Below are 57,421 nucleotides of genomic sequence, written 5' to 3' on the forward strand. Positions count from 1 at the left end.
GGCAGAGTTTCCTTATTTTTTAAAAGTTGAAATGAACAACACAACAATTAAATGCGTCAAGACAGACGGCACCTTTTATTACTGCATCAGACATTTAGAAAAAGCTTTCCCAGGTTGCATAAAGACTGATGAAATAAAAGAGGTTAAACATGTAACTTACATTAATGACATGGGCATACAGACTTTTTATTACATGATAACAATTAACAAGCTGTACTCCATGCTTCCACTAAAAGAATGGACAGCCCTTTTTTATAAAAGTGTGCTTGTTTATTTAAAAGAAAAGAATTAATAGGAGATTGCTCATATTAATCAGGAAGAAGCAAAAGAAATGCTTGAGTTTTAAACATTAAGATTTTTGAAAAATATAAATCAAAAGCTAAGCTCGCAAAAATTTTAGATATGAATTATTCATATTTTATAAGTTGCACCACTGGCTCACGTTGCTTTCCACAGGATAAGAGAAAGCTGCTTTGCAGACTATTAGAGTTAAATGCAGATGAGAAAGCACAATTAAATAAATTTTTTAAAGAATATGAAAAGCAGAAGAGCCTGCCAGGTCAAAAGTCAGAAGCGCAGAAATATGAAAACACATATCCATTTGGCGTAGATGATTTATGGTTTTTAGTAAAGATTGCTCCTGATTATATTAGGTTTTTATATAAGGTACGCAAATGGGTCAAATTGGAGTATGGTTGTGCTTTTAATCTTAGTAAAAAGACAAAAACTAAAACATCTGTAATAAATAAATTAATTAATGGTTTAGTTTTAAAAAAAAGTCATGTTCAAATATTTAAAGACTTATGCAATCCAACTGATGAAGAAATTCACGCCATTGAAAACTTTTACTATAAGCAAAAGTATTATATGGAAGTTGTTTTAGAGTGCAGAAAAATCAGAAAAGAGCACGACCAAAGCAGTCAGAATTTTATAGACAGACAGATTAATGAGTATTTACATAGCGTAGGATTTTAAACGATGAAACTTAAGCAATACATGAAATTTCTAAGTCAGTACGATCCAAATCTGACTGTTGGCATTAACGTGATTACTCCGCAGAACACAGAGCTGTGGGTTTTGGATAAAAGCTCAATGCGTGTGATGGATAAGGGCACCTCTTTGACCCTATTCACTGCCAGGCTTAACAGAACAACTAACTCACGCCTGATGAAGAATGTAAAAATCCCTACTGTGGCATCACTCAAATGTACCCCCGATGAGATATGGGAGCGCATCAAGGAGCGTTACGATCTTGAAGAGCTTGAGAAGACGCTAAAAGATCCAAACGATTTATATGAAGGCATGATGGCCATAAGGACAGTAATTCAGCTTGATACAGAGAAGCTGCTGCAGCTGCTAGAAGATGTGAACTGTGTCCTTTGGATGTATGGAATTATGAAAGAGAAAGAAGCAAGAGAGGCAAAATAAAATGGCAATAAGACCTAACTTTAATTTTTTTAAACCACTTTATTCAATTAACAAAAACGGCGTGCCTTTTATAACCCTTGTGTTAGAGATAGAACGCGAATTGATCAATAAAGATGTTGTAATTGATATAAACATAGCCAAGGGCACAGTAAAGCCTTCATTACAAAGATTAAAAGGCATCGCAGAGGAATATGATTTAAGACCTTTTTCTTATTTAAAAAGAGAGGTTGAAAAAAGAACGGCATTAGAAAACATAACAGACTCAGACAAGATTGACATCTTACAGCAGGGCATCGCTGTCATGGAAAGAGAAGATCTTAGCGACATTCAAAGGCAGCACTTAAAGTTTTTCTTGGATTACATTGCCACATCTGTGGACACTGGAGACAAAACTGATGCTCTACATGATAACCCTAATTTTATGAACAGATTTACAAAAATACAGTGAGGTAGCCATGAATATAACAACCGTACTTAACCTTATCAGATGCCATGTGGAGAACGATGAGCAAGGATTTAAAGAAAACGCTTTAGAGCTTGCCAAGCATTTTGAACAAGAAGGACAAGAGGGCTTGTCAGCATACATTCTTACTCTGATGCAGGCAGTGCCTATCCTAGGGCCCCTTGATTGACTGAATTATAACCGAATTATAACCGTTTAACCGTTACTAAATCCGATGGATAAGCCATCTGTCGGATTTATAACCGAAATTATAGCCGTGAAAAAGGAGAATAATAATTATGAGCTTCCAACAGGATAAAATACAGGAAATTAAACATAAGGTTAATGAAATAGAATACAACATACAAATAGGAAATCAAGCTTTGGCTGACTCTTTGCTCACAGCCTTACTTGATGATGTTAATCTTCTTAAAATGATGACAATTGTTGAAAAAAAACAGCTATTATCAACCTCTTATAGTGAGTAAATACAATGAATCAATTATTTAGTGTATCCGAGTTAAGCGAGCTTGCAAAGCTAATTGAACAGCCCTACTCTTCTTCCTGGAATGAATTTTCAAAGGTACTTAGTTGGGGTAATTTTAACATTCTGCAGTTAAGACAAAACTGTGGCTCTAAGGTTAACTGCCTGCTATCCATTTTTCAGTATGGACAACAGAACTATCAAAATGACGGTTTTGTGTTTCAGACTATAGCAGCAGCATTTTCACCTTCTCTTATTAACACAAATCCAACATTTAAAAGAGCAATAGATGGTATAAACTCACTTTTTGAGTTAAGAAAACTACCTATATATTATGATTATACTCAAGGATATGGGCTTATTGACCTTAGGAATCCGCCAGAGGGCTATTATGGCAAACGATCAAATGCTGCCTTATTAAAGGAGCTAGAGAAACGCGGGATCTATCATAAAGTCTTAACCTATTGCTCAGATAAGAGCATTAATGGCGATGAGTTCTCTGTCCTATTTGAAGCAACAAAAGGATTGTTTGAAGAATTAAGGCGTAAAGCAAATCTAAACAGCGGTATAGATGGTCATATGCTTATTGATCAGGCTCTTTTATGTAGTCAGCCTTTAGTAAAACTTACAAAAATGGAATCAGAGCAGGATTTAAAAGATCAGAGGGCAATAGCTCTGTTATTTAAAGCTGCCTATTCAATCATAAGGAATCCTTTAGCGCACAGACCGGTAATGTTATGTGAAGGAAAGGAAGATCTGTTTGATTTATTCACTATTATTTCATACCTATACAGAAAACTTGATAACAGTAAATGAGGGGTATAATTTTTTAAACTTGCAAAAATTCAAAAAGCGCTCTATATTAGTAGTGTCCTTAAGTCGTGGGACTAGTGCTTCAAAAACACTATGAAGTAAGAGCGCAACCTTTCTACCCATGGTATAGCTGTAACTATACTGTGCGTCTATGGTAGGTGTCGTGTGAATATATTGAATAAGCACGGCCGTCTTACTTCGGTTTTTGAGCACCTACCCACCCACTTAAGATCTCAATTCAAAAAAATAAAGTAAGGAAACAATCATGACTAAATTACAAGTCTTAAACTTTCAAGATTCAACCATTCGCACTGAGATTGATTTTAAAAATAACCTTTGGATGTGTGCCAAGGATCTATGTGATGCTTTAGGGTATTCAAACCCTCATGACGCTGTTAAAAAACACGTCCATGATGACGACCTAGCGAAACGCGAGGGCGTTGACTCACTAGGCAAAAAAGCAAAAATTAATTATATAAATGAAAGTGGCATGTATGCCCTCATCTTCGGCTCCAAACTTCCAAAGGCAAAAGAGTTCAAAAAATGGGTTACATCAGAGGTTCTGCCTCAGATAAGAAGGACAGGTACATACATGTCAGCAGAGGAAAAAGAGGCACGCCTTGAGAACTATAGAGATTTGTACTCAATCGTCTATAGAACTGAATCATGCACAGCTCCTAAACATGTGCCTTTATTCACAGATGAGCAAGCCCAGTTTGTAAAAAATTTAATTGATGTTGCAACTGCCAAAGCAAGCAGAGGTCAATATGCATTAAATGAGACGCAGCTATGCGCCTTAAAAAATCTAGTAAAGAGCTACGATCAGAACGATAGGATATTTAGAAAGCTCAATTATTTGTTAGGCGATCTGAATTGCCACGTGCTTGGCGTTCTTCAGGAGGTGATTTTATATACAATCAAGCCTATTGTTAAAGAGCACTATCCTTCTGACTTTGGAGGTTTTGACTTAGAAGATCTAGATCTTTGCATCGCTGAAAAATTTGTAAAGTGAATAGATGGTGACTAGAAAGATTAGAACGATTAGAAATGCTATAATTTAACTGACAGAGCCCCACGGCCTACGGCTTAAGCTGCGCAAAAATGTGGGGACATTTCCCCTAAGGTGCCGGATCTCTTCACGGCCTTAGGGCCCTCACTTGGCACGCTAGGTGAGACTGCCAGGCAGAGGCGCCACTTGCCTGGCGCTAGCGCATTAAATTATGATAATGATTTATAAATTGCCGCAGTAATGGTTGCAAAAAATACCAAAGTGGCAGCTGCGCCAACAATTTTCCATCTTAATGAGTCTATTTTTTCAACTTTATCTTCTAGTTTTTCAAGACGTTTAATAATGCTCTGTGTTGATGATTCTATTATCTTTAAGTCCTTTTCATGGAGCTCTTTTAAATGCTTTTGATCATTATTTAATATAGACACCCTTTCAGAAAGAGAATGCATCTTATCTGGATAATCATTTTTTGTAGGAGCAACTGAGTTGGTCTGCTCTGGGAATTGATTAGCCATGTTTTAGTATGGGCCCATTTTTAAATTTAACCATTCCCATATATCAGTAGGGGCATAACCATTAAACCCACCAGGTACAACAGATATGATAATAGCTGAAATTGGGGGAATATTAGGAGCCTCTGATATTTCACTATCTGACATATGAGGGTTATTTTTGCCACCTAGATTGAGCCTATCTCTTAGCTCGGTACTGATACCATTAAATGCAACATAGCAGGCATTTCTGTTTAAAAGCATATACATATCTGAGGGGCTTGCTATTACGCTTTTTATTCTATCCTCAAGCTCTTGAGTAATTATTGAAGTACCGACAGGCACAATCATATAAACAGGCATCATGTCTCCTAGAAATTAAAATCTATAACTATTTTAGCAAAAATGTAAAATATTTATTGATTATTGTTGCCATATTAATCAATTATTGATATAATAGAGGCCAAGGAGGTGATAATGAAAAGACCACCAAAAAAGAAACGCGCACAACAGGGTGAGCGTAAAAAAGAATGGTCTAGGACGGATAAAATTATGTTGGTAACTTCAATAGCAACAATAATTTACTACATCCTAGACCTTTACCTAAGATAAATATATAGCCCCATGGAGGTGGGGCTCTTAGATATAAGGAAGTTTAACATGAAAAAGAAATTTGAGCCACTTAATAGAATAGAGATTATGTGTCTGATTCTAATTGCTGTGAATTTGATTATGATTTGTTTAAAGATAGGAGAGATAATTAATGGCTAAGGGTGGAGCACGTGAAGGGGCTGGCCGTAAAGTTGGATCTACTACAGGCGGTACGGGCTACAAGACAGGGCGCATTGTTATATCCTGCACCAAAGAGATGGAGCAGAAAATAAAAGATGCAGCTAAAGAGGCCAATAAAAACGTAAGTGAGTTTATGCTAGAAATTTTTGAGGGTCGTAAATAGAGAGGGGCGCCAATGGCGCCTTTAATGTGCAACAATTATTAAAATATTAGATGTCATATATCTCTCATTTGATAAACTATAAAAACGATTCTATTTTTATAAGAGCATTGACTATGGATGAGTTTCAAATAAAAATTAAATATAAAGACTTGAAATTAGGTGAATATCGCATTTCGTTGGAAGACTTTGCAAAGTCCTTGTCAGGATACTCAAATGTATTATCAATCGTTGGAACTTATTCTGTAAGCGGAAGGATTGAGGAAAAACCTGAAAATTGGATTGTAGATGTAGTAACAGACGCAAAGCTTGCCCCCGGCTCAATTGAGATAATAGCCATTATTTCGGCAATATCTCAAGCAGCCCAACCGATAGGGGAGACTATAAACTCTATAAGGGAGTTGTTTAACGCTATGTGTAGTTTTATATTTAGTAAAAGATCTGATAGTGATTCACAAAACGCTGTTAATGCAATTTTAAATTATAGTATAGAGTCACAAAAAATTACGGCGGATACTGCAAAACATGCCATAGATAAAATAGCTGAAATTACAAAGATGTATAGCAGAAACGCTCTAAATCCAATTGGTAAAAGTTGTGGTGAAATTGATTTGATTCAGCCAGCTACAAACTTACAGGAAAAGGATAAGCTAATAGCTACTGTTGATAATGAAGTAAAAAAAGTAATATCTAAAAATGAGCAACCTGTTGTATCCCAAATAATGGAGTTTGATATTATACTTTGCTCATTAAATAAGATATCAAATAAATGTACTTTTATCAAAGCTGAAGACTGCCCAAACAACAACTATTATGAAAATGACAACGAAAGCTTTATCAAACATAATGCCGTAATATCTGATGATGCGTTCAGTCTCCCATCTAACGTATATACCACAGCATTTAATACAGGAGAAATTTTAAGAGTACAAGCCAAATTAAAAACAACAGCAAAGAATAAAATATATAACATTTACGATGCGCATACTTTAAAAGATTATAATTTATAAAATTACATGTTTTATATAAACAACGAGATTATACAATGGAACTATTTGAAGGTTGGGATGGGGATTAGTTTATTTTAAGAAATTAATTGGAGAAATGAGAGCCAATTTTTTAAAAGTATCTCTAATACTGCTTTATAATAACCGTTCACGCAATTTTGCCTTTTAATGGAGAGTGAACTAAAAACTGTGTAAACGAAGATAGATGATTTAAAATATAACCATTATCGGAGTTTACTTAATATGGCAAGAATTAAACATAGCCCAATGGCTGAAAAGATAGCTGACCTTATAATGGAGCACTACAACCCAAAAGATGCCCAGAGTGCTCAAGATGCTATTAAAGAAGCATTTGCACCTGTTTTTGAAAGGATCCTTAATACTGAGCTTGATGCTCATTTAGGCTATAGCAAGAGCAGCACTGATGAGAAGGAGACCACCAACAGGCGCAACGGCTATTCTAAGAAAACCATTCAAGGCTCATTTGGTGAGGCAGAGATCAACACTCCACGTGATCGTGAAGGAACCTTTGAGCCAGTAATTATCCCAAAAAGGGAAAAAGACGTATCTCAGATAGAGCAAAAGGTCCTGGCCATGTATGCAAGAGGCATGAGTCAGAGGGATATAAGCTCAACCATTGAGGAAATCTATGGTTTTAAGCTCTCTCAAGACAAGATCTCCACTATAACGGACCTTATCCTGTCGGATGTTAATGAGTGGCTTAACAGGCCGTTAAAGCCTCTGTATACCTTTGTCTTTGTAGACTGCATCTATGTCAAGATGAAGAATGACAAGGGCTCTACAGAGAATCATGCCGTATATGTAATATTAGGCTTAGATGCTGAGGGGTATAAAGAGGTTTTGGGGCTTTATATATCCCCAACAGAGTCAAAGTCATGTTGGATGAATATATTTGACAATATCAAGAGCAGAGGCGTTAAGGACATACTTTTCCTGTCTATGGACGGTGTCTCTGGTCTTGAAGACGGAGTAAAGTCTATATTCCCGCAGACAGTTGTACAAAGATGCATTGTGCACCTTATACGCAATGCCTGTAAATATGTCCCTTACAAGGATTTAAAGGCTTTCTGTGCCGACTGCAAGGCAATGTATGGAGCTATTAATGCAGAGGCAGCTGAGGAAGCTCTGCTGCACCTTATAGACAAATGGGGTGATAAATACCCTGGAGCTATAAGGGTGTGGGAGAACAATTTCAACCATGTAACACAGCTGTTTAACTATCCATCGGCAATACGCAAAATCATGTACACCACTAATGCTATAGAGGCCGTAAACTCCAGCTTACGTAAGGTCACTAAAATAGGTATGTTTGAGAACAAGAATGCCGTGTTTAAAGTCTTTTATTTAAGAATTACAGGCGACCTGGCCAAGAAATGGGGTGTGAGCAGAGTCAGGAACTGGACATCTGTCTTAAACCAGATGACATGCATTGATAGTCTGGCTGAACGTATAAGGCCATATATAAACTAGTTTTTAAGCGTATAGGAGCAAGCCCGCCGCGCGGATAGGTAATACTACGTATTACCTATGGGTTGTCGCATCCTGTAAAACATAGAGCCAAGGGAGACAAAACGTGATAAACATGGGATTCCTGCCCCCTCAGCCATTTATGGACAAGCCCCTACGGGGTTGGCTACGCCAATCCATAAAAGGCTTTCAGGGGCAGGAAGAGGCAAAATCATGAAATGAGGTATTGAATTGTTGAAAAAAACAAGATAGCATAAATTTAGATTCTAAAATTGCGCAATTAAAGAATAAGAGATCTTAGTTTACACAGATCTCCGTTCCCTCCCTTTTAATGCACCTAATGGCTTAATATTTAAATTTTTAGTGGTGTTTAAATCTATTGCAATAAACTCATTAACACTGTCCTGTATTGCCTCAATAACTTCACGTAGTTCTTCTGACTCGGCTATGACTCCTTTAACATCAGGACTATATCCACAAAAATGTTTAAGATCTTTATTAAAGTAGACAACATACCGATAGTATAGTGAAAAGCCAAGCTTATAGGCTATCTTCCACCCCGGCCAACCAATTCTATACTTCAACTTAAAACTCCTTTTTAAGTCCCGCCTGTTTTAAAATTACATTCATCATGTCTCTTTTATAAATATTTTTGGACACTGTAAAAGTGTTCTCTGAAATTGGACTGTACCACCATTCATGAGAGCCTTTCCCCTGCCTTATAACTGTACAGCCATTATTTTTTAAAATTTTGCTTAGCTTTACATACCCATTGTGGCCCATTTAAACAAGACCTTTTATATGCTGAGGCAGAATAGGTTGAATTTTTGAAGAAAGCTTATCTGTTTTACATTGCATTTCAACATACTCATTTGCAATTGATTGAGCTTCTTTAATCAACTCTTCAAATGTAAGAGCCTCAAAAGCAAGATCTAAATCATCAAAATATCCAGTATATGTATACAAATTTCCTTCTTCATTTTGAAATTCGTCATCAGCGAGAGAGTACTCAAAACTCACTTTATAGGTCATAGTAAAGCCTAATTTATAAGCAAACTTCCACCCTGGCCAACCTATTCTGTATTTCATGTCAACACCTCTTTTTCCCTAATTATAGGATCTAAGAAAAGCCACGTCAAAGCAAAATGAATGGAGTTGCACTAGATTGATATAGGTTGCATTAGATAGAAACGCAAAATATATGCTGTTTTGTTTGATTTTTTATTGTAATTATTATTCAATAGTGTTATAATAAGGGCATGATAACATGGAGTAGGAGGCATCCATGATGAAAAAGAAACGAAGGCAAAAACGCCAACGTAAACAAGGATGGTCAAGTTTTGATTTAGCTATTTTCATACTTACACTTATTCAAATACTAATATCAATCCTTGACCTTTATTTAAAATAACCTTAGGCCCTGTGGAGGCAGGGCTCCTAAATTGTATATTAGATACAAAAGGATGTCAAAATGAGCAGAGAAACGCTTTTAAAAATCATAATAGCATTACAAGTGATATCAATTGTTTTACAGGTTGTGAGGTTCTTTTATGGCTAGAGGTGGCTCAAGAGAAGGAGCAGGACGTCCAAAGGGCACTATCAGCAACAAGCCAAAGGCTGAGGGCAGGATTGTGGTGTCATGTCTCAAAGAAGAGGAGCAGGAGATTAAAAGACTGGCCCAGGAGAGTGGCAAGAATTTAAGTCGTTATGTATTGGATATTCTGCTTGCTAAAAATTAATAAAAACCTTCATGGGTTAGTCTGATAATGGGGTGATGAAATGTGCATTTAAAAATAAAATCGGTAATTTTAGAGTTTAGATTTTTGCTGATGATAAGGCCCTCTCATTGAGGGCTTTTATTTTATAAACTCTTTATACTCTGTCATGTAGTAGTCATAATCATTTTTGATCATTTCATAATACTTGTCTCGCATATCAAGCCAATGGGCCCGGTAGGCAAAGATAGCCATGCCACTGACCAAGATCGCAAAAATGAGGGCACCAATAAAATTATCATCTTCTGTTGTAACAGCATAGAAGCCAAGTGTAGCGCATACAGCTGAGCATATGGCGCACAATAATATAAATTTAATCCTGAAATTGTGGATACGCTCAAGCAGCGTCTTGGCCAAAATCATAGCCTTGAAGTAATCAAATCTTTCGTTCATTTTTTGACCTTGTAAGCTAAAAAGCATTGACTTTATGTACGGATTTATCGTACAATATAACTACAGTCAGTTAAGACTGGGGCCCTGAAAAGGATGTTCAATTTAAGGAGAACAAAGAATGAAATTAACCTATAAGGAAAAGTTTGAAATTCTTTGGATCCTTTGCTCTACTAATGCTAAAAGACAGTTTTCTGAAATAGTGCAGAAACAAGAAAACGAGTTAGAACGCAAAAAGTCAAAGCAAAGGAGATAAAACGGAAGGGGGCAACCCCTTCTTTCTCCTAAATTATAGGACATAAAAATATGGATAGCAAATTATACAAAAGGCTGCGTCTGGCTATGGGGTTATCACCTGAGGAGTTAGCAGCGCAGCTTGGCATATCAGCTGAGTATGTCTCCAAAATGGAAAGAGGTCTAAGGCCGGTGACGGACAGACAGGCAGAAAAAATAAAAACTTTACTATTTAAAGCCCTTTTCTCAGATGACCCTTGTTTTAAGGTGATCAGAGATTATTTAAGAAGGGATATGCCAGAATAAACAAGGGCGCCAGGTGGCGCCTTATTTTCTTCTTCTTAAAAAAGCGGTAACAACAATGGCAATTGGTATACCTAAGACTCCAAAAGACGCTAATTCATTACCTTGAATCCCAACATATATGGCGCCAGCTATACCACTAAGACAAATAATAAAAGCAAATATCTGAGAGAGCAAATTGTCTCTTTGAGAGAACTTTAGCATCTTCTCTTCTTGCTGTCGCCTAAATGATGCCTCTTCCTCCAATAGCGCAATTGTTTTATCAATTAAATCTGGTCTAAATTTATGGAGGCGTTCTAATGACTCTATTGGAGGAAGAGGATTATTATCATATTTTTGAATTAATTCAATATTGTGCCCATGTTCATGGTTTGTGACTCGTGCTGCATTTGTCTTACTTGCCATAAACTTTATTTACGCCTCTATATAGATCGTTATAAATTTTTGTGTAATCGCTATATATAGCCTTTTGGTCCTGCCTAAAGGACTCACCATTCGACTGATACTTTCTATATGAAATTGTAAAATTAGAAAAAGCATCAAGAATGCTTATTTTTTTATATTCTTTCATTTTAGCATCCCCATTACGCCCCTGATTTTTTTAAATTATAAATCCTAAAAATAGCGGCGTCAAAATAATATGAATATTATTGTTCAATTTCTGCACTAATTCTCTTTAGTATAAAGTGCGTTTTGCTATACTTTGTAATGTTTTACGCGGTCATCAAGCTCTGCCTTTTTGGCATTGTTGAATCTGTCAGTTGTTCCTACAAGATAGCCCGTTATGCGTCTGATACGTTGAAATCTCACACCTGCGCCAACAACGCCAGCCTTATCGGCCTTAAGCCTACATGCGTATTCACTCATAAGATCCTCCTAAAAAGTAAAATATTTACCCTGCCCTTTTAATGGCTCTGCATTGAGACAAGATTCTACGAAATCGGACCATGACTGCATCAGCTCACGGCGCTCATCCAATCTCTGTGATCGGTTATAGGCCAGCTCTGTGCTTGATGCTGTTAAATGGGCAAGACACATCTCAGATAAGTCATGATCATATCTCTGCTCCTGAAACCAAGTGCGCCCTATTGACCTAATGCCATGGGGTACAAGAATGTCTTTAAACCCTCTTGTCCTAAAGAATTTTTCAGCTAAGGCTGTAGTCAGTGGTTGCCCTGGCTTTGATGAAGGAAATAGCCACTCATTAATCTGCATGCCCTTACGTCTTTTAAGCAGCGCATAAAGCTGATCGCTAATTGGTATAACATGCTCCCTTTTCATTTTCATGAGAGCTGAGGGCAGTGTGATGACTCTATTATCTAAATCAATGTAATCCCATTTTAAGCTTATATACTCATTAGGTCTTAGCAGCGTGTAAAACCCTGTAAGAGTGATGTCAAAAATTGAAGGGCTGTGGATCTGCTCTTGCTTAAACTTCTGTAGGATCTCTGCCAAATTGTCAGGGTGAACAGATGGCATAGGCTTGGCTCTAGGTGGTGGCACAATCTTGTTGATGCCCTGAAACTTATAGCTGTCTGCATAGCCACTGTTTACGGCGTACACTTCTAACTGTTTCAGCCAAATAGCCAAACGCTTAGCGCTTTCAAGTTTCTGCGTGCCGTTGGCTGTATATTTCTTTATTTCATTGCCTATCTGTACAGTCGTAAGTGAATGAAAGGGCAGATGCCCAAACTTGGCCACTAATCCATTTAGACGCAGCTTAACGTTTTTAACATCTTTTATCTGCTTGGCCTTAAACTCAATCCATTCATCGTACACGTCTTTAAATGTTTTGACGCTGCCACTTTCTACCCCTTGAAGGCTGTCTATGTACTCCTTGGCCAATTGTCTTGCAGTGGCAATAGACATTTCAGGATAGGAGCCTAGGGTCTTGGTAAAGATTTTATTGTTTATCTTTTTTCTAACAATAAAGCTTTTTGTTCCACTCCCTAGCACCCTCACATACAGCCCTTTACCGTCTGCAAGTGATCCACTCTTTAAATTCTTGATTTGAATAGCAGTAATCATTGTGTGTCGCCTCTGTGGTGATCATGAAATCGTGATCACTCGTTAAAATGATCACTTTTTACAAAAATCGGTGATCATAGGTTACCACACGCCTGCATAGCAAAAAAGTCAATTGACATAGGTTGCAATGGGCTGAAACGGCAAAACGCTGATTTTACAAGGATTTTATTTGTTGTTTTGAGTGGAGTTGAAAGGGTTTGATATAGGTTGAAAAGGCTTTGTGGCGGATAGAGAGGGATTCGAACCCTCGATACAACTTTTAGGTCGTATGCTCCCTTAGCAGGGGAGTACCTTCAGCCTCTCGGTCATCTATCCGCTGATGGGTCTGTATTTTCTAATTTTTATGATTCTTTGTCAAGATTTATTTTGCTATTTTTACATACCCATGAACTTAAGCCTTGATTGTAACATCAATTTTGTGCGGTATTAAAAAGTCTTTCGTCATATGGTGTGTATTGTAAATTTTATCGACCAGGAGGCTTACGTCCTTTTTAAGATCTATATCCCTTTGTGATGGTTTAGTTCGCATCATAGAATCTAAAAGACCTTCAAACTTGCTGATCTCATTGTATATTGTAGACTTAGCGCCTTTGACCATGGCTTTTAACAATGGTCCTATATCTCTGATAGAGGAAGCCATCTTTAACAGAGATATTTCCCGTTTTTTACGTTGGTCATCTCTTTTCTTTTTCTGAAGCTGTTTTGCTATAAGCTTTTTGATGAGGTATGAGCCAATACTTGCATAAATAAAGAGCAGGATAATTTCTTTGATGGACGAATTGATAGAGCAGAGGCTGTTGCTACTTTTAAGTGCTTTAAACATGATCTCGCAGGACCAGCGCGTCCTGTAAGTATCAGCTATAACTGATGCTGCTACACGGCTTGCATCTATGTTGGTGATGAAATAATTAAATTTATCATCAACAGGATTATAGATACGAATCATCCTTAAAACGGTATCATCGTTAACCTGCACAGCCATATCAACCAGAGGATATTTGCTGCCATTTAAGTGCTGACATGGTTTGCATCCTTCAAATTCATGTAACGTGGCTCCGTTGCCATCCATTGCATGAATAATCTTATAGGCGCAATTCTCCTTGCCTCTGAATATAAAATAATGCCCCTTGGATATAAGTAGCAAATATAAAGCTTCAGATACATATCCCCTGTCGCACAGATATAACACCTGCTCATAGATATCTGGTGACAGGTGCTCTCTTTCATTGGCTACAGCCTCCGTAATATCAATATGTGTAGGCATATTGTTTACAATAGAAAACCCCGTATGCAGTTTAATAGCGGCAGATTTTTTATCAGGGTTGGTCTTGTCAGGATTACGTGTTTTAGCCTTGCAGCTAAAGTTGTCATAGGCTGAGTATCTAAGGGAGATTTCAGAGCCGTCCACCATGATAATATCATTAACACCGACACTCTGCCTGTAAGCCTCAAGCAGTTTCAGACCAGTTTCATTAGTATCGTCTTTAACAAGCATAGAGAGGTTTTCTATAGTATTCTTCATAACTTCAAGCAGTCCCTCTGAACGCAGACGGTTGTGAAGAGCCTTTGAAGATATATCAATGCCAAATATGTCAGAATAGCACTTATGAAATCCATTTAAAGTAAAAGTTATATTGTTAGAGTTTTGGTTAGTAGAGGCATATGTTAAAAGAGCTGAGAGAAGTTCAGCTATTGTAACTTTTCTTTGCCTTTTGAGTGTGCCATTTTTTCTGGCAAAATTATTAATAAGCTCTTTTCTGAAGACGGTTAAAATATTTAAGAGTTCAGCTCTTTGAATATAGAGATTAATTTGAGATAATAAAGACATAGCAAGTTTTCCTTTGTTTGGTTTGGTTTGGTATATTATACCATGGAAACTTGCTATACCCCATAAAAATCCTTTATAAAACAATCTGTTAGATCGTTTTTAATACTTCTAACAACCTCTTTTTGTATCAGAATTGTATGTTTCCAAAAAAATCAAACAAAAAACCCGCATCGAGGTCTTTTGCACTAATTTTTAGCACGATAGAATGCGGGTTTGCGGAATGATTTTAAGCCAAAAACTTCTGGATTTTAATAAATGCTTAAAAATCAAGACTTTACTAAGATCCTAGGTATGCTATTTTTAAATTCTTTTTCCCCATGATCAGATAATAGCTCAGTTATACGCTCTACAGATATAGAGGCAGGAGCCTCTATACCAAGTTTAACTTTACCCTGTTTGGCATCTATAATAGTTACAGTAATATCCCCTCCAATGCGAAGCTTCTGCCCTTTTTTCTGGGATATTACCAACATATTACAGTCTCTCCACCAGCCAGTCTTTTGCAGCCTTGAGAGCAGCATTAAGACCATCTGGGTTATTACCACCGGCCTGAGCCATATCAGGTCTGCCACCACCCTTGCCATCAACAAGAGCAGCTGCAACGTTAACTAAATCACCTGCCTTTATCTTAGAGGTAAGATCCTTAGTAACACCTGCAATCAGATTAACCTTGTCATTCTCTACAGAACCAAGTACTAAAGCACAGCTCTTTAGAGTATTCTTAAGCTCATCTGCAGCAAGACGCAGTTCACGCATAGAGTAGCTATCAACTAAAGATACTACTGTCTTTACACCATTGATATCTTCAGCGCCTTTGGCAAGAGTTGAAGCCTCAAAATGTACCACCTTCTCCTTTAACAGCATATTCTTATGCTCTAAAGACTGAGTATGGCCAATGAGGTTTTTAACCTTTTCTACAACTGAGAAGTTATCGGTCTTTAAGATATTGCAGGCCTGATTTACAGCCTTAGTAATTGCCTGCTGATAGGCAATAGCAGCTGCGCCTACCATAGCCTCAACACGTCTTACGCCTGATGCTATAGACTCATCACTTACTATAATGAAATAGCCAAGATCACCTGTTCTCCTGGCATGGGTACCGCCACACAGCTCTTTTGAGAATGAGCCCATAGAGAGCACACGTACATCGCCTTCGTATTTTTCATCAAATAAGGCCATAGCGCCACACTGCTTGGCTTTTTCAAGATCCATAACCTCAGTGACAATCTCAACGTTGTTGCAGATCTGCTCGTTGACAAGAGCTACAATTTTTAATCTCTCATCCATGGTCATAGGCTGTGGATGTGAGTAGTCAAAGCGCAGACGATCTGGACCTACAGATGAACCCTTCTGATAGACGTGATCACCTAAAACCTCACGTAAAGCTGCGTGCAGCAGGTGAGTAGCACTGTGGTGTGCTGCAATGTTTTTACGTCTTGTCTCATCAACACAGGCCTCTACAGTATCACCAAGGCTGAACTGACCTAACTCAACACGGCCAATATGAATAGTAGCCTGACCTACATGCTTAGTATTCTTGACAATAAAGCGATTGTTGGCACCAAGATTTAGCACACCTGTATCGCCAATCTGACCGCCCATCTCACCATAAAATGGAGTCTTATCAAGAACAATTACAGCCTCTTCATCAGTAAGGACTGAGTCTACTGCCTCATTATCCTTAAACATGGCTACAATTTTGCCACTGTCCTGTAATGTATCATAACCCTGGAACTTGGTAATTTCAGTAAGCTTGAGCTCTTTATTGTAATCAACACCAAAGGAGGATGAGGCCTTAGCACGCTCTCTTTGAACCTGCATCTGAGTCTCAAAGCCTTCCATATCAACAATATAGCCTCTGTCTCTTACCACATCCTGTGTTAAGTCTGCAGGGAAGCCATAGGTATCATAGAGCTTAAAGACAACTTCACCAGGAATTGTGCGCTCGGCACCTAATTTCTCAAGCTCGCTGTCTAAAAGAGCAAGACCTCTGTCAAGAGTATTTAAGAACTGCTCTTCCTCTTTCTTTAATGTTCTTTCAATTAAAGCTCTCTGCTCTATGAGCTCAGGGTAGGCATTACCCATAAGCTCGGAAAGCTTATCTATAAGCTTATAGAAAAATACATCCTTGGCGCCTAACATTCTGCCATGACGTACGGCACGTCTTATGATACGGCGCAGTACATAGCCACGACCTTCATTTGAAGGCAGAACACCGTCTGCAATCAAGAATGAGCATGATCTTATGTGATCTGATATAACGCGCAGTGACTTGTTTGACAGATCGGTGGCACCGACAATTTTGGCACTCTCTTCAATAAGAGCACGGAACAGATCGATGTCATAGTTTGAGTGTACACCCTGCAGCACAGCAGCAATACGCTCAAGACCTAAACCATTGTCAATCATCGGTTTTGCAAGCTTCTCAAAGGTGCCGTCGGCAAGACGGTTATACTGCATAAACACGATATTCCAGATCTCAATATATCTGTCACCATCTTCCTCAGGTGAGCCTGGAGGGCCACCCCATACGCCAGGACCGTGATCATAGAAAATCTCAGAGCAAGGACCGCAAGGACCTGTATCGCCCATCTGCCAGAAGTTATCTGAATTGTACTTGCCGCCTTTGTTATCACCTATGCGGATAATACGCTCATCAGGTACGCCTATTTCATTTTTCCAGATGTCATAGGCCTCAGTATCCTCAAGATAAACAGTAACAGTCAGTGACTCCTTTGGCAGTTTGAAGCCTTCAGTTAAAAGAGTCCAGGCATAATAGATAGCCTCTTTTTTAAAGTACTCGCCAAAGCTGAAGTTACCTAACATCTCAAAGAAGGTATGATGTCTTGCTGTATAACCTACGTTATCAAGATCATTCTGCTTGCCGCCTGCTCTTACGCATTTTTGAGCAGTGGTGGCATTCATATAGGCACGCTTTTCCTTGCCAAGATAAATGTCTTTAAACTGATTCATACCTGCATTGGTAAAGAGCAGGGTTGGGTCATTGTATGGAACTAATGAACTTGAACGCACAATTTCATGATTGTGTGATTTAAAGAATTGAAGATACGTATTACGTATCTCATCTGTTGTCATATACATATTGATTAAAGTTCCTATTTAAAGCTTATATATAACTTTTAATTATACATTGTTACTTAGGTAAATTCATATACTCATTTAAAGCACCAATGCACTGATCCTTTAAAAAACCGCGTCGCTGCAGAAAACTTAAAGCTTTAAGGCGCATCTGATAGTCAAGCTCACTCTCACCATACTTTTTTACAAGAGCCTCAAAGGCCATGCTCTGCCAGTTGTGACTGTCAATAAAATCCTGCAAAAGCTCTTTGCCAATTCCCTTGAGTCTTGCAGCATAGACAAGCTTTAATGGGCCATAGTGACAGGCATAATAATGTCTTGAGAGCATGTCTGCATATCTTGTATCAGACTGATAGCCAGAGTCTATACAGCGTGACAGTGCATTTTTGGCAGATACCAGACTGTAGCGCTGTGTAAGCTTTTTTAAAAGTTCGCTTTTAGAGTATTCGCGACGTGTTAAAAGATGCAGTGCAGCATTAAATGCTGCACTGTCATCATTTATCTTTTCTTTTGAGCCTTTATAGATCATCTGGAATTTCAGTAATCAGATCTTCATCATCAAGATCAGGTAATGATGCCGCATCAAGATCATCGGCAGGAGCTGCAGTACCAATTTCAACTGTATCTGCATAATCAGAGCTGTTTTTATAATACTCTCTGATCTTCTCCTCAATTTCATCTGCAACCTCAGGATGCTCATCAAGATAACGCATGGCATTGACCTTGCCCTGTCCTATCTTGGCACCGTTATAGCCAAACCAGGCACCGGTCTTATCCACAATCTTGGCCTGCACACCAAGATCTAAAAGCTCACCATTTTTGGCAATACCATAATTAAAGAGGATCTGGAAGTTGGCCTGCTTGAAAGGAGGAGCCACCTTGTTTTTTACAACCTTAACCTTGGTTTCATTGCCAATTGGCTGATCTTTTTCTTTAATAACAGTAGACTTTCTGATATCAAGACGCACTGATGCATAGTATTTAAGCGCATTACCGCCAGTTGTGGTTTCAGGGCTGCCAAACATAACGCCGATTTTCATACGCAGCTGATTGATAAATACCACCATGCAGTTGGCCTGCTTGATTGTACCTGTAAGCTTACGCAGAGCCTGTGACATCAGACGAGCCTGCAGACCCACATGGTTATCACCCATGTCGCCTTCAATTTCAGCCTTTGGCACCAGGGCTGCAACAGAGTCGATAATAATTACATCAACAGCATTTGAGCGCACTAAGGTTTCACAGATATCAAGTGCCTGCTCGCCTGTATCTGGCTGTGAAATAAAGACATCTTCAATCTGCACACCAAGACGCTTGGCATAGACAGGATCCAGAGCATGCTCAGCATCGATAAAGGCACAAACCTTGCCTTTTTTCTGAGCCTGAGCAATAAGCTCCAATGTCAATGTAGTCTTACCAGATGATTCAGGTCCGAAGATTTCAATAATACGGCCCATTGGCAGACCGCCAATGCCAAGAGCAATATCCAATGTCAGTGATCCTGTAGGAATAGCCTCTATGTCCTCAAGCTCACTCTGACCAAGACGCATGATAGCGCCCTTGCCAAACTGTCTTTCAATCTGCTCCATAGCTGCTTCAAGAGCCTTCTGCTTTTGTGGATCCTTGGTAAGATTAGCTGCAAGCTTGGCAGGGCCACCTGCACTTTCTTTTTTCTTTGCCTTTTCAGCTGCCATGTATTTTTTCTCCGTTTTTTACTTAAATTCTGTATTAGAAACTCTCAGCCTGATAAGACTTGAGCTCTTTACCTTCAATAATTGCAATAAAGCCATCAAGAGCCTTTGCTACTGTAGCTTCTCTGACAGAGGATCTGTCACCTGTAAAATGACAGGTGCGCATATAAACCTGTCTTTTATCTGTTGCAAAGGCTATGCATACTGTACCTACAGGTTTTAAATCACTGCCACCAGTTGGCCCTGCAATACCAGAGACTGCAACACTGATTGTAGCATCTGACTTATTTAAAGCCCCTATAGCCATCTCTTTTACAGTCTGCAAACTGACGGCACCATACTGCTGCAGTGTGCTGTCACTTACAGATAGCATCTGTTCTTTGGCTGTATTGGTATAGGTAATAAAGGCTCTGTCAAAGTAGGCAGAGCTGCCTGAAATATCAGTTATAGCGCCTGAAATGAGACCACCGGTGCACGATTCAGCTGTTGTCAGAATAAAATTATTACTGTTGTGTAAGGTTTTCAGATGTAGCGCTTTAGCCGTAATACTGTCATTCATAAAATCAGTTGATTACATGTCTCTTTAAAACAATTTATTAAGGTCTTGCTTTTTTTAATGCTAAAATTGTACACATTTCAATAGTATTTTTAAAGCATATAAAAACCGGATAATTTAAATAAAATGTCAGATAGCAAAGAACAGATAACTCCTCTTATGAAGCAGTATCTTGATATTAAAAGTCAATATCCAGATACATTGCTGTTTTTCCGTATGGGTGACTTTTATGAGCTGTTCTTTGAGGATGCAAAAAAAGTCTCATCGCTTCTTGATCTGACACTGACCAAAAGAGGCAATATCAAAGGCGAGCCTATACCTATGGCAGGTATTCCCTATCATGCTGTAGACGGCTACCTCTCACGCCTTATAAAACAGGGTGTATCTGCTGTTATCTGTGAGCAAAGTGCAGCACCTGACGGCTCTAAAACCATTATGGTGCGCAATGTCTCTAAAATTGTCACCCCAGGAACTGTAACTGATGAGGGTATTGCCCCTGACAGTCTTGATAACTCAATTGCCTGTATTTTCAAGGGCAAAAACTACTATGCCCTGTCAACTTTATCATTAAGCTCAGGATCTTTTACCACAGCTCTGGCCTCAGATATAAAAGGAATTGCCCTGTATCTTGACAAGGCAAGTCCTGTGGAGCTTTTATATCCTGAAAACTTTAAAGAAACACAAATCTTTAGTGATATTGCCTGTATCAAGAAACTGCCGGTATGGAGCTTTGATCTTAAAAGCTGTTATAAGACTCTTTGCTCGCAGTTTAATACCAGCTCTCTTTTTGGTTTTGATATTGAAAATCTAGATGAGTGCATCAGCGCCTCAGGCGCCCTGCTCTCCTATGTCAAAGACACGCAGAATGTGTCACTGCAGCATATAAGAAATATTGTTCGCGATGAGCAGAGCAATTATGTAGTACTTGATAAATGCGCGCAGAGAAATCTTGAGCTTTTATCCAACCTGCGCGGTGAGGAGCAGGGCTCTTTATTAAATATTCTTGATAAGACCTTAACCCCTATGGGCTCGCGTCTTTTAAAAAAATGGCTGATTCAGCCGCTGCTAGATAACAGCAAAGTCAATAAAAGACTTGATATTATTGAAAATCTTTTAGATAGCTTTCCAAAGGAAAAACTTGAGGAGATATTAAGATCAATAGGCGATATTGAGCGTATTGTGGCCCGTGTGGCTTTAAATACAGCAAGGCCAAAAGATCTGTCTACTTTGCGTGATGCTTTAAATCTTATTCCTCAAATCAAAAATCTTATAGCAAAATATGGCAACAGCTCCATGTCAGACCTTGACAGCGCTCTTGTTGATCTTAAAGAGATACGTCAGCTGCTGCAAAGTGCCATTAAAGACACTCCATCTACTCTGCTGCGAGATGGCGGTGTAATTGCAGATGGTTACAATGCCCTTTTAGATGAGCTGCGCTCTTTAATGTCAGGCTCTGAGACTTTACTATCTGAAATTGAACAAAGAGAAAGAGAGGCCACAGGTATTAATACCCTCAAGGTCAATTTCAATCAGGTACACGGTTATTATATTGAAGTTACCAAATTAAACGGCGATAAGGTACCAGATCACTATATAAGACGTCAGACTCTTAAAAACTCAGAGCGTTTTATAACACCAGAGCTTAAGGATCTTGAAGAGCGTACCTTAAATGCCAAGGCTCAGTCACTTGATATTGAAAAAGAGATATTTGATGGCATTATAGCCACACTGCAAAGTGAGATTCCTTCCCTTGATATGATTGCCAAGGCCATATCAGCCTTTGATATTCTTTTATCCTTTGCCAGGGTTTCAGAGCTTAACAATTACACAAGACCTGAGATTACATCACAGTCTGTAATTACAATAAACGAAGGGCGTCATCCTGTTGTTGAAAAATTAAACAGCAAACCATTTGTGGCCAATTCCATTGATTTTAATTCAAAAAAAGTATTTATTATCTCAGGCCCTAATATGGGTGGCAAATCAACCTTCATGCGTCAGGTAGCTCTTATTACCATTATGGCGCGCATTGGCTGTTTCGTGCCGGCAGCAAGTGCCAGGATTGGACATATTGACAGAATCTTTACAAGAATAGGCGCCTCAGATGATCTCTCATCTGGCCGCTCCACCTTTATGGTGGAAATGGAGGAGGCTGCCAGCATTTTAAACAATGCTACAGATAACAGTCTTGTGCTTATGGATGAGGTTGGACGCGGCACAAGTACCACAGAAGGTGCAGCCCTTGCTTTATCTATTGCAAGATATTTGTGCTCAAGCATTAAAGCCATGACCCTGTTTTCAACCCACTATGGCGAGCTTTTAAATTTAGACAGCAGTTATGCTATTGCACAGAATATCTGCTTTAAGGCTCAGGAGATTAAAAACAAAATTGTTTTTCTCTATCATGCCTATGAGGGTTCACAGTCATACTCTTATGGTATAGAAGTAGGCAAGCTTGCGGGGCTGCCTAATGCTGTTATTGATCAGGCCAAAAAAGATATCAAAGATATTTTAGATAAGGGCTCAATTTCGCAGATACAAAATACTCTATCTGATGATTCTAAAGAGCATACTGAGCCTGGTGCCGATGCACATGAGAGAGATGATCTTAATACAGATATTATTGATACAATCAAAAGTGCTGATCTAAACTGCATGACGCCTCTTGAGGCTTTAAATCTTCTTTCTGCCTTGAAGGCCAGGATAAACTAATAAAGGTGTTGTATGAATATTTTAATGGCTTTATCTCAGCTTGAGGTTACAGGTGCAGAAGTTTATGCCACTACCATTTGTGATGAACTGATCAAAAGAGGTAATAAGGTTGTTATTGTCTCAGACACTCTTACAACCAAAACGCAGGCAGAATATATAAAAATCTGCTTTAACCAGAGAAAGCTTAAAAACAGAATTGAGCATGTAAAAGCACTGCTTAAAATTATAAAAGAGCATGATATTCAGGTTGTGCATGCCAACTCACGTGCCTCTTCCTGGAGCTGTGCCTTAGCCTGTGCCATAGCCAGAATTCCTTTAATAACAACAACTCATGGCCGTCAGCCTGTACATTTATCACGCAAAATCATAAAGGCCTTTGGTCAGCTTAGTATCTGTGTCTGTGAAAATATTCAAAAGCAGATTTGCAATGATCTTGGCTTTGATATTAATAAAACCAGGCTTATAAGAAATCCTGTCAACGCCAAGACCTTTGAGTTCAGTCCACGAGATAAAAGAGATGATGGCATTATAAAGGTTGCCCTTATAGGTCGTCTGTCAGGCCCTAAGGGTGAGGTTGCAAAAGAGATTTTACATAGAGTAAAAGATCGTAAGAACATACAGCTTGATGTTATAGGTGGCAAGGATATACCTGATTTTCTGCAGCAGTACACAGATTGTGACAATATCAATTTTGTAGGTTATGTAAGTAATGTCAATGACTACATTAAAAGCAGTGATGTTGTAATTGGAGCCGGGCGTGTTGCCATTGAAGCCTGCCTGTGTGGCAGACCTGTCATAGCAGTTGGCGAGGCTATATATGAAGGACCTCTTAATACCAGCAGTATTGCCAAGGCTCTTTGCTCAAACTTTGGAGATATCAATACCAAAAAGCAGTGTCTTTTTAATTTTGAAAATTTAATCACTGATATAAAGGCGGCAGCAAGCTTATCAGATTCCGAGCTTTTAGCTCTAAAAGATATTGTTATTAAAGAATTTAATCTTAGCAATATTGTAGATAGCATTGAAAAGATTTACTCTCATGCATATGTTGTCTATAAAAAATATGAAATGCCTGTAATCATGTATCATCGTGTTATATGCTCTGAAAGTGAAAAAGGTGTACATGGCACCTATATAAGCAAAGAGAAATTTATAGCGCAGATGCAGTATCTTAAAGATCATAACTATAAGACAGTTACCTTTAAGGATTTAGCTGATAACAGGTACAAAGAGCGCTTTAACAAAGGCAATAAATATGTAATTTTAACCTTTGATGATGGCTATACGGATAATTACACCACAGCCTTTCCTATATTAAAGGAGTTTGGCTTTAAGGCTGTTATCTTCTTACTATCTGATGCCACCTACAATAAGTGGGATGCTGATAACAAAGACAATCCTGAGAAAAAGCTGTCTTTAATGAGTGAAGATCAGATTCAGGAAATGATGGATTATGGCATTGAATTTGGTATACACACAAGACATCATCCACGTTTACATCAGATATCATTGCAAGAGGCTACAGATGAGATCCTAAAGAGCAAGGAGATATTAGAGAGCCGTTATCAGATACCATTTATAACCTTTGCCTACCCTTATGGTGACTTAAACGAAGAAGTTAAAGAAATAGTAAGATCATCAGGTGTTACCTTTGCTGTTGCCGCCGACTCAGGAGATATAAGCTTTGATTCAGATCTGATGCAGATCAGGCGTATAGGTATTTTTCCGGGCAATTCACTGTCAACCTTTAAGCGCAAGGTCTCAGGCTGGTATAACTTTAGAAAAATGAAAAGAGAGATGAGGACTAAAAAGCTATGATTTAAGGCACAGAGTAAATCTGTGCCAGATTTTAGTTCACTCGCTATAGTTGTTGTTATTATTAAAGCCGTATTTGATAAGAAGTCGTTTTAAAGAGATTAAAGTTTCATTTTGAATCTGTCTTACCCTCTCACGTGTAAGACTTAACTCATTACTTATCTCCTCAAGAGTTTTAATATCATGTCCACCAAGACCATAGCGGTGCAGCACAACAACCTGCTGTTTTGGCTTTAGTGCATCAAACCACTCTTTGATAATACTCTCAAGCTCAAGATTATCTACATAGGCATTAGGTGATATGGCATTTTCATCTGCTATGATATCAAGCAGAGTACCTTCTTTGCCATCATCCTTGCCAGACTGATTTTGCAGGTTGTAATCTAATGATATTGTGTTTTCAGTAAGATAAAGCATGCTGTTGACATAATCTTCATCCTTTCCCATAAACTCAGCTATCTTTTTTGATGAAATATTGCTGTCATGATGCTTAAGCTCCAGAGCCTTTTTGGCTCGCAGCACAGCATTAATATCTTTTATGATGTAATTGGGAAGTCTTACAATACGGGACTGGCGCATAATAGACTGCTCAATGGCCTGTCTTATCCACCATGTTGCATATGTAGAGAATTTAAAACCACGTGACGGATCAAACTTCTTGACGGCATGAATAAGCCCCAGATTGCCCTCTTCTATAAGATCTAGCATCTGCACGCCACGGGCTTTATATTCCATTGCATTTTTGACCACAAGCCTTAAATTGGCTGTAATCATTTTATCTATTGCCTCTTTATCTCCCTGCTGGGCTCTACTTCCATATTCAAACTCTTCTTTAGCTGTCAAAAGCGGGATCTGACGTATTGAGGCAAAATAAGACTGCAAAATGCTGTCTGATGAACGTGATGGAGCCTGATTCTGTTTGCTCTCATCACTGTGTCCATCATCTTTATCATTACCCGATGAAATATTACTGTTATTTAAATTTGTATCTTCATAATTAATTTCATCGTCATTATGCATCTTTTACTCCTAATGCATAGTTTGTTTTTTTATTTTGGCAGATAGCTAAGAGGATTGACTGACTGTCCTCTGTAGCGTACCTCAAAGTGCAGACGTACACTCTCTGTATCAGTAGATCCCATGCGGGCAATCTGCTGACCGCGTTTTACCTTCTGACCCTCTTTTACTAAAAGAGCATCATTATGAGCATAGGCTGACAGGAATTCATTGTCATGATTGATAATAATCAGATTTCCATAGCCACGCAGAGCACTGCCGGCATATACTACCTGTCCGTCAGCTGCAGAGAGGATCTGCTGACCGCGTGTACCTGCAATATCAATACCTTTATTGCCCTGCTCTGCAAGTGAGAACTGTTTTATAACCTTACCCTGAGTTGGCCACATCCAGCTTACACCACCAACCTGTCTTGTCTTACCTGCTATAACCGGAGTTGTCACAACAGCAGGTACCGGTGTTTTATCCACTTTCTTGTCAGTGCTTGCAACAGGTTTTCTGCCAGCAACAGGTACTTCTTTTTCAATATTATTCTTTTGTGTATTAGGAGCACTGTCAACTCTGGCAAGATATAGCTTCTGACCCACATTTAGAGCATATGGCTCCTTTAAATCATTGACACCTGCCAAAAATGAAGGTGACTGACCATAGGCTTTAGCTACAGAATACAGGGTATCTCCTCTTTTAACTATATAGACAGGAGCCTGTGATGATTTTATATTTAATCTTATAGTCTGTCCTACATTGATATTATAAGGAGCGCTTATATTATTTCTCTTGGCCAGATCTCTAAAATCAAGACCGTATCTAAAGGCAATTGAGTATAAGGTATCGCCTCTGACCACAGTATATGTGTCAGGCGCATTTGACAGCGGGACTATAACAGGGTTGCCTACAACTACACTGCCGCCCTCTGCCCTTCTTTTCTCCTCTGCCTTTTTGTTTAACTCAGCAATGGCCTTGGCATCTGACTCATCAGGTATATATGGCTTGACAATACCTACCTGTGTATCTGAGCCATAGGTTACCGATCTGTTAGGTACCTTCTGTACTGTGCTTACACTTTGATCTGGTACATAGGCAACAGGAGTGCGACTTGCAGTACCTGTTGAATATATTGTATTTTGTGTGGCAGCTGGGCTGCTTGTATATACAGGGCCAGACATGGAGACATCCTGATCCATAGCTACGCTGGATGAGCTGCTGTTATACACCTGATTTACCACAGGAGCCTGATTTACATGATAGCTTTGTTTTGCATCAACTACACGTGATGAGCCACTATAATCTCTGTTACTGCTTTGCTGACATCCAATTAAAGTTAGGGCACATACTAAGGAAATACACAGAAGTTTTTGTTTATTTTGCAAACATTTCATAAATTATATAAACCGTAATCAATACAACACAGATCCAGCCGATTATATCTATATAGCGACGCAGAGCATGCTCCATGCGTTCGCCACCAAATTTTATAATTCCAGCAACCAGGAAGAATCTTGCGCCACGACCTACAAAAGATACTAACACAAAATTAAGTATTGTGAGCATACCTGCACTTGAAGTACTTGCTACACTTTCTGCCGCAACTACTCCAGATGTGACAGCTATCACCTTATATGGAATAGGAGTAAAAGCGCCTACAAAAATCATTAAAATACCATATTCTTTGGTAAACCAGTTGCGCACTGTATCCATTGAATCCTGATAGTTCAACCATTGTATTATATCTGCAATATAAGGATCGTATATAAAATAACCAAGATAATAACCGCACACCGCACCAAGCACCGAGGAGACAACTGTCACAGTGGCCAATGAAAAAGCTCTATTTGGCTTTGCAAGGCACATAGGTGCAAGCATTACATCTGGCGGAATAGGCCAGAAAATTGACTCAATAAATGTATTTATAGATAAAAACCATACGGCTTTTGGGTGTTTGGCAAGCTTAATGCAGACCTCATATAAATATGAGAAAATATTCATGAAAATCCTTATTTATTTTTTCTGCAACAGCACTACAGCCTCAACTGCAATACCTTCTTTGCGACCGGTAAAGCCAAGCTTTTCTGTAGTGGTTGCTTTTATACTTACAGCATCAAGGCTGATATTTAAATCTTCGGCTACATTCTGACGCATAGCCATTTCATATGGAGCCATTTTTGGAACCTGCGCTAATATTGTCACATCAAGATTAGAAACAACATAGCCTTTGGCAAAAATTCTTGAATAGACATCTCTTAACAGAACTCTGCTGTCTATATTCTCAAAGTTTTTATCATTGTCAGGATAAAGCTGGCCAATATCTCCAAGAGCCAGAGCGCCAAGCAGTGCATCACATATGGCATGCAATACTACATCACCATCTGAGTGAGCAATAAGGCCAAACTCATATGGAACTGCAACGCCGCCTAAAATACAAGGGCCTTCACCGCCAAATTTATGAACATCAAATCCGTGACCTATTCGCATTTTCTTCCTCTATATTCAAAAAGAGCATTGGCAATAAACAAATCATCCTGCGTGGTTATTTTGATATTATCACTGCGACCACTTACAAGTTTTACCTTAAATCCGGCGCGCTCCATAGCAGATGCTTCATCTGTTATCAATGCATTGTTTAAAAAGCCATCCTGCAGCGCTTTTATCAGATCTTTGGTTTTAAACAGCTGCGGAGTAAAGGCTCTGAACATATGTGATCTATCCACTGTTTTGGCAATCAAGCCATCACTTTCAAGCTTTAAGGTATCACTTACAGCCGAGCACAAAATACCGCCTGAGCAGTCATCAGCAATAGCCGCATCTACAAGTTTATTTACATCATGTTCAGTAAGTAGTGGTCTGGCCGCATCATGCACCATGACATACTCAGTACTGCTTTGATAAAGCCCTGCAAGCACACTGTCAGCTCTTTCCTTACCGCCCTGAGCCAGTTTTATTTTTTTATGAGAGGCTATAGGCAGGCTTTTAAAATAGCTGTCTTCTTTGGACAGTACAACTATAATATTGTTTATGTATGGCAGATTTAAAAATACAGATATAGTATGCGCAATAATTTCAATATTCTGAATTTTTAAATACTGTTTAGGTATGGAACTTCCCATGCGGCTACCTACTCCTGCAGCAGGTATTACCACATCAAGCAGAATGTTGCGCATTGAAACCCTCAAGGCATGTTATTTATTGGATCGTATGACACGATAGAAGGTCTCATCAGGATAAATGAGACCAAGTTCAGAACGGGCAAGCTCTTCAATAGCTATATTACCCTGTTTAAGATCTAAAATCTCTTCTTCAATAGCAAGATTACGCTGCTTTAAAAGTTCAGATCTATACAGGGCCTTGTCAAGCTGCTTCTCCACAAATTCATGCTGCTGATAGCCATTGCGGCCAAAGAAAATATCATAGGCCAACAGTCCTATTAAGACTGTCAGCACTAAGGTTAAAACCTGCATCAGATCAATGCGAAAGAAGCGACCCATATCTGTTTACTATTTTAAATGCTCATCCTGATACTCTTTGGCAGCACGAATAAAGCCAGAGAATAAAGGATGTCCCTCACGTGGGTTTGAGGTAAACTCTGGGTGGAACTGAACACCGATAAACCATCTGTGCTCAGGAATCTCAACAATCTCAACGAGCTTGTTATCAGTAGATAAGCCAGCTACATTCAATCCAGCATCAGTGATTTTGGAGAGAAGATTGTTGTTGACCTCATAGCGGTGACGGTGACGCTCTACAATGTCGTCCTTACCATACAGAGAACGAACAAGAGAGTCCTTCTTCAGATGGCACAGCTGACCACCAAGGCGCATTGTACCGCCCATATCTGACTTATCAGTTCTGACCTCAACATTGCCATCCTCATCCATCCACTCTGTGATAAGAGCTATGACTGGATACTTGGTCTTAGCGTCAAACTCACTTGAGTTTGCACCCTCTAAACCTGCAACATGACGGGCATATTCAATAATTGCAACCTGCATACCAAGACATATGCCTAAATAAGGAATATTGTTCTCTCTTGCATACTGAGCGGCAATAATCTTACCTTCAACGCCACGTACACCAAAGCCACCTGGGACTAAAATAGCATCCAGGCCTTCAAATAATTCTGTGCCACGTACTTCTACATCTTCAGAATCAATATACTTGATATTAACAGTCAGCTGATTCTTAAGACCGCCATGCTTTAATGCCTCATTGATTGATTTGTAGGCATCTGGCAGCTCAGTGTATTTGCCAACCATACCAATGGTGACTTCACCATGAGTATTAGCCTGCTGATATAAAACCTGCTCCCACTCTGACAGGTCGGCCTCTTTACACTCTAATGAGAATCTATCGACAATAAACTGATCAAGATACTGACTCTTTAATAAAGCCGGAATCTTGTAAATTGAGTCTACATCTTTAAGAGAAATTACAGCACGCTCTTTAACATTACAGAACATAGCAATTTTGTGTCTCTCATGAGGAGGAATTGCTCTGTCAGAACGACATATTAATACATCTGGCTGAATACCTATAGACAATAACTCTTTTACAGAGTGCTGTGTTGGCTTGGTCTTGACCTCACCTGAAGTCTCAAGATATGGCACTAAAGTCAGATGCATAAAGATGGCATTTTCTCTGCCAATATCTACAGCAAGCTGACGTATTGCCTCTAAAAATGGAAGAGACTCTATATCACCTACAGTGCCACCGATCTCAACGATAGCAACCTGATGACCTTCAGCGCCGGCTAAAACTCTTTCTTTAATAGCATTGGTAATATGAGGAATTACCTGAATAGTGGCTCCTAAATAGTCGCCACGGCGCTCTTTTCTAATAACGTCAGAATAAATTCTGCCTGTGGTAAAATTATTGCGATGTGACATCTTGGTACGGATAAATCTTTCGTAGTGACCAAGATCTAAGTCAGTTTCTGCACCATCTTCTGTTACAAAGACCTCACCATGTTGAATTGGACTCATAGTACCTGGATCAACATTGATGTAAGGATCGAGTTTCATCATTGTGACATTCAAGCCACGAGCTTCTAAAACGGCAGCTAAAGATGCGGCGGCTATACCTTTACCTAAGGATGATACCACGCCACCTGTTACGAATATGAGTTTTGCAGGAGATGCAGACATGAAAAGCTCCCAAATATGTTACATTTTAAAGAAAGATTATAACATGTTTGACGAAATTTAAAGCATTGAGCTTCAGATGTTTTGCAATGAATATATTAAACTCCTACAATTTGTTAATGTAACAATTAAACAATATTCTTTATAAATCATGCACTTAATCAATATAAACCTTTATTTTAGTGTAAATTTCTATACCAAACAATTTAATCACTCTAGCTTTGAAGCCATGTTTTTTAAAAGATTTAACCTCTAAAATATAAGGTATTCCCTGAGATTTATAATTCACTCCCAAGTCTTTGAATCTAGACAGACTTTCTTTTGTTATTTGATATGGCCTACTTTCTTGGAGAAACCTGCTTACATATACAGCATTGCATAAAACGCAGAGATCATTACTTTGAGCATAATCTATCTCATTGGAAAGATCCTGCACCATATGCTGTTTAGGGGCTATTCTATAAAGATCCTGTATTTTTTTTCTCCAGGCTTCTGGGGACTGATTCTGTATTAGAGATACTGTCTGTTCTGATAGAAGCTTTTCAGCATAACTTTGATCATTTAAAGCTTTTTTGGCTTTATATATAAAATCTGATGACGTTAAACAAAAGCCAGATGTTTTTGCTAAATAGTCAAACTGAGGATAAGGACAGTTTAAAGTTAAAACTGGAGCACCAAATGAAATAGCATCTATACATGCTGTTCCACCACAAAGAGGATAAGAGTCTAAATAAAGATCAGCAGCCTGCAAGTATTTTGTATATCCCTTATCAAAATCAATAAATCCTAAAAGTTTAACTTTGCCATCGGACCTTGAAGCCAAATCTTGCCACTCGTGGCTTTTATTGCTAATTCCAATTACATAACATAATGTATCTTCATCTAAGATAGCTTCTAAATATTTAATAAAGCTTTCTGAACAAATAGTTTTATATCTTAATTCTCCACCACTTGTAACAATAATTTTTTTATCTAAAGGAATACCAAGTGTTTTTCTAACACCGTCTTTAGAACTGTGGTTTAAACTAATCGGCTTTGACGGAACACCCAAATTAAAAACTTTATGTATAGAACGATATATATTTGTTACTGGATCATCTTTCTTTAAATCAATCACTAGATCCGCAATGCACTTGCCAATCCAAGGTCTGTGACTTGCATGATTATAAAATAATACTGGTCGAGAAAACTCTTTTACACCAAAAGCCAGAATAGGAATAGGATCATCCATATGCGTATGTAAAATTACATATTCATATTGCATACATATCTTTCTTATTTCTTGTACTTTATCAATTAAAGGGATATCTCCAAATAAAATGTACTCTCCGCCAGTTTTAGCAATATTTTCAGCTAAGACCTTAAACTCCCTAGAGTTTTGAGATGTAAAAAGTACACTATGCCTCTCACCTTCTTCTGCGTTTTCTATCCAACGCTCTACAACTCTTGTATGACCTCCAGTATGAGAAGCTTTACTCATGATATGGATTACAGACTTTCGCTGATATCCTATGTTATCAATATCTATTTTTATAGTTTGTGCGTATTCTAAAAAGAATTGTTCTAATTTTGTTGATGTAAAATATCCTGTACAAAATTCTGTAAAATACTCAGATGCAAAGCGTGCTATATCGTACTTGACACTCAAATCATGCTCTTTATCTAAATAGCATAGTAAATTCTCAAAATTCTTCCTATATAAATCAATTTTATAATATAGATCAGAGTAAATATTCATTTACATTCCTTTTTATAAAACTCTCTTATAATTATATTCTCTTTGCACTTTTTACTCTGTCAAGCTCACTGAGCTTAAAAAGCATTCTATTCATGGCAGCAATATTTACTATCATAAGATCAATATCTATGATTGATAAATCCTGCGATCTATCAACATGCGATCTGACTCCAAGTACATTGATTTTTTCATTTGCAATGACTGTTGTTACATCGCGAAGCAGGCCTGAGTAGTCCTGAGCAATAACTCTAATGGTAATTGTATAGCCACCATCAGTTTTAGCTCCCCACTCTGCACTTACAAGTCTTTCTGGATATTTTAATGAAAGATCCTTTAACTGTTCACAGTCGGCCTTATGTATGGATATTCCTCGCCCCTGTGTAATGAAGCCTGCAATATCATCACCAGGAATTGGCTGACAGCATTTGGCAATATGGGTCATGAGATTGCCAACACCATCAACTACAATAGAGCCTTTGCTTTTTCTCTGCAAAGATAGCTGAGCTGCAGTTCTGCTATTTACAATATTGGTAATATCATCTTCTTTCTCAGAATGATTGCGTTTAAAGACACGCTCTTCAAGATAGCTGATAACTGAGTTTATGCGAATATCTCCGGCACCTACACCTGCATATAGATCATCTACACTCTTTACATTAAAGCGTGTGAGCTTTTCCTTAAGCATAGATGCTACATTATCTTTGCTAAGACCTAGAGTATGACGTGAAACTTCACGCTCAATGAGTTCCTGCCCCTCCTCAAGATTCTTATCGTAATCTACCTTTCTAAACCATGATAAAACCTTGGAGCGGGCTTTGGCTGTCTTTAAAAAGCCATTGTCGGCATTGATCCAGTCACGAGAAGGGTTTGGCTCTTTTTGTGTAATAATCTCCACCTGCTCACCAGTCTTTAACTGATAGGTGTAAGGCACAATTCTGCCATCAACCTTGGCGCCTATACATCTGTGACCCACCATGGTGTGCACAGTGTATGCAAAATCAAGAGGCGTTGAACCTGTTGGCAGATCTACAACCTCACCCTTTGGAGTAAAGATGTATACTCTATCTTCAAAGACCTGTGTTCTAAATTCATCAAGAAGAGCACCAGACTCAACCATGTCATCACGCCAGGCCAAAAGCTTTCTTAGCCAGTTAATGCGCTGCTCTGCACCTGATACCTGTCCAGATCCTTCTTTATACTTCCAGTGAGCTGCCACACCAAGCTCTGCAGTCTGATGCATATTGGCTGTGCGGATCTGTATTTCAACAGCTTTGCCGCCATCTCCGTAAACTACAGTATGAATGGACTGATAACCGTTTGGCTTTGGATTTGCCACATAATCATCAAACTCTCTTGGTATATGATGCCATCTGGTATGAACAACACCTAAGGCTGCATAACAGTCCTGTATTCTCTCAACAATAACACGTACTGCTCTTACATCATAAAGCTCAGAAAACTCCAGATGTTTTTTCTGCATCTTGCGCCAGATACTGTATATATGTTTTGGTCTGCCATAAACTTCAGCGTTGTTGACACCCTCAGATGAGAGCAGCTTTTTAAGCTCTAAAACAAAATCAGCTATATATTTTTCTCTGTCAACACGTCTCTCATCAAGTAAGGTTGCAATCTGCTTGTAGATATCAGGATGCAAAAATCTAAAAGCCAGATCTTCAAGCTCCCACTTTAACTGTCCTATACCTAAACGATTGGCAAGAGGCGCATAAATATTGGCCACCTCTTTGGCAATTAATACTCTGCTCTCCTCATCTTTGTTTTTAGCATCACGGATTACAGCAATTCTTTCAGAGAGTTTTATAACCACAGCTCTTACATCATCCACCATAGCAAGCAGCATGCGTCTTACTCTGTCAACCTGCATATCAGTTGTAGTGGAGTTTAAATTCTGTAAAAAGCGTATGGCCTCCATATCCTTGACGCCCTGCAGCAGTTTGGCTGCACCTGCGCCAAAGAGTTCTTCAACCTCATCCTTGGTAATAAGAGACTTATCAAATGCCGGATATAAAATAGCTACCTGCAATGACTCCAAATCCATATTTAAAGTCATTAAAATAGATACAATCTCAGCTGAGAGATTTGAGTAGCTGTGTATACTCTCCTCATCATCGCCAAGCTTGCTTACCACATAAATATGGGCTTTTCTTAGAAGTTCCTTTTCACTTGACGGCATATCAAGCGCCAGAGCCCAGGTTTCAAAATCAAATGATTTTTTATGTGTTTCACGCAGTGCAACCATTTTTGCTACCCGTTTTTATCTTTATAAGGAAAAAACAAACATAGTCTCTATGTGAGTGGTTCTTGGGAACATGTCAAATACAGACCATGATTCTATTTTATAACCTACCTTTAATAATTCAACAATATCTCTTGATGCTGCAAGTACATTGCATGATATCAGAACAATTTTCTTTGGTTTCATTCTGGCACAGAAGACTGTAGCTCTTTTAGCTCCGGAGCGACCAGGATCCATAACCACAACATCATAATTCTGTTTGGCAAAGATCTGATTTTCAAATTTATCCTCAAGATCGGTATTTACAAAGCTTACATTATCAAGATTGTTTTTAAGAGCATTGGCTTTGGCCTTTTCTATCATGTCCCTTACTATGTCAACACCTACAACACTGTGTGCTCTTTTGGCAATAGGCAGTGTAAAGTTACCAAGACCGCAGAACATATCTAAAACCTTTGACTCAGCATTTAAGGCACATCCTTCAATAACAGCATCAATCAAGGCCTCATTTATATTCCTGTTAACCTGTACAAATGATGATGGGGTACAGTCAATAATGCAGTCTTTGGCTTTAATATAAAGACTGTCTTCATTTACAAGTACACTCTCTTTAATGTACTGACTCTGATCAACTTCATGCTCTAAAGTTTCTGCAACTGCCAGAGTAAAACCTCTCTCCTCACCAAAGGCGCGCAGCAGATCTCTGTCAGCATCAGTTACCTTAGCATTGATTCTGACTAAAATACCAAGAGAACCATCAGAGTCTAAAAACTCTACATGACCTACTCTTTTTTTACACTCAAGCTTATTAATAAGTTTTTTAACATCATCAATGGCACTGTTGATTCTATCTGTTAATGTAAGGCAGCTGTCTATTGCAATAAGATCATGAGACTTTGAGCCTCTAAAGCCAAGCTTTAGCTTTTTATGATCGGTTTTAACAGAAAAACGGCAGGCTCTTCTGTACGCGTGAGCATCTGAAGTTGCTACAGATAAAACCTCAGGCAGTTCAAGATTGCATGATCTTTTTATTACCTTTTTTATACCGCTAATCTTGGCCTCAAGTGCCATATCCTCTGGAAGGTGCTGCAGAGGACAGCCACCGCACTGACTTAAATACTCACAGTCACTCTCGCGTCTTTTATCTGACAGCTGTGTAATTTTGGTAATAGCGGCCTCTGCTGTTTTGCCTTTGAAATTTTTAAGTATGACTCGGGCCTTTTCCTCTGGCATCAAACCTTCAATAAAATAAACTTTGCCATTTTCCCTGGCCACGCCTCTGCCGTGCAGATCAAGCTCATGACAGCCAACTTCAAATGCTTTTGATTCTTTTACTTTCTTCTGTTCTTTAAAAAAGGCAACCATTATTGTTTTCCTGCTAATGTTAAATAGTCCTGATACATGATTCTGCTTTTAATAATTTTTGTACCTAAAAGACTTTTAAGAGCGTTTGAGCATAGCTGTTTGGCTAAATTCAAACTCTCCTTTGAGTAAAATTCATGCCGTGCCACTGTATTTAAAAGACTGCCCTGTAATGCAAGCTCATTGTATGTACACTCATAAAAACCCTCGTTATGAGTGTACATATAATAAAGTCTGTCATCTAAGGCACGCCCTTTATTATCTAAAAAGTCTATACCATAGCCTAAAGCCTCAAGCAGAGTAAACTCAAAAGTACGCAGCGTTACAGTAACATCCCTATCAGAGCGTATATTATCAAGAGCCTTTATATATGAGGCAAAAAGACGTGGCGTAGGCTCCTGTACCTTAAAAAGATAGTATAAAAGTTCATTTAAATAGGTTGCACAAAACAGATTGGGCAGTTTTATTTCTCTGTTTTTATCCTTAGCTGTGCAGTCATCAAGATAATACAGATCGCCCCTGCCAGCCTTTAGAGTAAGCTCCAATGGAGTAAAAGGCTGTAACACAGCCTTTTTCCCATTTTTTATGCTTTTGGCGCTTCTGGCTATAGCGCTAATGCGCCCGTGATTTAAGGTAAAAAAATCAATGAGCAGACTGTTTTCTTTATAGATCCTTGAGTGAATAACATACCCAACATCAAGGAAAGATAATGCTGCCATTATCTACCCTCAAAGTCAGCATAGCCAAGACTCTTTAAAGCTCTGTCATCATCTGCCCAGCCGGCCTTGACCTTAACAAAGAGATTTAAAAAGACCTTGCTCTCAAAAAGTTTTTCCATATCGATACGGGCATCGGTACCAATCTTTTTAATACGACTGCCATTGGCGCCTATAACCATTTTCTTCTGGCCCTGACGCTCAACTAAAATAACAGCACTTATTCTTAGGACAGCATCCTCTTCTTTAAACTCTTCAATCTCGACAGTTACACTGTAAGGCAGCTCCTGACCCATCTGACGCATGAGCTTTTCACGTATGAGCTCTGAGGCCATAAATCGTGATGATCTGTCAGTAATACTATCCTCAGGAAAACAGTGCACACCCTCAGGCAGACTTGAGCGAATCAGATTTTTTAACTCATCAAGATTGGAGTTTTTAAGAGCACTTACAGGTACAACTGCCTTGAAATTTACTTTCTGAGACAGTCTTTCAATAAGCGGCAGCAGTGATGCCTTGTCAGAGAGCTTATCTATCTTGTTTATAACGAGGATAACATCACATCTGGTATTTTCAATTTTTGCAAATACCATTTCATCATCCTCAGTCCACATAGTGGCATCTACTACAAGCAAAATAAGCTCAACATCGCCAAGAGCACTTTCAGCAGCTCTGTTCATAAGACGGTTGATAGCTCTTTTTTCCTCTTTGTGCAAACCTGGAGTATCAACATAAACAGTCTGATAGGCCCCATCTGTATCAATACCAACAACTCTGTTGCGTGTAGTCTGCGGGCGTCTTGAGGTAATACTGATTTTCTGACCTAAAAGATGATTCATCAGGGTGGATTTACCAACATTAGGTCTGCCTATAATACCTACAAAACCAAAATAGCTTTTATCACTCATAACTTACAAGCCCTGCTTTTTAATAAAGTTCAAGGCCTCCTGAGCTGCCAGCTGCTCGGCCTTGCGACGTGAAGATCCCTTGCCTTTAAACTTCTCTTTTACAATATCAATCTGTACGCTTACATAAAAGGTCTGATCATTGTCATTGCCTGTTATCTGCTCAACTTCATATTTTGGCAGAACTATTTTGCGTGACTGTAAAAGCTCCTGCAAAGTTGATTTAGGATCTTTTTGATTAACATCTGGATTTATGGTTTTAAGTCTTGTTTCAAACCACTTGAGCACAACACTTTTGACGCGATGAAAATCCTCATTGGTATCAATAAACATAGCACCAATGATAGACTCTACAGCATCGGCAAGCAGTGAATCGCGGCGTGAACCGCCTGTTTTGCGCTCACCAGGACCTAACTTTAGATAAGTGCCAAGCTTAAACTCGCGCGCAAGTTCAGCAAGAGTAGGCTCTCTTACAAGAGTTGAACGCATACGGGTCAGATCGCCCTCAGGTGAATGAGGAAACATATCATAGAGCTTTTTGGCTATAATCATGCCTAAAATTGAGTCGCCCAGATACTCAAGGCGCTCATTGTGATCAGTACCGACACTTCTGTGGGTTAAAGCCAGCTCTAAAAGCCTGGTGTTATTAAAAGCATAACCTATCTGCAGCTCAAGAGGCTGTAGAATAAATGCATTATCCTTGGCCATAATCACCCTCTATTTAACAGAGCCAATGCGCTCAAAACGTATGGCTGATGGCAAGAAGTCACTTTCATTTTCATATTCAACAGACAGCCAGATGCACACAGTCTTGCCTGCTATATAATCACGTGGCACAAAGCCCCAGAAGCGGCTGTCCTGACTGTTGTCTCGGTTATCACCCATTACAAAATAATGATCCTCAGGCACAACCCAGGTAGCCACATCCTTGCCCTCCTGTCGGTAAAAATGGGCACGCATATCAGGGGCCAAAGGATTGATTAAAATCTCATGCTCCACACCATCAAGATTTTCATCAAGAAGCAGATACTTCTCCTCAAAGGTGGCATGCTTTTGTGTATATACACCCTTTTGAGACAGATCTATGCGCTTTGGACTTTCACACTGTCCCTCTGTGCAGGCTCTTCTTATATATAGCTGCTTATTATGATAGGTAATCTCATCACCTGGCAGGCCTATTACTCTTTTAATATAGTCAACAGAAGGATCCTCTGGATATTTAAAAACAATAACATCGCCACGCTCTACATCTGAAAATCTAATCAGCGTATTGCCTGTTAAAGGGTTTTTAATACCATAGCTCCACTTTGATACGGCAATAAAATCACCAGAGAGCAGAGTTGGCATCATAGAGCCTGATGGAATTCTAAAAGGCTCAAAAATAAATGATCTGAAAACAAAAACAAAAAGTATGATAAAAAACAGTGAGCCAAACTGTCCTACAGGACTTTGCGGCTCCATAATCTTTTTAAGCTCCTTTTTGCTGACCTTGGCATTGCTCTCAAGCAAAGCAGCCCTGGCTTTGAGCCTTTGCGGTCTGTCTTTTGTATAATCATAAAAATAGGCTATACCTGAGAGTATAGTGGCAAACACTAAAAGCAGTGAAAATGTATTCATAGACTACTCCTTTCCTACCTTTAATATTGCAAGGAATGCCTCCTGTGGCACCTCGACACGACCTAACTGCTTCATACGCTTTTTACCGGCCTTCTGCTTTTCTAAAAGCTTTCTCTTTCTTGTTATGTCACCACCATAGCACTTGGCCAGCACGTCCTTGCGCAGAGCCTTTACTGTACATCTTGCAATAATCTGCGCACCAATGGCTGCCTGAATTGCAATATCAAACATCTGTCTTGGAATTAATTCCTTCATCTTCTCAACCAGGGCACGGCCACGTGACTGAGCTACAGAGCGGTGGACAATTACAGCAAGAGCATCAACCCTGTCACCTGCAATTAAAATATCAAGACGGATAAGATCGCCATGCTCAAAGCGCTTGAAACTGTAATCAAGTGAGGCATAACCGCGGGACACAGACTTTAATCTGTCAAAGAAGTCTAAAACCACCTCAGACATAGGAAGCTCATAAGTTAATGCCACCTGCTCGCCATGATAGACCATGTTGGTCTGAATACCGCGTTTTTCCTGACATAAGGTCATAACAGAGCCTACATATTCTGTAGGCATAAGCATACGACACTCAGCTATTGGCTCGCGCACTTCACGTATATTACTTACAGGAGGCAGAGCTGCAGGGCTGTCAATATGAATAATCTCACCTGAGGTCATAACAATTTCATAAACTACAGTAGGAGCTGTAGTAATGAGATTTAAATTGTATTCTCTCTCAAGGCGCTCCTGAATAATTTCCATATGGAGCATGCCTAAAAAGCCGCATCTAAAGCCAAAGCCTAAAGCCTTTGAATTTTCAGGCTCGAAAAAGAGTGAGGCATCATTTAATGACAGCTTGTCAAGGGCATCACGAAATGCATTGTAATCGTCTGTATCTACAGGGAACATACCTGCATAGACCTGAGGTTTGGCCTCATGGAAACCTGGCAGAGGCTCAACAGAGCCATTTTTTGAATGGGTAATGGTATCACCTACAGGGGCACCGTGAATAGTCTTGATACCACAGATAACCCAGCCCACCTCGCCGCAGTTTAATACATTTACATCAACTCTTTTTGGTGTGGAAATACCAAGGCGCTCAACATCCCAGGTCTGACCTGTGGACATAACCTTGATCTTATCACCCTTGCGCAATGTACCGTTTTTAACACGTACCAGGGAGACTACACCTAAATAGTCATCAAAGTATGAGTCAATAATAAGAGCCTGCAGCGGAGCATCAGGATCGCCCTGCGGTGCTGGAATTGAGTGCACCAGACGCTCAAGAACATCAACAATACCTATGCCGGTTTTGGCACTGCATCTGCAGGCATCCTGCGCATCAAGTCCTATAATATCCTCAATCTCTTCAATTACCCTTTCAGGATCGGCAGCTGGAAGATCGATTTTATTTAAAACAGGAATAACCTCTAAATCAAGCTCAATGGCCTGATAGCAGTTGGCAAGAGTCTGAGCCTCTACACCCTGTCCTGCATCAACAACAAGCAAAGCGCCCTCACAGGCAAAGAGTGATCTTGATACCTCATATGAAAAGTCCACATGACCTGGGGTATCAATGAAATTGAGCTCATAGATATTGCCATCTAAGGCCTTGTATTTTAAGGTAACAGCCTGAGCCTTGATGGTAATTCCGCGCTCTCTTTCAATATCCATTGAGTCAAGCACCTGTGACTGCATTTCTCTGTCGGTAAGACCGCCACAGTGCTGAATAAATCTGTCAGAAAGAGTTGATTTTCCGTGATCAATATGGGCAATAACTGAAAAGTTGCGTACTAAATTCTGATTGAAATCTGCCATAGAATATCCAAAAGCAGAGGTGAGAGCCTCTACTCCATGTGAAAATATAAGATAAGATTATTATGATTTGGAAATAGACACATAGTATGTATATTTCCAAACCGTAAACGCGATAATTTTACCAATAAATATACATTTTCTAAATATAAAAATGCATTTTATGGACTAAGATTTGAAAGGACACTTTCAGAAAGTTTGATGCTGACCTCGCCCACTACAGCATATTCACTGTCACCGCTTACCTTTCTGAAAATATTTAAAGTACCATTGCTCACAGTTGGCATTAAAACAGATATTCTTGGGCTTTTATAGACCCTGAATGAGGTAATGCCATCACTAAACTCCTGATAGACAGAAGTTTCATTATCATTGTCATCCTTTAAAGAGCCATAGCCAATGAGCTTAAAGTCCGCTGGCAGATTAAGCTCCTTCCATGGCTTTACAGTCTCTAAACTCTTTGGTCTGCCTGCATAGCTTTCAAAGATGTTGTCATCATGTGGAAAAGGCTTTTGTGTGGTATTAAAATCTATGGCTGTAATCTTGGTTAAAACCTCACCTTCAGGGCTTAAAATTGCAAGCTCTATTGGCATTTCTGTATCGTCATCCCTGGCAATAAGATAGGTATAGCGCAGCCCATCCTGAGGCACCAGTCTGATTAAAGTCACCCTGTAGCCTGCAAGCCTTGTTCTGCCCGTCATCACACAGGAAAATGACTCAAAATCTGGGTTCTGATCAAAAATTCTGTTCCAGATCTGCGTAGGATGCCATGACAGATGCCCAAGATAACGTCTGTCTACGTTGTAGTCAAAACCATCCTTATCACGCATGGCATAGCCCTGAATCTCACCATCAAGACTCTCCCACATAGCATAGCGTTTATTATCAGCATAATTATGCTGCAGAAAATAGATGCCCATGTTGTTGCCATTGACAACAACCATGCGGGCCTGCATATCTGTAGAAGTATAGGCAGATTTGGTCTGAGCCATAATTATATTACACTTGTTATCTGCACCATACACTTTGCTTTTAGTGTGCAGATCCTGTGCCTGTGCTGTATTTATAGATAATAAAACCGCAAGGGCACAAAGCCAGCCTGCGGTATGTAAAATAAGTCTCATAAAGTTTTGTATCTTACTTTAATGAATTGTCCAGTACATAGCCTTTAACATATGTATTAATTCTCTGCATCTCTTTGTGCTGCATCTGCTTTAAAGCTTCGGTCTGCATGGCAGGAGTCTGTGAAGCTGAATTTAAATTAATAACATGAGGGCCATTATTCTGATAGCTTGCAAGATTGATACCGCCAATAGGACCAAGGCTCTGCGCTGTCATAGAACCATCGTAGCTGCTGCCAATATCACCTGCAAGATATGTCTGCCATCCTACAACTGTAAATACTGCAACTGAGGCGGCAACGGCAATTTCTGTTGCTATAATGGCGCTACGCTTAAAGATATTGATAAGGCGATATTTCTGTTTCTGATTGACCTCAACCTGATCGCTAAGATCTGACTTAATCTTGGCAAGACCTACATTTTCCTCAAGTTCGAGTTTGGCCATGACGCTATCTGCAAAGTTAGTATCAATCTTTGCAGGAAGTTCATCACGCAGGGCACTGCCAATCAATGACCAGTTTTGCATATGTTTTTTAGCAGCGTCAGAACGGCTTTGCACCAGCTCGCCATGAGGCAGTTCTTCGCCATCAAAAATGGCTGAAATCTGCTCATTTATGTCGTTCTTGTTGTTAGCAAACATATCCTATTTATCTCCAGCTATGTTTATCGATGAGCCGACATTTGTTCTTCTATGTACTGTCTTGCTCTGAAAATTCTTGATTTTACAGTACCGACCGGAACACCTGCTATTACTGAGATATCCTCATAGGATAGCCCCTCCATCTCGCGCAGGGTTAAAGCCTGTCTTAAATCTTCAGGAAGCTCTGACAACGCCTTGAAGATAACTTTTTTAAGCTCTTCAGATTCAATAAGTGTATCTGGCGTTTCATGCGAGGTTAAAACTCCATGTACATCCTGTGACTCAAACTCAGGCGCATCAACATCAAGTGCCACCTGCATCTTTGAGTTCTGCTCCAAATAGGTTTTAGCACAGTTGACTACAATCCTATAGAGCCAGGTGTAAAAGGAGCTTTCTCCTCTAAAGCTTCCTATAGCTCTGTAAGCTTTGATAAATGCTTCCTGAGCTATATCATTGGCATCAACACTGTCTTTTACAAACTTCTGTGCAATCTGACATACTCTGTGCTGATACCTGATAACAAGTATGTTGTAAGCCTGTTTATCACCTTCCTGAACCCGCTTTACGATAGCGGCATCACAAGATGCATTGTCTTTATCGTTCTGCGGTTCCATGATAAATTTCCAACACCTCTACTCTTTTGACCGTTCACATATTTAAAAGTTCAATTATTTTAATAAATTTACAAACGATCTTAATCACAAATTGCAAGATTGTGTACAATGTTAACAGATATTATTAAAAAGGTATTGCACATGTCATGTAAATACCTTAAAACTTTTCAGGTATATGTAGATGAACTATTCAACTGATTGTCTTATCATTGGCAGCGGCGCTGCCGGACTGACCCTGGCTCTTGGTATTGCAGATAAAGCCAAAGTTATTGTGTTATCAAAAAAAGATGTCTGTGCAGGTTCTACAAATTATGCGCAGGGTGGCATTGCAGGAGTCTACAATATAAAGGACGATCAGGACTCAATTGAAGATCATATACGTGATACCTGCATTGCAGGTGCCGGAATCTGTGAAGAACAGGCTGTGCGCTATGTGGCTGAAAATGCCCACAATGCTATTCAGTGGCTCATCAATATGGGCGTACCTTTTGATCTTAAAGAGACAGAAAAACTGCCAGAGCAGTCTCCTTATCATCTGCACCGTGAAGGTGGCCACTCTCACAGAAGAATTTTCCATGCCGAGGATCATACAGGCCAGTCAATTCAGGAGACATTGGTAAAAAGAGCCAAAGAGCATAAAAATATCACCATTCTTGAGTATAGAAACGCAGTTGATCTTATAACCACAACCAAACTTGATCTGCCTGGCAACCGTGTACTTGGCGCCTATGTGCTAAATAGTGAGAATGGTAAGGTTGAGACCATTACTGCAAAGTTTGTAGCCTTATGCACAGGCGGTGCCTCAAAGGCCTATCTGTATACCTGCAATCCAGAGGTAAGCTCAGGTGATGGTATTGCCATGGCCTGGAGAGCGGGCTGTCGCATTGCCAATATGGAATTTAATCAGTTTCATCCAACAACACTCTATTGTGATGCTGACAGAAACTTTTTATTAACAGAGGCTTTGCGTGGTGAAGGCGCCACTCTTGAGCGTAAGGATGGCTCAAGATTTATGCCAGAGTATGATGAAAGAGGAGAGCTTGCTCCACGAGATATTGTCGCAAGAGCCATTGATCATGAAATGAAAAAGACAGGCGCTGACTGCATGTATTTAAATATAAGTCATAAGCCAGCTGACTTTGTCAAAAAACATTTTCCTACAATTTACGAAAGATGCCTAAAAGTTGGTATTGATATAACCAAGCAGCCAATACCTATTGTACCTGCAGCTCACTTTAGCTGTGGTGGTATCATGGTTGACAGTAAAGCAAGAACAGATATACAGGGTCTGTATGCTCTAGGTGAATGCGCCTACACTGGATTACATGGGGCCAACCGTCTTGCCTCAAACTCTCTTCTTGAGTGTGTTGTATATGGTCATGCAGCAGCAAAAAACATATTAAAGCATATTGATGATATTGAATCTTCAAATGCTACCATTCCTGAGTGGGATGACAGTCAGGTTACAGACTCAGATGAAGAGGTTATAATTACTCATAACTGGCATGAACTGCGCCTTACCATGTGGGACTATGTTGGTATTGTAAGAACCAATAAGAGACTTGAGCGTGCCATGCATAGAATAGAAATGCTAAAAAAGGAAGTTGGTGAGTATTATGCCAACTTCAAAGTTAGCTCTAATCTGCTAGAGCTTAGAAATCTTTTGGATGTAGCAGAAATTATCGTAAGATCTGCAATGCTAAGACATGAATCAAGAGGTCTGCACTATACACTAGACTATCCTCATTATGAAGATAATATAAAACAAACTATTCTTGCAAAAAACATTTATTAATAAGAAAAATATGAATAAACTAGATATAAAAATTTTATTAAAAGGACTTATCTCTAGAACTGCTAGAGAACAAATTCTAGAAATAATTGCACGCAATAAAATTGAAAAAACAAAACTCATAATGACTCTTCTGGTTAAAAATGAAGAAAATATTATAGAGACAAATATAAGATTTCATGCTGCAATGGGAGTTGATGGATTTATTGTTACAAGCCAGAATAGCACAGACAAAACAAATGATATTTTAGAAAAGCTTAAAAAGGAAGGATTGGTTCTTGACATAATTTACACATCAGAAAAACAATTTTTACAAACTAAGTTTGTAAAAAATATGATTAACATAGCTACAAATAAGTACAAAGCAGATTGGATTATAAATGCTGATGCGGATGAATTCTACTACAGTAAGTCGCTTAACTTAAAAAAAAGCATTTTAAAAGATACATTGAATATAGCCAATGTTTTAATAGTTGATTCGATTATGCTATATCCAGATGATAAATATGATTACTTAAATTCAACTATGTTTGTTACTTGCCCTTTTACTAAGTTTAGAGCAGAAATGCTTGGAATTTCTTCAAAGAGTGAGTTCATGCCTTTTATTGGAAGCCAGGGGTGTACTAAGGTTATTCATAGCACAAAAGGAAATCCAAATCCTTCAATGGGTAATCATGATATAAAAATTAGAAATAAAAAGATGCTAGAGTCGTCAGATATACAGCTTTTTCACTATAATATTAGAAACTTCAAACAATATGAAGAAAAGGTAATAAGATGGCGCTCTGCAGCATCATTTTTCTCAAATGGCACTGGACAACATATAAGAAAAGCAATAGAATTCTATGAGAAAGGGGAGTTAAAACAAATTTATGATAGTTATTATGGTAAGGAAATGAGAAATTTTTTAATTTCTGAAGGGGTAGTATCTAATAATTTAAGTGTTATTAATTTTTTAAAATATAATAAAATTTATGGGTAATACGTTTTTTTTTAAAAATAAATTTGATCTAATAGTATCATTAGGGGAAGATTGTGCCTGTACATCGTACTTGAGGAGATTTAATCTACAAGACTATACTTTCCCTTTTGATTGGTTAACTCGTGCTAGTTTTACTACTAGAATAGATCTTATATGCAATAATTTTGAAAATTTTCTTCGCAAAGAAAATATATATAAACTTGGTTTTCCTTATAATACACGAATAAACTGTGAACACGCAGATTATGAAGATAAAAAACTAGAATTTAATTTTTACCATGACTTTAATAAATATCTTGAGTTTTCGGATGCTTTTAATGATGTAAAGAGCAAGTACAACCGGAGAATAGCCCGCTTTTATAATCTTGCTGAAAACTCAAATAAAATTTTATTTGTTTGGTGGGACCGTTCCAACAAGATAGAGTTTGATACAATAATTGAAAGCTATAAAAAACTCTCTAATAAATTTCCTAAAAAGGATGTTTATTTACTTCTTATTTTCTATTCTGAAATAGAAAACCATACTTCTTTAGAAAATGAACACATTTACATTGCTAAATACAATAACTTATTCAACATAAAGGATCATAGTAATAATGACACCCTAGGAAATACTTTAAATAACTATAAATTATTTAAAAAAATACGAAAGCAGAGATCTCCTTATTACATATTTAAATATTTTTTGTTTTATTTATTTAAAGTACTAGTAGTACTAATCCCTTTTAGAGAAACTCGATCTAAGCTAAGACATAAAATCAGATATATTTTTTTTAAAGCAAAGCTATAATAACTTAAGCAATATAGTTAGAGTTATAAAGTGCAATTATATAAATCTTTGAGCGCACGTACAGTGCTATACATATGATTACAAAACCACCATTTATCTTCTGGTCTCTCTGAAGGACAGATAACACTAATTACCACTAAATAACTAATTTGAAACCAAAGCAGTATTATAAGTATATCCAAAATTATATACTGGGTTTAATGAGATTTACTTACTTTATTGAAACATGATAATGCATATAATTACTGACTGAGAATTACGGATTTCATTCAGCTAAATTTCATTAATTTTAATCATTAGACCAATATAATTAAATTTGCATCTTTTAAGATTAAATCACAATCCAATATTTTTGTTGTCAAAAAAAATAAAATGGCAGTTTTTTTTACCCACCATTTTTTTATTACATTTGTTTTATTTTATATTGCGTTTGACATCTCCTGCCATCTAGAAGGTCCTTTTAGCCTAACTTATGCATGCCCTATAGTATACAAGATCTTAGAGAACGCACGGTTTAAACCAGCTCTATAGCCGACAGATCAACACCTAACGCACCTAGGATGATTTTTTGGGTTTTTGTCAGTGCCTTGGTCAGAAAAATATCTGATTTCCAGCGTTTAATACTTATATCATCAAGTTCTCTTAGTAGTTTCTCATAGGTCATTTTAATAAAGCGTTTTGGCTCTTCGACCTTTAGCTTATTTATAACTTCCTGTATAAAGCTGTGTACAACTAGAGCCATAAAAATCACAAACATTTTACCTCTTGCAGTATTAGAGTTATGAATTTTTAATCTATCGCAGTCTAAAGTGTTCTTGGCAGTATCAAAGATCTTTTCCTGCACATCTTTGTGCCTGTAGGCAGACAGTACATCAGCGCCACTAAGATCAGAGTTAGTAGTAAACAGTGCAAAAAAGCCAAGCAGCTTCTGAGCTTTTATTATTTTATCTTCATCCTCTTTAAATACGTATCCACAAGGGTTACTGTCATCTTTTATGCAATTGTGAAACTTGCACAGGGACTTAGCTTTTCTTTGTGTTATTGGCATACCATCATCATTAACTTCCTTGATTTTTTCAATCTCAGCGGCAACTTCTTGACTGAGTATTTTATTATCGTCATAACACTTATTCATATCATGGTAAATATGCAGGACCCCTTTTACATCTTCTATTGTATGCTCTATGTGATGGCCGTAAATTCCTGGATATTCAGACAATTTGTTGAATATTGCGAAGAAGATCTGACGATCTTGTGTTAGAAGATCCGTGGAGTGGTAATTTTTAATATGACCTTCTGGGGTATTTTTAGCTCACAAAAAGACAAAATCTCATCCCTTTTGGCTTACTTTTTTATTATTTCATCATCATTTTTAATTTGTCAATACCTTATTTTTGTAGAAATTCCCGTTACTTTGAACCCATGAGGCTTAAATCTAGCTAGTGTAGCAAAACAAATTTCTATAATAACATATTGATACATAAGGAAATATTGTCCATAAAGATCTGACTGTGCTACGCTAGAAGATCTTGAAATATTTTTTTAGAAGATCTTTAAAAGCACCATAACTTGTGTTGTTTTTGTGAGATATCTGTCAATGCTCTGCTAGTTTGTCATTAAAATTGCTCATAATTATGTCCTTATTTAATGGCTTTTCTGCTATTTTATTGTTGACACTAACTGCTTTATTTCTGTCGCCTTTTTGACCTCAAATTGTTGTCTCCATTTGCTCGAGTTTGTCGGCAATATCTGTTTAAAGTATGTTGCCACTAATTGCTTACAATTATGTCGTAATCTTGTCTTGTTTGTGCCTACAATAATAGTGTCACCACCTGCTCAAATATGTTGTCTATAACTGCTCTTTTTTGTCATAACCATATGATTGCAATAATGTTTTTACCACCTGCCAATTAGTCTGACGTAATACTATAAAAATTTTCTTAATATTCATTAAAATGATGACAATTGGCTTGTATTATTGGGAGAGGTGGCTTATGATTGTAGGCACAGCTTATCCTGGAAGCTTCACAGGATAAGCTCAATTTAACACTAGTTTAAATTCTTTAAAATTAGGTCAATAACCTCGTTATTGGCAACTTCAGTTACGGTAGCTTCGGTTACCTTCTCTTCACGCTTTAAGCATGTATAGCTTAAAGCGTGCATACAGATCTTATTAATAAGTCGTGGATTTCCTCCTGAGAGATCGCCTATCTTTTCCACGGCCCTATATTCAAACGGATTATCTTGACATCTTGACCACTTTAAATGAGATCCTATATAACTGCCAACCTGCTCATTTGTCAGATTCTGCGTAGAGCTAAAATACATAATCCTTTGAGTTATAGCCTTGCACTTATCTGTCTTGAGCACAGACAGAATTTCTTTTTGGCCTGAGAGTATCAGTGTAAGCGGTGATCCGCTGTCATAGCTGTTACCGTTGAGTAAAAATCTAATCTCCTCAAGCAGGCTGAATTTACTGTACTTATTAGCCAGCAGGTGGGCCTCATCAAATATCAGAATTACCTTTTTACCGTGGGTCTTTCTTAATGTCTCAATCTCTCTGTGCAGCTGCAGACGCGCATCATTGACATAATACTTTGACTTTACACCCATCTGATTTAATGGAGCAATATACATCCACCTGGGTGTGGCATTAGACAGTGATACATACATCACTGTATGTTTTTCTTCATTAAGCTGAGATGTAAAGTAGCGCAGCAGTGTGCTTTTACCTGTACCAGGGACTCCGGTCAGCAATGCAAATGAGTTGTTCTCAATGGCCATTTTTAACTTCAGGCATGCTCCTCTAAAAATGTCTGTCTGATAGAGAAAGCCAGTGTCAATATTATTTGTAAAAGGGGTATATTCCATCTTAAAGTAGTCTAATAAATCAGTGCTTATCATAATTATTTATCCTCATCTGTCTTGATTGAGCTTTTGTTGTATAAAGAGCTATTTCCTGGCTCTGTGCTATAGGAGGCCGGGCCTTGGTGGAATAGCTCTTTCCTTAGTTGCTCTTCAAAATCCTTCTCTGTGGTATAAAGATCTCTATCCTTATACAACCTGCGGGCGAGCCTTTGTATAGTTGGCTTTATTTCATCAGGCACAGACTGAGGCATGTCTTCTGATCTATCAGATGCACGTTCGGTAAAGTCAATATTCTCTTTGATTTCACGCTCATACAGCGGTATAAATTTATACATGCTCTGTGAGAGGCTTTCTTTTTTTTCTTCCTCAGTAAGCTCCTGTACAAGCTCCACTGAATTGCCCACTAAAGAGCAGTGCACGACCACATACTCTCCACTTTTGGCGCTATTTGCAGGCAACTTGTAATAACGGCCTTTTATGTGTATGACGCCATCCTTGAGGACCTTACGAGAGTACTCCATAGTAAAGGCCAGATTCACAATATCATCTACAGGTCTTGCTACAAGCTCTATATATTTGTAAAAATATTCTTTAGGGGATAGTGTTACCTCTGCATCTGTTCCCATATTTTCGGTTAGAGCTGAATGTGGTGTTTCGTTGTACTCTGCAACCCACTGTTTTACAAGTAATTCAACCATACTCAGCTTTACATTATTCATACCTTCAAGCTGCTTTAATACTTTATCTAAAGTACCATTTAAACGTTCAATTGCCCCTTTGCTCTGAGGTTTATATGGTTTTGAGCGCTTATGAGGAACTCCTAAAGTGCTGGTGCAATGCTCCATTGCAGCGCTCTTATATACAGAGCCCTGATCTGTAAGAATGCTCATTGGAATACCATAGCCTGTAACAAGCTCTCTAAAAGATGACAGAACCAGGCTGTTATCCTGGGTGTCAGATATGGTTGCCACGAGGATCATGCGTGAGGCATTGTCCATCCATAGATGGATATATGGGGTTACTGGCATGCCCTGCTCATTAACACAAAATGATTTTCCAGCTATTTTAATATCTGCCTGAACCTGCTCCATAGGGAGCTTTTTACGATAGGCTCCGAAAAATGCTGTTCCTCCTTTTTCACGCTCTCTTAAAAGCTCCCCACGAGAAAAACCTTTCTGCTGTAAATGCCTCTGTAAAGTAGAGCGCTTTATAATGCCCTTTATGTTTTGGTGTTTTTCTTCCAGACATTTAATGATCTCAACTACTGAAATGGTAGGACATTGCCTGCGCAAGACTATTGCTTCATCTAGTAGACTCTCAAAACTGATGAACCTCCTTATATCTGAGCGAAACTTCTTATACTTTGGCTCAAGTCCTTGCAGACCAAATTGTTCATATTGGTCAACCCAGCGCTCAATAGTTCTCACAGATAAGCACTGCTCTGCTGCAACCTGTTTTATCATAGCCACACGCTTCTTCGAATTTTTCCCATTGGCATCTTTCTTAAGTGACACAATGGGCGCAATAACCCTCATTCTGTAACTCTTTGGATCATCATTTAAATCTTTAATTCTTTGTTTAATATTGGTCATTTATAGAATCTCCTATAAAACAAATGACTAAGAGCTGTCATCTGGCTCTTTGATTATCATGTTATTGCAGGAGATCACCCAATTATGTTTTAGGTGTATGGGTGGGTCGTTGACAAACTGTGAGCAACAGTAGACACCAAAAATTCTAAATTTGTTTTTTCCTTGTATATCAAAAGTTTTGCCTCTGGTTTTAACAGGTGCCCTGTTAAAATTTAAACTATAAGTTTCAAAAACATTTTGAGCATGAGATAGCACCGTTTCAACGGGCATTGATAGGTGTTTTCCTAAGGGACCAAGAGCTTTTATGACAAAATATCTAAAATTAACGTACTCTTCTTTGAGCTTGTGTAAAAGCTTACTCTGAGATATATATAGCTTTATTCTTGGCCATGACAGGTTAGTGTGATTAAACTGTCCCTTTAAATGCAGTATCTCTTTATTGGCCTTGGCAAGATCTTCTGCTGTGTCTGACTGTACTCTTAAACCTGGGCAGGCATAATCAGGCAGCAGAACATGGGTTGCTTTATTGCTGTTACCTTGAGGATCTTTGCCTGATGTTATGTCACGGCATTTTTCTTTATTGGGACAGGTTAGAATCTGCAGGTGAAAGATCTTTGTAGGAGTTCCGTGGCGAATGTCTTCAATATGCTTTTTATAACCGGTTATACCATAACGTATCATAGGCTGACCGCAATACCGGCATTTGACCACAACGCCCGGCTTTAGCGTAAGCACTGGTACTAGCTCACGCTTCCCGGTTTTATTTGATTTTCTGTATACCTCTTTAACAAGAGTATCTTCTTCTGCTACAATTATTGCCATGAAGACGCCTTGTGCGTTTTTGGGCGGGACACTATTTTTAGGGCGTTAATCTAAAGGGTAGTGTCCCGCGGCATTTCTAAAACTGTCTTTTCCTAAATCATAGCAAAGCATCTGTACCTTTTTCTGCATTTTTCAACGTAAGGTAACCTCTATTTCCAAATTTTTAACAAAAAATAGGCCCAGACTGGGTTTTGACAAAAAGTGAGCAGAATGTGGTGACTTTAAAGAAGAGCAAGAGGAATCAATAAAAGATAGGCAGAAAACTCGACAAAGATATGAGCTAAATTAATGACAGATTAATAGAGCACTGACAATTATCTAACATATTGGCGTCATATGTCACATAATATGTAAATTAAAGGAACACGCTCCTTTTGTCTAAAAAGAACATGCTCCTTTAATTAAAAGAACATGCTCCTTTAATTAAAAGAACATGTTCTTTTAACTTGTACCTTTAAATGTTCCTTTAATTGTAATTTTTTGATTATAATCAAGTGGATACTCAACAAAAAAGGCCAGCTTTTAAGCCAGCCCTTGTCTACTTTACCCAGTTTTATTTACCAAGCCTGGCTATAGCCTCCAGTATAGCCTGCTGCTTGTCATCGCTTTGCTGCTCCAGCCGCTTGGTTAAATGTGCGTTGGTCTTGGTTTGCTCCGCTAAAAGAGACTCAAGCTCTTTTATCCTTTCATCCTTTTTAGCAATTTGAGCATCTTGCTCTTTTAGCTTCTCCTGAGCTAGATGCAGCTCCTTTTGTGCCTCTGACATAAGCTCACCTATTTCCTTATGCTTTGCATCATACTCATTTTGCAGTCGGGTTCTGTCGGCATTGATCTTATCTCTAAAAGACTCAAACAGGTTTAATGCCACCCTTTGCATGTCCTGCTGGAAGCTTTCTGGCATAGTTTCATTAAAACTGGCCTCCATAATGGTTTTATTGTACTGACGCATAAATGCTGATATGGTTTTATTAGCGCCTCCGACAAGCTCTTTAATAGCACGTATAGTCAGTTTTTTACCTTGCTTATTAAGGGTAGATACAGCCTCATCAAATTTCTCTTTGGTCAGATCGTCACGAAAAGCTTTTTTATCTGATTTAGATGTTGTCATAATAATTATTCTCCAGGTTTTAAAAGAGCATGCTCTTTTGATTTAATCTTCATCAACAGAAGTACGGCGGGAAGTGCCTGGTACAATAAGTGTGTAATTATTGTTAGAGCATCGCTCAACAATAGATTCTGACAGTGAATCACCATCAATACCTCCTTTTAAAATATCAATCCAGGCATCTGGGGATTTTTGAGAGAGAATCACTGTGCTCTTTTTGCCATATCGCTTGTCCAGAATGTCAAATAAAATGCTTTTCTCGTCAGCATCATATGGGGTGAGGCAGAAGTCGTCCAGGATAAGCATGCTTTTACCTGTTATAACTTTTAACTTGGTGGCGTAGCTTGCAGAGCCTAAATTCATGTGCAGGTTGGCTATAATGTCTTTGGTTGAGTAGTATAAAGTTGAGTTGCCAAGACAGCAGTTGCGTCTCCCTAAAGCTGAAGCAATAAAGGTTTTACCAGATCCAGCTTTACCGTATATGGTCAGGTTGTAGCACTTTTCTACAAACTCAAGAGAGCTTAAGCTATCTATCTTATTGATAAATGTAGGGTCACTGCGTTCTAGATCTTTTAATATCATGCAAAGCTCTGCCTTTACCGGCAGTCTAGAAGCTTTAATTAAAGACTCCTGACGTCTTTTATTTCTTGTATTCTGCTCAGCTGTGAGCATATTGGTCAAAATGGTATCAATGCTGGTGGCCTCCAGCTCCTGAGGGTTGTTTACATATGCATTAAACTGCTCTAAAGCTCCCCTCATATCCAGCTCACGTAATAAAGATTGAATATTTGTAAGTGACATAATTAACTCCTAGCTAAGTTGATTTTTTATATAAGCAAAGCGCTCATCGTATACAGCATGGCCATTTAAAAATTCTTTAGGCCTAGATTGGTTCTCAGAACCCTGCGTAGATGAGGTTTGTGATGTGATTTCTTTTTGAGGCAATGGCCAGAGCATGAGATCGCAATGTCCTAAGATGACAGCTTCACCAAGGGCCATATAGGTCTTGTCATTGTAGACGTCATCATAATTGTATATGGCAGGCTTTTCATATCTCTCCCATATCTTTATAAGCTCAGAACATATGATACTGTCAAAGCCTTTGTACATATGCTCTTTGACGCAGCGATCAAAGATGCTGTAGTGAGCTTTATTGGCTTTAACAATGGTCAGGAATTTGTGTATATATCTTATTTTGTCAGCATATCCATATTTGCAGTGCGTGAGCTGGAAATCACACCAGCTTTTAACATGCTCCCCAATAGCTTCTGCCCACTCCAACAGTAAATCTTCTTGATTTTTTATGCTAAAGATGTCATATATAAGGTGTTGTTTTTCAATAACACCATGGATGGCTGACAGGCCTTTTACGCCATCCATTCTTTTATAACTTACAATAACAGTATCAAGGCTTAAAAAACTAACTGTCTGATTAGTGGTATGCACTGTGACTTTCTGTCCAATCCATTTAGATGGTATTGCGTATGTATGATCTTCAAAAGTAAAGCGGGCAGTCTCAGACACTGTTATAATGAAGCTTTCAAAGAACCTGTAATCCCATGAGGCAGGCTGTTGCAATAAACCTTTTTCAATATCAAAAAGCTCCTTTCTTGAGCTCTTCATGCCCCTTACCTTGCATTCATTCATCCTGGCAATATGAGGCGCGATAAAAGAGTTTATCTCATCTAATGAACTGAAAGGATTGCCGTCTTTTACGTGGTTGTTGGCAATAGACAGAGCATAACGGGTAACATACTTTACGGCAGCCTCGACAGCGCCCTTGTCTTTAGGCCGTCCGCTGCGACAGGTAAAGACCCCTATATTAAAAAACTCTTTAAAATTAATCATCTCATCTGTAAGCTGACCCTGATAACGAGCAGCCTTCTTAACAGCTGCTTTGAAATTATCAATGCGTATGACATGGGGACAGCCACCAAAATATCTAAAGCTGTCAGCTATGGCATCACACACCACAGGTTGAGACTGATTGGCAATAGCTTTGACAAAGATATAGCGCGATCCGGTAAGTACAGCCACGATAAATGTGGCATAGTGGGTGGCGCCGTTAACCACATAGGGCAATCTAACTCCTGTAAAGTCATACTCAGCCTCACCAGCCATTTCATGCTCTTTCATATAGACAGGCTTCTTAATCTGTTTTTCATGCTCCCGCCATATATGGCATACACGAGATAAAGACAAGAAGCTACTCTCTCCACTCTCAACGAGCTCTTTATTTTTTGGATCATTGAAGTAATAAAGTTCAATCACTGACTTCCTGGTTAAAGCCAGTTTCTTTTGTGACGGTGTCTTTGCCTCAAGATGCGACTTGATATATTTGTCTTGTAGGTAATCTATATCAGGCATAATTTTATTGTTGCTTTGTACAGGCCTTGTCTTTTTATAGTAGAGTTTATGAAGCTCTTTACTGGTCATACCTCCAATAGACTCTCGGGTTAACTTGAGCTCAGCAACTTTACGACGCAGACGCTGTGCCGTGCCATGAGAAAACCCCTCATGCTCCAGCTGTGCTGCCGTCATAGTCAGGGCTTTAATTAAAGCCCGCTTTAAGGTATCTGGATCCATTTGTCCTCCACTACCAATTTTCTTTTTATGTTTTGCAATGTAATTTATCCTTGGCATAAAGCCTCCTTTAAAAATTGGAGACTCTAAGATACCAAAGATGCCAATGTAAGAACGAAGGAGAGGAAATGTTAGTTTTTGTTACTATGATTTGAAACAAAACTTCAAATCGAGGGGAGCTAAAAATTGACCGCAGGTTTAGGTGCAAATAGAGCACTGAAATACAAGTTCATGTTCCGACTCTTCGGATCTTCTTGCACAATATTCAACACAATTCATATTTTGGCAACCTATATGCTTGAGAGTTAGACAGAGCCTCAATAACCTCAAGGGCTTGCTTATACCTGCTAAGAGAAACACCAACAATGAGTTTTAGCCCAGCATTGTCAAGAAAAGTAATACCTTTCTGGCTAAAGAAACCTCTGTCAAAGGTGCAGACATTGCGCGTGCTGATACCAAGACGCTTGGCATCATTGATTACGTATGGTAGTTGCGTAGAATCATTCAGAGAGCCATTGTACATTGAATAATACAGTGGCTTTTTACTTTTTATACTTGAGAACATGCCAAGATTAACCTGTGGCAAATCCTCTTTATCTCTGTTATAACCAAACTCAGCATGCTGTATCTCTTGTGCATATGAGGAAAATGAAGTTACGTCGTAACATATTGCCTCATTCAGATCCATATGTTTTTTCAGCCATAATTCGAAAAATGAATCTATATCTTCCTGTTCACAAAGAGAAAACAGCCTTGATATTGTTAAATCTCTAACAGAGCCAATCTCAGGCTCATCAAAGACAAATGTCTTTGAAAAGTCATCAATATTACTCATGGTTGAATCACCAGAGGCTATAAGACATGCTGTTGCAGTTAAATAGTCAGACTCTTTTTTATCAAAGATCTTTTTTATACAGTCGCTCAAACCTGTATTTTCAAAAATCTTTTTTAATATCAGAGAGCTGCCTTTAACAACATCACCATTAACTACAGGTACACCATGAGAAATAGATGTAATCTTTGAACCTCTTTTTTGCTTTTTAGCTTTACGCTCTTCCTTTTTATCTAATACCACCTGAGGGATGGCCGTACCGGTAATAGCAAAATATTTGTCATTAGGGTGAAACAGTGTTGGATCAGTCTCACTGACTCGACCAACGATAACAGACTTATTGCGGGACTGTCCTTTTTCATTTCTAAAAAAGGAAGTGTACATATACAGATATTTAATAGGCCTGCCACCACGTATTTCAGACTGTGTATAGCACCTGCTTTGAGGAACAGCATATGTTATTTCGTAATAAATCATGAAAAGCCCCCTAAAATCACTACTATACAAATAACTATAAACCGATAATATATAGTATACACAAAAACAATAAAAAAGCAATGAGTTTTTACTAAAAAAAAATCA

At 38.6% G+C, this 57,421-nt stretch carries 59 protein-coding genes and 1 tRNA gene; 18 read left to right on the plus strand and 42 right to left on the minus strand.

The genetic code is table 11. From position 1 onward, the window contains the following. From DRZ93_RS05825 to DRZ93_RS05855, 8 genes are all read left to right on the plus strand, one after another. Nucleotides 1-292, plus strand: a 292-nt coding sequence (locus DRZ93_RS05825) for a hypothetical protein (protein ID WP_218564272.1), incomplete at its 5' end; no start/stop codon positions are given. A gap of 110 nt (nt 293-402) precedes the next feature. Then, nucleotides 403-975, plus strand: a complete 573-nt coding sequence (locus DRZ93_RS05830; protein WP_113746083.1) for a hypothetical protein — start codon at nt 403-405, stop codon at nt 973-975. Nucleotides 976-978: 3 nt separating this feature from the next. Further along, nucleotides 979-1,428, plus strand: a complete 450-nt coding sequence (locus tag DRZ93_RS05835; protein ID WP_113746084.1) for an EAF7 family protein — start codon at nt 979-981, stop codon at nt 1,426-1,428. A 1-nt stretch (nt 1,429) separates the two neighbouring features. Further along, nucleotides 1,430-1,876 carry a hypothetical protein gene (locus DRZ93_RS05840; RefSeq protein WP_113746085.1) on the plus strand — a complete coding sequence of 149 codons (447 nt, stop codon included), beginning with the start codon at nt 1,430-1,432 and terminating at the stop codon, nt 1,874-1,876. 7 nt (nt 1,877-1,883) lie between these two features. Further along, nucleotides 1,884-2,060, plus strand: coding sequence for a hypothetical protein (locus DRZ93_RS13525; RefSeq protein WP_172458083.1), 177 nt, complete (start codon nt 1,884-1,886; stop codon nt 2,058-2,060). A 109-nt stretch (nt 2,061-2,169) separates the two neighbouring features. After that, complete coding sequence (locus tag DRZ93_RS05845) at nt 2,170-2,358, plus strand: hypothetical protein (protein WP_113744172.1); 189 nt, start codon at nt 2,170-2,172, stop codon at nt 2,356-2,358. A gap of 5 nt (nt 2,359-2,363) precedes the next feature. Beyond that, entirely contained in the window at nt 2,364-3,170 is an 807-nt protein-coding gene (locus tag DRZ93_RS05850; protein ID WP_113746086.1) for a TIGR02391 family protein, read from the plus strand. 262 nt (nt 3,171-3,432) lie between these two features. Continuing rightward, nucleotides 3,433-4,179, plus strand: a complete 747-nt coding sequence (locus DRZ93_RS05855) for a BRO-N domain-containing protein (protein WP_113746087.1) — start codon at nt 3,433-3,435, stop codon at nt 4,177-4,179. Between the two features lie 206 nt (nt 4,180-4,385). Here DRZ93_RS05855 and DRZ93_RS05860 read toward each other — a convergent pair whose 3' ends face one another. Together DRZ93_RS05860 and DRZ93_RS05865 are read right to left on the minus strand one after the other, a co-directional pair. Beyond that, nucleotides 4,386-4,691 (minus strand): hypothetical protein, encoded by a 306-nt coding sequence (locus DRZ93_RS05860; RefSeq protein WP_113745449.1) that lies wholly within the window; start codon nt 4,689-4,691, stop codon nt 4,386-4,388. 3 nt (nt 4,692-4,694) lie between these two features. Beyond that, entirely contained in the window at nt 4,695-5,033 is a 339-nt protein-coding gene (locus DRZ93_RS05865; RefSeq protein ID WP_146741071.1) for a hypothetical protein, read from the minus strand. A gap of 397 nt (nt 5,034-5,430) precedes the next feature. On the opposite strand from DRZ93_RS05865, the gene DRZ93_RS05870 reads away from it, so the two are divergent. The 3 genes from DRZ93_RS05870 (at nt 5,431) to DRZ93_RS05880 (ending at nt 8,117) form a co-directional block, all read left to right on the plus strand. Continuing rightward, nucleotides 5,431-5,622 carry a hypothetical protein gene (locus DRZ93_RS05870; RefSeq protein ID WP_113745447.1) on the plus strand — a complete coding sequence of 64 codons (192 nt, stop codon included), beginning with the start codon at nt 5,431-5,433 and terminating at the stop codon, nt 5,620-5,622. A 113-nt stretch (nt 5,623-5,735) separates the two neighbouring features. Further along, nucleotides 5,736-6,629 carry a DUF7946 domain-containing protein gene (locus DRZ93_RS05875; RefSeq protein ID WP_113745446.1) on the plus strand — a complete coding sequence of 298 codons (894 nt, stop codon included), beginning with the start codon at nt 5,736-5,738 and terminating at the stop codon, nt 6,627-6,629. A gap of 240 nt (nt 6,630-6,869) precedes the next feature. Beyond that, nucleotides 6,870-8,117 carry an IS256 family transposase gene (locus tag DRZ93_RS05880; RefSeq protein ID WP_113743108.1) on the plus strand — a complete coding sequence of 416 codons (1,248 nt, stop codon included), beginning with the start codon at nt 6,870-6,872 and terminating at the stop codon, nt 8,115-8,117. Between the two features lie 299 nt (nt 8,118-8,416). Here DRZ93_RS05880 and DRZ93_RS05885 read toward each other — a convergent pair whose 3' ends face one another. The 3 genes from DRZ93_RS05885 to DRZ93_RS05895 are packed head-to-tail and all read right to left on the minus strand — an operon-like array spanning nt 8,417 to nt 9,203. Beyond that, the gene (locus DRZ93_RS05885) at nt 8,417-8,698 is read right to left on the minus strand and encodes a hypothetical protein (RefSeq protein WP_113745445.1); all 282 of its coding nucleotides are present in this window, start codon (nt 8,696-8,698) and stop codon (nt 8,417-8,419) included. Nucleotide 8,699: 1 nt separating this feature from the next. Then, nucleotides 8,700-8,897 (minus strand): type II toxin-antitoxin system HicA family toxin, encoded by a 198-nt coding sequence (locus DRZ93_RS05890; protein ID WP_113746088.1) that lies wholly within the window; start codon nt 8,895-8,897, stop codon nt 8,700-8,702. Further along, the gene (locus DRZ93_RS05895) at nt 8,898-9,203 is read right to left on the minus strand and encodes a hypothetical protein (protein WP_113746089.1); all 306 of its coding nucleotides are present in this window, start codon (nt 9,201-9,203) and stop codon (nt 8,898-8,900) included. 461 nt (nt 9,204-9,664) lie between these two features. Here DRZ93_RS05895 and DRZ93_RS05900 point away from each other — a divergent pair, with 461 nt between their 5' ends. Continuing rightward, the gene (locus DRZ93_RS05900) at nt 9,665-9,853 is read left to right on the plus strand and encodes a hypothetical protein (protein WP_113745443.1); all 189 of its coding nucleotides are present in this window, start codon (nt 9,665-9,667) and stop codon (nt 9,851-9,853) included. Nucleotides 9,854-9,970: 117 nt separating this feature from the next. Here DRZ93_RS05900 and DRZ93_RS05905 read toward each other — a convergent pair whose 3' ends face one another. Then, a complete protein-coding gene (locus DRZ93_RS05905) occupies nt 9,971-10,282 on the minus strand; it encodes a hypothetical protein (protein WP_113744165.1) in 312 nt (103 codons plus the stop codon). Between the two features lie 303 nt (nt 10,283-10,585). Between DRZ93_RS05905 and DRZ93_RS05910 the strand changes: the two genes are divergently transcribed. Further along, nucleotides 10,586-10,819 carry a helix-turn-helix domain-containing protein gene (locus DRZ93_RS05910; RefSeq protein WP_113744164.1) on the plus strand — a complete coding sequence of 78 codons (234 nt, stop codon included), beginning with the start codon at nt 10,586-10,588 and terminating at the stop codon, nt 10,817-10,819. A gap of 21 nt (nt 10,820-10,840) precedes the next feature. Here DRZ93_RS05910 and DRZ93_RS05915 read toward each other — a convergent pair whose 3' ends face one another. The 10 genes from DRZ93_RS05915 to DRZ93_RS05960 form a co-directional block, all read right to left on the minus strand. Then, the gene (locus tag DRZ93_RS05915; protein WP_113746090.1) at nt 10,841-11,221 is read right to left on the minus strand and encodes a hypothetical protein; all 381 of its coding nucleotides are present in this window, start codon (nt 11,219-11,221) and stop codon (nt 10,841-10,843) included. A 291-nt stretch (nt 11,222-11,512) separates the two neighbouring features. Continuing rightward, nucleotides 11,513-11,683 carry an anaerobic ribonucleoside-triphosphate reductase gene (gene nrdD, locus DRZ93_RS05920; RefSeq protein WP_113746091.1) on the minus strand — a complete coding sequence of 57 codons (171 nt, stop codon included), beginning with the start codon at nt 11,681-11,683 and terminating at the stop codon, nt 11,513-11,515. 9 nt (nt 11,684-11,692) lie between these two features. After that, nucleotides 11,693-12,844, minus strand: a complete 1,152-nt coding sequence (locus tag DRZ93_RS05925; protein ID WP_113746092.1) for a tyrosine-type recombinase/integrase — start codon at nt 12,842-12,844, stop codon at nt 11,693-11,695. 221 nt (nt 12,845-13,065) lie between these two features. After that, nucleotides 13,066-13,159, minus strand: a tRNA-Ser gene (locus DRZ93_RS05930). A 76-nt stretch (nt 13,160-13,235) separates the two neighbouring features. Continuing rightward, complete coding sequence (locus tag DRZ93_RS05935; protein ID WP_113746093.1) at nt 13,236-14,672, minus strand: IS4 family transposase; 1,437 nt, start codon at nt 14,670-14,672, stop codon at nt 13,236-13,238. A gap of 266 nt (nt 14,673-14,938) precedes the next feature. Then, a complete protein-coding gene (locus tag DRZ93_RS05940) occupies nt 14,939-15,145 on the minus strand; it encodes a carbon storage regulator (protein WP_172458085.1) in 207 nt (68 codons plus the stop codon). A 1-nt stretch (nt 15,146) separates the two neighbouring features. Continuing rightward, nucleotides 15,147-17,774, minus strand: a complete 2,628-nt coding sequence (gene alaS, locus DRZ93_RS05945; protein WP_113746095.1) for an alanine--tRNA ligase — start codon at nt 17,772-17,774, stop codon at nt 15,147-15,149. Nucleotides 17,775-17,826: 52 nt separating this feature from the next. Further along, complete coding sequence (locus tag DRZ93_RS05950; protein WP_113746096.1) at nt 17,827-18,300, minus strand: regulatory protein RecX; 474 nt, start codon at nt 18,298-18,300, stop codon at nt 17,827-17,829. Further along, nucleotides 18,290-19,360, minus strand: coding sequence for a recombinase RecA (recA, locus tag DRZ93_RS05955; RefSeq protein WP_245933785.1), 1,071 nt, complete (start codon nt 19,358-19,360; stop codon nt 18,290-18,292). Before recA ends, DRZ93_RS05950 begins: the two co-directional genes overlap by 11 nt. Nucleotides 19,361-19,499: 139 nt before the next feature. Then, nucleotides 19,500-20,021, minus strand: coding sequence for a CinA family protein (locus tag DRZ93_RS05960; protein ID WP_113746097.1), 522 nt, complete (start codon nt 20,019-20,021; stop codon nt 19,500-19,502). Nucleotides 20,022-20,144: 123 nt separating this feature from the next. On the opposite strand from DRZ93_RS05960, the gene mutS reads away from it, so the two are divergent. Together mutS and DRZ93_RS05970 are read left to right on the plus strand one after the other, a co-directional pair. Then, nucleotides 20,145-22,730, plus strand: coding sequence for a DNA mismatch repair protein MutS (mutS, locus tag DRZ93_RS05965; protein WP_113746098.1), 2,586 nt, complete (start codon nt 20,145-20,147; stop codon nt 22,728-22,730). A gap of 12 nt (nt 22,731-22,742) precedes the next feature. Further along, the gene (locus tag DRZ93_RS05970; RefSeq protein WP_113746099.1) at nt 22,743-24,548 is read left to right on the plus strand and encodes a bifunctional glycosyltransferase family 4 protein/polysaccharide deacetylase; all 1,806 of its coding nucleotides are present in this window, start codon (nt 22,743-22,745) and stop codon (nt 24,546-24,548) included. Between the two features lie 36 nt (nt 24,549-24,584). On the opposite strand, the gene DRZ93_RS05975 is transcribed toward DRZ93_RS05970, so the two are convergent. The 18 genes from DRZ93_RS05975 to DRZ93_RS06060 all read right to left on the minus strand — a co-directional run bounded on the left by DRZ93_RS05975 (nt 24,585) and on the right by DRZ93_RS06060 (nt 43,473). Continuing rightward, the gene (locus tag DRZ93_RS05975) at nt 24,585-25,565 is read right to left on the minus strand and encodes a sigma-70 family RNA polymerase sigma factor (protein ID WP_113743061.1); all 981 of its coding nucleotides are present in this window, start codon (nt 25,563-25,565) and stop codon (nt 24,585-24,587) included. A gap of 29 nt (nt 25,566-25,594) precedes the next feature. After that, the gene (locus tag DRZ93_RS05980) at nt 25,595-26,941 is read right to left on the minus strand and encodes a peptidoglycan DD-metalloendopeptidase family protein (protein ID WP_113746100.1); all 1,347 of its coding nucleotides are present in this window, start codon (nt 26,939-26,941) and stop codon (nt 25,595-25,597) included. Next, nucleotides 26,922-27,548 (minus strand): YqaA family protein, encoded by a 627-nt coding sequence (locus tag DRZ93_RS05985; protein ID WP_113743063.1) that lies wholly within the window; start codon nt 27,546-27,548, stop codon nt 26,922-26,924. The genes DRZ93_RS05980 and DRZ93_RS05985 overlap by 20 nt, the downstream gene beginning before the upstream one ends. Nucleotides 27,549-27,560: 12 nt before the next feature. After that, nucleotides 27,561-28,034 (minus strand): 2-C-methyl-D-erythritol 2,4-cyclodiphosphate synthase, encoded by a 474-nt coding sequence (ispF, locus tag DRZ93_RS05990; protein WP_113746101.1) that lies wholly within the window; start codon nt 28,032-28,034, stop codon nt 27,561-27,563. After that, complete coding sequence (ispD, locus tag DRZ93_RS05995; RefSeq protein ID WP_113746102.1) at nt 28,025-28,720, minus strand: 2-C-methyl-D-erythritol 4-phosphate cytidylyltransferase; 696 nt, start codon at nt 28,718-28,720, stop codon at nt 28,025-28,027. The genes ispF and ispD overlap by 10 nt, the downstream gene beginning before the upstream one ends. 18 nt (nt 28,721-28,738) lie before the next feature. Next, on the minus strand, nt 28,739-29,044 hold the full coding sequence (locus tag DRZ93_RS06000; RefSeq protein ID WP_113743066.1) for a septum formation initiator family protein: 306 nt from the start codon (nt 29,042-29,044) through the stop codon (nt 28,739-28,741). Between the two features lie 9 nt (nt 29,045-29,053). Further along, on the minus strand, nt 29,054-30,700 hold the full coding sequence (locus DRZ93_RS06005) for a CTP synthase (RefSeq protein WP_113743067.1): 1,647 nt from the start codon (nt 30,698-30,700) through the stop codon (nt 29,054-29,056). A 154-nt stretch (nt 30,701-30,854) separates the two neighbouring features. Then, entirely contained in the window at nt 30,855-32,435 is a 1,581-nt protein-coding gene (locus DRZ93_RS06010) for a glycosyltransferase family protein (RefSeq protein WP_113746103.1), read from the minus strand. A gap of 31 nt (nt 32,436-32,466) precedes the next feature. Beyond that, nucleotides 32,467-34,692, minus strand: a complete 2,226-nt coding sequence (relA, locus tag DRZ93_RS06015; protein WP_113746104.1) for a GTP diphosphokinase — start codon at nt 34,690-34,692, stop codon at nt 32,467-32,469. A gap of 21 nt (nt 34,693-34,713) precedes the next feature. After that, the gene (rlmD, locus tag DRZ93_RS06020; protein WP_113746105.1) at nt 34,714-36,054 is read right to left on the minus strand and encodes a 23S rRNA (uracil(1939)-C(5))-methyltransferase RlmD; all 1,341 of its coding nucleotides are present in this window, start codon (nt 36,052-36,054) and stop codon (nt 34,714-34,716) included. Further along, nucleotides 36,054-36,770, minus strand: coding sequence for a DNA repair protein RecO (recO, locus tag DRZ93_RS06025; protein ID WP_113743071.1), 717 nt, complete (start codon nt 36,768-36,770; stop codon nt 36,054-36,056). The genes rlmD and recO overlap by 1 nt, the downstream gene beginning before the upstream one ends. Continuing rightward, complete coding sequence (gene era, locus DRZ93_RS06030) at nt 36,770-37,675, minus strand: GTPase Era (RefSeq protein WP_113746106.1); 906 nt, start codon at nt 37,673-37,675, stop codon at nt 36,770-36,772. Before era ends, recO begins: the two co-directional genes overlap by 1 nt. A 3-nt stretch (nt 37,676-37,678) precedes the next feature. Next, on the minus strand, nt 37,679-38,380 hold the full coding sequence (gene rnc, locus DRZ93_RS06035; RefSeq protein ID WP_113746107.1) for a ribonuclease III: 702 nt from the start codon (nt 38,378-38,380) through the stop codon (nt 37,679-37,681). A 9-nt stretch (nt 38,381-38,389) separates the two neighbouring features. After that, nucleotides 38,390-39,289 carry a signal peptidase I gene (gene lepB / locus DRZ93_RS06040; protein WP_113746108.1) on the minus strand — a complete coding sequence of 300 codons (900 nt, stop codon included), beginning with the start codon at nt 39,287-39,289 and terminating at the stop codon, nt 38,390-38,392. 3 nt (nt 39,290-39,292) lie between these two features. Further along, nucleotides 39,293-41,101, minus strand: a complete 1,809-nt coding sequence (gene lepA, locus DRZ93_RS06045; RefSeq protein ID WP_113746109.1) for a translation elongation factor 4 — start codon at nt 41,099-41,101, stop codon at nt 39,293-39,295. 158 nt (nt 41,102-41,259) lie between these two features. Then, entirely contained in the window at nt 41,260-42,222 is a 963-nt protein-coding gene (locus DRZ93_RS06050; RefSeq protein WP_113746110.1) for a sigma-E factor regulatory protein RseB domain-containing protein, read from the minus strand. A 13-nt stretch (nt 42,223-42,235) separates the two neighbouring features. Then, on the minus strand, nt 42,236-42,859 hold the full coding sequence (locus tag DRZ93_RS06055) for a sigma-E factor negative regulatory protein (RefSeq protein WP_113743077.1): 624 nt from the start codon (nt 42,857-42,859) through the stop codon (nt 42,236-42,238). Between the two features lie 23 nt (nt 42,860-42,882). After that, entirely contained in the window at nt 42,883-43,473 is a 591-nt protein-coding gene (locus DRZ93_RS06060; protein ID WP_113746111.1) for a sigma-70 family RNA polymerase sigma factor, read from the minus strand. A gap of 181 nt (nt 43,474-43,654) precedes the next feature. Between DRZ93_RS06060 and nadB the strand changes: the two genes are divergently transcribed. From nadB to DRZ93_RS06075, 3 genes are read left to right on the plus strand one after another with little or no spacing between them, the layout of a single operon-like run. Continuing rightward, nucleotides 43,655-45,268 (plus strand): L-aspartate oxidase, encoded by a 1,614-nt coding sequence (gene nadB / locus DRZ93_RS06065; RefSeq protein ID WP_113746112.1) that lies wholly within the window; start codon nt 43,655-43,657, stop codon nt 45,266-45,268. A 10-nt stretch (nt 45,269-45,278) separates the two neighbouring features. Then, a complete protein-coding gene (locus DRZ93_RS06070; protein ID WP_146741099.1) occupies nt 45,279-46,247 on the plus strand; it encodes a glycosyltransferase family 2 protein in 969 nt (322 codons plus the stop codon). Beyond that, nucleotides 46,240-47,037 carry a DUF1796 family putative cysteine peptidase gene (locus DRZ93_RS06075; RefSeq protein ID WP_113746114.1) on the plus strand — a complete coding sequence of 266 codons (798 nt, stop codon included), beginning with the start codon at nt 46,240-46,242 and terminating at the stop codon, nt 47,035-47,037. Before DRZ93_RS06070 ends, DRZ93_RS06075 begins: the two co-directional genes overlap by 8 nt. 514 nt (nt 47,038-47,551) lie before the next feature. On the opposite strand, the gene DRZ93_RS06080 is transcribed toward DRZ93_RS06075, so the two are convergent. The 8 genes from DRZ93_RS06080 to DRZ93_RS06115 all read right to left on the minus strand — a co-directional run bounded on the left by DRZ93_RS06080 (nt 47,552) and on the right by DRZ93_RS06115 (nt 57,316). Beyond that, complete coding sequence (locus DRZ93_RS06080) at nt 47,552-48,172, minus strand: hypothetical protein (protein WP_113746115.1); 621 nt, start codon at nt 48,170-48,172, stop codon at nt 47,552-47,554. Between the two features lie 914 nt (nt 48,173-49,086). Next, nucleotides 49,087-49,941 carry an ExeA family protein gene (locus tag DRZ93_RS06085; RefSeq protein ID WP_113742925.1) on the minus strand — a complete coding sequence of 285 codons (855 nt, stop codon included), beginning with the start codon at nt 49,939-49,941 and terminating at the stop codon, nt 49,087-49,089. Nucleotides 49,942-49,943: 2 nt separating this feature from the next. After that, nucleotides 49,944-51,497: a DDE-type integrase/transposase/recombinase gene (locus DRZ93_RS06090; protein ID WP_113746116.1), complete on the minus strand. Its 1,554-nt coding sequence runs from the start codon at nt 51,495-51,497 to the stop codon at nt 49,944-49,946. A gap of 27 nt (nt 51,498-51,524) precedes the next feature. Continuing rightward, complete coding sequence (locus DRZ93_RS06095) at nt 51,525-52,319, minus strand: hypothetical protein (protein ID WP_113745872.1); 795 nt, start codon at nt 52,317-52,319, stop codon at nt 51,525-51,527. A gap of 553 nt (nt 52,320-52,872) precedes the next feature. Further along, entirely contained in the window at nt 52,873-53,427 is a 555-nt protein-coding gene (locus tag DRZ93_RS06100; protein WP_113745655.1) for a DNA-binding protein, read from the minus strand. A gap of 42 nt (nt 53,428-53,469) precedes the next feature. Further along, nucleotides 53,470-54,225, minus strand: a complete 756-nt coding sequence (locus DRZ93_RS06105; RefSeq protein WP_113742986.1) for an ATP-binding protein — start codon at nt 54,223-54,225, stop codon at nt 53,470-53,472. Nucleotides 54,226-54,234: 9 nt separating this feature from the next. Continuing rightward, nucleotides 54,235-56,067: a Mu transposase domain-containing protein gene (locus tag DRZ93_RS06110; protein ID WP_113745656.1), complete on the minus strand. Its 1,833-nt coding sequence runs from the start codon at nt 56,065-56,067 to the stop codon at nt 54,235-54,237. A 205-nt stretch (nt 56,068-56,272) separates the two neighbouring features. Next, nucleotides 56,273-57,316 (minus strand): IS1634 family transposase, encoded by a 1,044-nt coding sequence (locus DRZ93_RS06115; protein WP_113746117.1) that lies wholly within the window; start codon nt 57,314-57,316, stop codon nt 56,273-56,275. Nucleotides 57,317-57,421: the final 105 nt, after the last annotated feature.

Origin of the sequence: Anaerobiospirillum thomasii, from assembly GCF_900445255.1 — a bacterium.
In the GTDB taxonomy this organism is placed as follows: Bacteria; Pseudomonadota; Gammaproteobacteria; order Enterobacterales; family Succinivibrionaceae; genus Anaerobiospirillum_A; species Anaerobiospirillum_A thomasii.

Excerpts from the sequence above, each read along its gene's own strand:
- DRZ93_RS06000 (WP_113743066.1), bottom strand. The coding sequence starts at position 29,044 with ATGGGTCGCTTCTTTCGCATTGATCTGATGCAGGTTTTAACCTTAGTG.
- relA (WP_113746104.1), bottom strand. The coding sequence starts at position 34,692 with ATGGTTGCACTGCGTGAAACACATAAAAAATCATTTGATTTTGAAACC.
- DRZ93_RS06010 (WP_113746103.1), bottom strand. The coding sequence starts at position 32,435 with ATGAATATTTACTCTGATCTATATTATAAAATTGATTTATATAGGAAG.
- DRZ93_RS05970 (WP_113746099.1), top strand. The coding sequence starts at position 22,743 with ATGAATATTTTAATGGCTTTATCTCAGCTTGAGGTTACAGGTGCAGAA.
- DRZ93_RS06005 (WP_113743067.1), bottom strand. The coding sequence starts at position 30,700 with ATGTCTGCATCTCCTGCAAAACTCATATTCGTAACAGGTGGCGTGGTA.
- DRZ93_RS06055 (WP_113743077.1), bottom strand. The coding sequence starts at position 42,859 with ATGTTTGCTAACAACAAGAACGACATAAATGAGCAGATTTCAGCCATT.
- DRZ93_RS05895 (WP_113746089.1), bottom strand. The coding sequence starts at position 9,203 with ATGAAATACAGAATAGGTTGGCCAGGGTGGAAGTTTGCTTATAAATTA.
- DRZ93_RS05830 (WP_113746083.1), top strand. The coding sequence starts at position 403 with ATGAATTATTCATATTTTATAAGTTGCACCACTGGCTCACGTTGCTTT.
- mutS (WP_113746098.1), top strand. The coding sequence starts at position 20,145 with ATGTCAGATAGCAAAGAACAGATAACTCCTCTTATGAAGCAGTATCTT.
- ispD (WP_113746102.1), bottom strand. The coding sequence starts at position 28,720 with ATGCGCAACATTCTGCTTGATGTGGTAATACCTGCTGCAGGAGTAGGT.
- DRZ93_RS06090 (WP_113746116.1), bottom strand. The coding sequence starts at position 51,497 with ATGACCAATATTAAACAAAGAATTAAAGATTTAAATGATGATCCAAAG.
- DRZ93_RS05890 (WP_113746088.1), bottom strand. The coding sequence starts at position 8,897 with ATGGGCCACAATGGGTATGTAAAGCTAAGCAAAATTTTAAAAAATAAT.
- DRZ93_RS05865 (WP_146741071.1), bottom strand. The coding sequence starts at position 5,033 with ATGATGCCTGTTTATATGATTGTGCCTGTCGGTACTTCAATAATTACT.
- nadB (WP_113746112.1), top strand. The coding sequence starts at position 43,655 with ATGAACTATTCAACTGATTGTCTTATCATTGGCAGCGGCGCTGCCGGA.
- DRZ93_RS05985 (WP_113743063.1), bottom strand. The coding sequence starts at position 27,548 with ATGAATATTTTCTCATATTTATATGAGGTCTGCATTAAGCTTGCCAAA.
- DRZ93_RS05950 (WP_113746096.1), bottom strand. The coding sequence starts at position 18,300 with ATGATCTATAAAGGCTCAAAAGAAAAGATAAATGATGACAGTGCAGCA.
- DRZ93_RS05960 (WP_113746097.1), bottom strand. The coding sequence starts at position 20,021 with ATGAATGACAGTATTACGGCTAAAGCGCTACATCTGAAAACCTTACAC.
- DRZ93_RS06075 (WP_113746114.1), top strand. The coding sequence starts at position 46,240 with ATGGGTAATACGTTTTTTTTTAAAAATAAATTTGATCTAATAGTATCA.
- DRZ93_RS05875 (WP_113745446.1), top strand. The coding sequence starts at position 5,736 with ATGGATGAGTTTCAAATAAAAATTAAATATAAAGACTTGAAATTAGGT.
- DRZ93_RS05840 (WP_113746085.1), top strand. The coding sequence starts at position 1,430 with ATGGCAATAAGACCTAACTTTAATTTTTTTAAACCACTTTATTCAATT.
- lepA (WP_113746109.1), bottom strand. The coding sequence starts at position 41,101 with ATGGCAGATTTCAATCAGAATTTAGTACGCAACTTTTCAGTTATTGCC.
- DRZ93_RS05940 (WP_172458085.1), bottom strand. The coding sequence starts at position 15,145 with ATGTTGGTAATATCCCAGAAAAAAGGGCAGAAGCTTCGCATTGGAGGG.
- rnc (WP_113746107.1), bottom strand. The coding sequence starts at position 38,380 with ATGGCCAAGGATAATGCATTTATTCTACAGCCTCTTGAGCTGCAGATA.
- DRZ93_RS05975 (WP_113743061.1), bottom strand. The coding sequence starts at position 25,565 with ATGCATAATGACGATGAAATTAATTATGAAGATACAAATTTAAATAAC.
- DRZ93_RS06115 (WP_113746117.1), bottom strand. The coding sequence starts at position 57,316 with ATGATTTATTACGAAATAACATATGCTGTTCCTCAAAGCAGGTGCTAT.
- era (WP_113746106.1), bottom strand. The coding sequence starts at position 37,675 with ATGAGTGATAAAAGCTATTTTGGTTTTGTAGGTATTATAGGCAGACCT.
- DRZ93_RS05915 (WP_113746090.1), bottom strand. The coding sequence starts at position 11,221 with ATGGCAAGTAAGACAAATGCAGCACGAGTCACAAACCATGAACATGGG.
- DRZ93_RS05880 (WP_113743108.1), top strand. The coding sequence starts at position 6,870 with ATGGCAAGAATTAAACATAGCCCAATGGCTGAAAAGATAGCTGACCTT.
- DRZ93_RS05860 (WP_113745449.1), bottom strand. The coding sequence starts at position 4,691 with ATGGCTAATCAATTCCCAGAGCAGACCAACTCAGTTGCTCCTACAAAA.
- DRZ93_RS06100 (WP_113745655.1), bottom strand. The coding sequence starts at position 53,427 with ATGACAACATCTAAATCAGATAAAAAAGCTTTTCGTGACGATCTGACC.
- DRZ93_RS13525 (WP_172458083.1), top strand. The coding sequence starts at position 1,884 with ATGAATATAACAACCGTACTTAACCTTATCAGATGCCATGTGGAGAAC.
- DRZ93_RS05870 (WP_113745447.1), top strand. The coding sequence starts at position 5,431 with ATGGCTAAGGGTGGAGCACGTGAAGGGGCTGGCCGTAAAGTTGGATCT.
- DRZ93_RS05850 (WP_113746086.1), top strand. The coding sequence starts at position 2,364 with ATGAATCAATTATTTAGTGTATCCGAGTTAAGCGAGCTTGCAAAGCTA.
- DRZ93_RS05900 (WP_113745443.1), top strand. The coding sequence starts at position 9,665 with ATGGCTAGAGGTGGCTCAAGAGAAGGAGCAGGACGTCCAAAGGGCACT.
- alaS (WP_113746095.1), bottom strand. The coding sequence starts at position 17,774 with ATGTATATGACAACAGATGAGATACGTAATACGTATCTTCAATTCTTT.
- DRZ93_RS05935 (WP_113746093.1), bottom strand. The coding sequence starts at position 14,672 with ATGTCTTTATTATCTCAAATTAATCTCTATATTCAAAGAGCTGAACTC.
- DRZ93_RS06050 (WP_113746110.1), bottom strand. The coding sequence starts at position 42,222 with ATGAGACTTATTTTACATACCGCAGGCTGGCTTTGTGCCCTTGCGGTT.
- DRZ93_RS06085 (WP_113742925.1), bottom strand. The coding sequence starts at position 49,941 with ATGATAAGCACTGATTTATTAGACTACTTTAAGATGGAATATACCCCT.
- DRZ93_RS06060 (WP_113746111.1), bottom strand. The coding sequence starts at position 43,473 with ATGGAACCGCAGAACGATAAAGACAATGCATCTTGTGATGCCGCTATC.
- DRZ93_RS06070 (WP_146741099.1), top strand. The coding sequence starts at position 45,279 with ATGAATAAACTAGATATAAAAATTTTATTAAAAGGACTTATCTCTAGA.
- nrdD (WP_113746091.1), bottom strand. The coding sequence starts at position 11,683 with ATGAGTGAATACGCATGTAGGCTTAAGGCCGATAAGGCTGGCGTTGTT.
- DRZ93_RS05925 (WP_113746092.1), bottom strand. The coding sequence starts at position 12,844 with ATGATTACTGCTATTCAAATCAAGAATTTAAAGAGTGGATCACTTGCA.
- rlmD (WP_113746105.1), bottom strand. The coding sequence starts at position 36,054 with ATGGTTGCCTTTTTTAAAGAACAGAAGAAAGTAAAAGAATCAAAAGCA.
- DRZ93_RS05845 (WP_113744172.1), top strand. The coding sequence starts at position 2,170 with ATGAGCTTCCAACAGGATAAAATACAGGAAATTAAACATAAGGTTAAT.
- DRZ93_RS05980 (WP_113746100.1), bottom strand. The coding sequence starts at position 26,941 with ATGAAATGTTTGCAAAATAAACAAAAACTTCTGTGTATTTCCTTAGTA.
- DRZ93_RS06095 (WP_113745872.1), bottom strand. The coding sequence starts at position 52,319 with ATGGCAATAATTGTAGCAGAAGAAGATACTCTTGTTAAAGAGGTATAC.
- DRZ93_RS06110 (WP_113745656.1), bottom strand. The coding sequence starts at position 56,067 with ATGCCAAGGATAAATTACATTGCAAAACATAAAAAGAAAATTGGTAGT.
- recA (WP_245933785.1), bottom strand. The coding sequence starts at position 19,360 with ATGGAGCAGATTGAAAGACAGTTTGGCAAGGGCGCTATCATGCGTCTT.
- DRZ93_RS05905 (WP_113744165.1), bottom strand. The coding sequence starts at position 10,282 with ATGAACGAAAGATTTGATTACTTCAAGGCTATGATTTTGGCCAAGACG.
- recO (WP_113743071.1), bottom strand. The coding sequence starts at position 36,770 with ATGGCAGCATTATCTTTCCTTGATGTTGGGTATGTTATTCACTCAAGG.
- DRZ93_RS06080 (WP_113746115.1), bottom strand. The coding sequence starts at position 48,172 with ATGAATAAGTGTTATGACGATAATAAAATACTCAGTCAAGAAGTTGCC.
- lepB (WP_113746108.1), bottom strand. The coding sequence starts at position 39,289 with ATGAATACATTTTCACTGCTTTTAGTGTTTGCCACTATACTCTCAGGT.
- DRZ93_RS05835 (WP_113746084.1), top strand. The coding sequence starts at position 979 with ATGAAACTTAAGCAATACATGAAATTTCTAAGTCAGTACGATCCAAAT.
- DRZ93_RS05910 (WP_113744164.1), top strand. The coding sequence starts at position 10,586 with ATGGATAGCAAATTATACAAAAGGCTGCGTCTGGCTATGGGGTTATCA.
- DRZ93_RS05855 (WP_113746087.1), top strand. The coding sequence starts at position 3,433 with ATGACTAAATTACAAGTCTTAAACTTTCAAGATTCAACCATTCGCACT.
- ispF (WP_113746101.1), bottom strand. The coding sequence starts at position 28,034 with ATGCGAATAGGTCACGGATTTGATGTTCATAAATTTGGCGGTGAAGGC.
- DRZ93_RS06105 (WP_113742986.1), bottom strand. The coding sequence starts at position 54,225 with ATGTCACTTACAAATATTCAATCTTTATTACGTGAGCTGGATATGAGG.